This window comes from Myxococcus sp. RHSTA-1-4 (assembly GCF_020037125.1).
Taxonomy (GTDB): Bacteria; Myxococcota; Myxococcia; order Myxococcales; family Myxococcaceae; genus Myxococcus.
On record NZ_JAIQDG010000003.1, the window covers coordinates 400,326 to 446,606 of the forward strand.

The following is a 46,281-nucleotide window of genomic DNA, read 5'->3' on the forward strand; positions in this document are numbered from 1 at the left end:
CTGGATGCGGAGCTTCCGGAAGTAGAGGTGAAGCTGACGCGCACCTACCTGGCATGGTGCGAGCGCACCGGCCGGAAAGGCGACTGCCTGTGGTTGCTGGTGGAGAGCCCCACCGTTACCGGGGACGGGCGCTTCGCGCTGGCGCTGGCTCTGGCGAAGGGAGCCGTCCTGGAGGAGATGCTGGAGACCTTCAAGGACATGGCGGACCCGGAGGCCATGGTGGCCGCGGCTTTGTGGACGATGACGATGTACGCAATCTTGTGGACGGTGCCGGAGCCTTTCTCGAAGGGGGTGGCCGCGACGCTGACGGCGGTGCTCATCGTCTACGTCGGGGTGGACACGTTCAAAGGGCTCATCCAGGGCTTCCGGCGCCTCTGGGACGAGTCGGAGCGAGCGAACACCTTCGATGAACTGCGCGAAGCGGGAGAGCGCTACGGGAAGGTGATGGGGAGGAACGCGGCGCGGGCGTTCGCGATGCTGGCGATGGCGGCGGTTGGGAGCACGCCGACGGCATTCGCGGCGAAGTTGCCGAAGCTGCCCGGGGCGGCGCAGGCGACGGTGCGGGCCGAGGCACAGGCCGGAATCCTCTACGGAGCCGTGGAGCAGGTGGAGATGGTGGCCGTGACGGCCGAGGGCATCACCATCGGCCTCGCGCCCGGGGCGGTGGCCATGGCTTCTCATGGCGCGAATTCTTCGGCCGCGTCCCAGAAGCCCGGATTCAGGGCATGGAAGACGCACAGTGGCTTCACGAAGGCGATGGGGAAGGCGGGTCCAGGGAAGGAGTGGCACCACATCGTGGAGCAGACGCCGGGCAACGTGCAGCGGTTCGGTCCCGAGGCCATCCACAACACCGAGAACGTCATCCCACTGGACAAGGGGCTGCACACCCGGGTGAGCGCGTTCTACTCGTCGATTCGAGAAGGTATCACCCGGTCCCCTCGCCTCACAGTGAGGCAGTGGCTCAGCACCCAGTCCTACGAGGCGCAACGCGACTTCGGGCTGCTGGCTATCGAGAACATCAGGAAGGGAATCTGGAGATGAACCTGCGGGAACTCGCGGAGGAGTTCGCGGAGAACGTTGCCGCCCAGACGGATGCCATCTGGAGCGGAAATGCCAGGAAGGGAAACAGGCACGCTAAACGGTACATCGCTGCATTCAAGAAGCTGCGGGAGCAGGGGGAGGCGGGGATGGATGCTCTTGCCGAACTGTTCACCCACTCTCGTATGGACGTCCGCGTCAAGGCGGCAATCTATCTGCTGAGCGAGCGCCCCGCGGACGCCAGGCCCGTTCTGGAGGAGGCCGCGAAGAGTGAAGGAATGATTCCGTTCGAGGCGTCTCAGGCCTTGAAGTACTTGAACGAAGGTACCTGGTACCTCGACATCGAGTAGCCCCGACTCCCCGCACAGGCGCTTGAAGCCCTCGTCGACCCGTGGGAGGAAACTCCGCCCATGAGCGACGACGCGCGTGACGGTGACGGAGCGGTGCCCCATCTGACTCCGGAGGAGTTCCGGAAGCTCGGGCACCGGATGGTGGACTGGATTGCGGACTACTGGACCCGCCTGGACTCCTTCCCCGTCCGCTCGCAGGTCGCACCGGGCGACGTGGCCTCGAAGCTCCCCGCCCATCCTCCCGAGGATGGCCTGTCCGGCGAGAAGGCCTGGGACGCCGTCTTCCGAGACCTCGAGGACGTCGTCCTCCCCGGAATCACGCACTGGCAGTCCCCCTCCTTCTTCGCCTACTTCCCCGCCAACGCCTCCGGCCCCGCCGTGCTCGGCGAGCTCCTGTCCGCGGGCCTGGGCGTGCAGGGCATGCTCTGGTCCACCAGCCCCGCCGCCACGGAGATGGAGACCCGTGTGCTGGACTGGCTCGCGGAGCTGACCGGCCTGCCCGAGGCCTACCACTCCACCTCCGCCACCGGCGGCGGCGTCATCCAGGGCACCGCGAGCGAGGCCACCCTCGTCGCCATGGTCTCCGCCCGCGAGCGTGTCCGCCGCCAGGGCGCTCCGGCCGACTCGCAATGGGTGGCCTATGCCTCCACGCAGGCGCACTCGTCCGTGCTCAAGGCGGCCATGCTCTGCGGCGTCGCCCGGGGCGCGGACGACACGGTCCACGTGCGCCAGCTCGAGACGGATGCCCACTACGCCCTGCGCCCGGACGTCCTGGAGCGCGCCATCCGCGAGGACCTCGCGGCGGGCCGTCGCCCCTTCTTCGTCTGCGCCACGATGGGGACCACCTCCTCCGGAGCCTTCGACCCCGTCGGCGCCCTGGGCGGTGTCCTGGAGCGCACGGGCGTGAAGGCCGCGGGCGGTTGGCTGCACGTGGACGCCGCGTGGGCGGGCGCCGCGCTGGTGTGCCCCGAGCACCGCGGCCTCCTGAACGGTGTGGAGGTGGCGGACTCGTTCGCCTTCAACCCGCACAAGTGGCTGCTCACCAACTTCGACTGCAATGCCTTCTACACGCGGGAGAAGCGCGCCCTGCTGGACGCCCTCAGCGTGATGCCCGAGTACCTGCGCAACGCGGCGAGCGCGAGCGGGGCCGTCATCGACTACCGCGACTGGCAGGTGCCGCTGGGCCGCCGCTTCCGCGCGCTGAAGCTCTGGTTCGTGCTGCGGCACTATGGTGCACGCGGCCTGCGCGCCCACGTCCGCGGGCACATCCGCATGGCCGAGCACTTCCAGTCCTGGGTGTCCGCCGACGCCCGCTTCGAGGTCGCCGCGCCGCGCTCCCTGGCCCTGGTGTGCTTCCGCCTCAAGCCGCTGCCCGGTGAGGCGCCCGAGGCCACCGATGCGCGCAACCGCACCCTGCTGGAGCGGGTGAACGCGACGGGGAAGTTGTTCCTCACGCACACGGTGCTGCCCGCCGTGGACGGCCGGCCGCCCCGCTATGTGCTGCGCATGGCCATCGGCGGCACGTACACGGAGGAGCGGCACGTGCGCGCCGCCTGGGAGGCGCTCTCCGCCGCGGTGTGAGCCCCGGTTGGCCTCGTTCAACTCTGACCTATGGTCTCCCCCTCCACGCTGTGTCCGTCCGTGGCCCGAAATCACGGCGGACCTCATGCGTCTGGTTCGACGCTTCCACCCGTCGTCCCCTGGGATTCCTCATGCGACCCACACTGTTCCTCGCCCTGTGCACCCTGCTGGGCTGTGCCCACTCACCGTCACAGGGGACGGCCGCGCCGGAAGTCTCCACCGCCGTCACGACGGAGGCGCCCCGTCCCGCCGAGCCTTCACCCGAGGTCCGCCAGGCCATGTGGCAGGCCGCGGTCGCCATCGAGTCGGGGGACGCCGCGAAGGGGCTCGCGGAGCTGCAGCGGCTCTGGAACGAGGGGCATCACCACTACGAGGTCGCCTGGTTCGCGGCCTATGGCGCGGTGGGTACGGGAGACAACGCCGCGGCCTTCACCTGGCTGGAGCGCGCCGTGGAGCAGGGCATGAGCGTCCCGGATGACCTGCTGAAGGACAGGCCGCTGGCGCCGCTGCGGAGCATGCCGGGCTACGACGCGCTGGTGGCGCGCGCCCGGCAGAACGCGCTCGACGCCCGGGTGGCGGGCAACGTGGGCGCGGGGCTGGAGAAGACCCCTCCAGCGGAGGCGGGGCTGTCCGAGCCGGCGCTGGCGGAGCTGGTGAAGGCGGCCGAGGACTCGGGCTCCTCGGCGCTGGTGCTGCTGCGCCACGGCAAGCTGGTGGGGGAGTGGTACTTCGGCGGGGAGACCCGGCGCATCGAGTCCATGTCCGCCACCAAGGCCGTGGTGGCGCTGGCCATTGGCCTGCTCATCGACGATGGGAAGATTCCCTCCGCGGACACGCCCGTGTCCGCCTTCTTCCCCGAGTGGAAGGAGGGCCTCAAGGCGAAGGTGACGCTGCGGCATCTGCTCAGCCACACGTCGGGGCTGGCCGCCCAACGCACCGCGAAGGACATCTACCAGTCGAAGGACTTCGTCCGGTACGCGCTGGAGGCCGACATCGTGGAGGAGCCGGGCACCCGGTTCTTCTACAACAACAAGGCGACCAACCTCCTGGCGGGCGTGGTGGAGCGCGCCTCGGGCGAGAAGATGGATGTGTACCTGAAGCGCCGCCTCTTCGCGCCGCTCGGCATCCGCGACGTGGTGTGGCAGAAGGACCCGTCCGGCAATCCGCTGGGCATGTCCGGCCTGCGGCTGCACCCGGTGGACTTCGCCAAGGTGGGCCAGCTCCTGCTCCAGAAGGGCGAGTGGCAGGGCCGCCGCGTCCTCTCCGAGTCGTGGATTCGGGAGTGCACCGCCTCGCCGGCCCAGGAGTATGACGCCACCAGCGGGCTGCTGTGGTGGCGCGTCTACGAGCAGACCTTCCGCGTGGTGGGCCGGGAGATGGTGGAGGAGGCGCGCCTCAACGGAATGCCGGAGGAGTCCCTGGCCCGGCTGGCCGACCTCGTGGGCCGTCCGATACCGTCCAAGGACCTCTTGCGCACCCTCTCCGAGCGGCTGGGGGGCATGGAGGGTGTGGCGGCCTTGATACAGAAGAGCGGCCGAGCCCAGTTCCGCACGCAGGTGGTGGGCCCGTCCCGGGGCTACGCCGCGAAAGGGCAGTCCGGGCAGGTGCTGATGGTACTGCCCGAGCAGGGCCTGGTCGCGGTCCGCATGGCGGTGCCGAAGGGCCGCGTCCCGGAGCACGTCCTCGAGTTCCCCCGCTTCACCGAGCTGGTGCTGAAGCTCGTCCCTCCCGTTACGCCCACCGCCAGCACCCGCTGACCGCCTGTCCGCCCGCCCGCTCACTGAAAGCCTTGCGGCGCGGGCCGTGTGGCATCATGTCCTCCCTGCATGGAGCCCCACCGCCGCGTCGCGCTCGTCCTGAGCTACCAGTACCCGGGCAAGTACGCCTTCACCGTGCTGGCGGGGGCCGTGGAGTCGGACCCGGCGCTCGCGGGCGTGACGCTCCACTTCCCGAGGGACCGCGAGACGCTGCTGTCCACCGTGCGCGAGCGCGCCGACGCGGGCGACACCGTGGTGGCCGCATGGTCCTTCTACTCGGCCAGCTTCGCCGCGTCGGCGGGGGAGCTCGCCTGGGTGCGTGAGCGGCTGGAGGGGCGCGACGTGCTGTGCATCGCCGGCGGCGTCCACGCCACCGCCGAGCCGCTCCAGACGCTCCAGGCCGGCTTCGACCTCATCGCCGTGGGCGAGGGCGAGCACACCCTGCGCGGGCTGCTCGGTCGTGTGTTGCGTGGCGAGGACCCCCGCGCCACGCACGGTGTCGCGTACCTGAAGGACGGGAAGTTGGTACAGAACGGCCGGGGCGAGGGCGTGGTGCTCGACGACTTCCCTCCGTTCGCCGCGCGCCACTCCATGTTCGGCGCCATCGAAATCACGCGCGGCTGCATCTACGCCTGCCGCTTCTGCCAGACGCCCTTCATGAGCAAGGCGCGCTTCCGCCACCGCTCCGTCGCCAACGTGGCGCAATGGGCGCGCGAGCTGCGCCGCTCGGGCCGGCGGGACATCCGCTTCATCACCCCCACGTCCCTGTCCTACGGCACCGCCGACGAGTCGGTGAACCTGGCTGCCGTGGAGGACCTGCTCGCGGCGGTGCGCGAGGCCATGGCCCCGGACGGCCGCATCTACTACGGCACCTTCCCCTCCGAGGTGCGCCCCGAGCACGTCACCCCCGAGGCGCTGGCGCTCCTCAAGCGCTACGTGCACAACGACAACCTCATCATCGGCGGCCAGTCCGGCTCCGAGCGCGTCCTCCAGGCCACCCGCCGCGGGCACGACGTGGAGACGGTGGTGCGCGCCACCCGCATCGCGGTGGAGTGCGGCTTCGTGCCCAACGTGGACTTCATCCTCGGGCTGCCCGGCGAGGAGCCCTCGGACGTGGACGCCACCGTCGCGCTGATGGAGCGGCTGGCGGCGCTGGGGGCCCGCGTGCACGGGCACACCTTCATGCCGCTGCCGGGCACGCCCTTCCGGGACGCCCCCGCCGGACGGGTGGACGGGGAGACGCAGCGCAAGCTGGACCGGCTGGCCTCGCAGGGCCGGCTGTACGGCCACTGGAAGCAGCAGGCCGTGCTCGCCGAGGGCATCGTCTCCCGCCGCCGGCCCCGGGCGGGCTGAGGCCGCTCCGGAGCCGGCGTGGACGCGGCGGCTCAGTCAGGACTCGGATGAGTCCTGCCATGGAGCCGCCTTGGCCACGCGGTAGCCGCAACGGTAACTCGGGCATGTTCGGAGTGCCGGGAGACCGAGGACCCGCGAAGCCCAAGGCCCTGTCTCCCATGCCACGACTTTTCGCCATGTCAGCCCCCCGGGCCGCCATGCACGGAATGGAGCCGAGGGTTGCTGGCGATAAGGGCCATTAAGGGGTGGGTACAGCCTGGGTGCCGACCTGCGTCTTCTTCCCCTTCGAAGCCCCTGCTCCGCTCCCCACCTGGCGGACAGGCTCCAACGCTTTTCCCAGCAACCCTCAGCCTCCGTTCCGCGTGGCCCGCCACGCGCTCACCACATGGGCCCCGCCTGTCCACCTTGTCAGCCCTCCCGCCCAGGCCGCCATGCGTGGAATGGAGCCTCCGTTCCGCGAGGTCCGCGCAAGCCCGCACCGCTTCATCAGCCTTACCTCTTCCGCTTTGTCACCTGCCCTGGGCCGCCCATGCGCGGAATGGAGCGTCCGTTCCGCGTGACCCGCCAGGTCCTCGCCGACGGCGGGCCCCAGCCTCCCCGCCATGTCAGACCCCTGAGGTAGACACCATGCCGCGGGAGGAGCGCTCCTTTCAGTGGAGCGTCGTCCCAGGGGCGAGAGGGAGGGGAAGGGGTATGTGGACGGCGGAGCAGCTGTACCTCATGAGCATGCGGGACTCGGCGGCGGTGATGGCGCGGCGGGGCTACGGCAACGTGCGGGCCGAGGAGATGGCGAGGGCCGCGAACCTGTCGGTGGGCAGCTTCTACCGGCGCTACGGTAGCAAGGGCGCCTTCGCCCACCGGGTGCGCCAGTGGGCCGAGAGCGAGCTGTGCCGCATCGCGCGCATCGTCTTCGAGGTGGAGCCGAGCTCGCGGGAGGACCGCAACTTCCGTCATACCTTCGAGGACTTCTGGCAGCAGCTGGCCTGGTTCGCGACGCGGAGGCCGGAGTGCTTCCACTTCGCCTTCATGCACTGGCACGAGGACTCGCTCGAGCCGCAGTCCTTTGGGGACGAGGCGCGGGCGCTGGTGCGCGAGGTGCTGGCCCTCGGTGAGCGCGAGGGGGCGCTGGCGCCGGGCAGCGTCCGGGTGGGGGAGGGCCTCATCTGGGGAGCGCTGGCGGAGCTGGTTCGCGCGCTGGCCCGGGGCGAGGAGGCATCGCTGGTCGAAGAGGACGTCAACGCCGCGGGCCGGGCCCTCTGGAAGGCGTTGGCGGCGGAGGAGGACTCGCCTTCCCGAGGCACTGGCATACCTCCTCCGGGGACGGCGGTAACGGGAGATTCCGAGCCCGGAAACGCCAGCACGTCTGCCCCTGCAGCGGCGCACGTCGAGAGCGAGAGGACTGGCGGACCCGCGTTGGTCACCGGAGCTGCATCGCCCGAGACACTCGTCTCCGATGGAATGGTGCCGGGGCATGCACCTCGAGAAAGGGGCGCCCTCTCAACGCGCGTCGCGCCTCCATGCGCGTCGCGGCAGCGCGAGCGCCTGGCCGTGTCACCCGACAGTCGCGTCGTCTGGCCTCAGAGAGGCAGGTGCCCGGGTCCTCGATGGAGGAATGCGAGGGGCGAGCGCCCTGGCTCGCGGGCGGCCGTCAACGCGGCGGGGCATCCCTCAGGGTACGTGCAACGCGCTGGCCTTCATCGAGGGCCGCCCCGGCCGCGCCTTCTTCGATGCACCGCCATGGCCCAGGCACCGCCAGGCGGCGCCCTGCCTCGTGCGAATCCCTACCGCGCCACGAATCAGTCGCCCGCTGCCGGGGAGAGGAGCGCGCCCCGGTCCCACGCCCCGTCCACCGGGCGGGCCCGCTGGGCCAGGTCTCGCGTCACCGCGCCGTAGGCGGTGTTCCCATGGACGTTGATGCCCGTCCCCACGGCGGGGCCGCCCTGCCTTGGCTGGAAGTCACCGCGGGTGAGGTCCTGGAAGACGGTGCCCGCGGTGGCCGTGCCGGTGGTGTCGTCCGCCGCGCTGGATGCCGGCGCGGGCAGCAGCCTGTTGTCCGCGTAGCCGAAGACGAGGTTGCCCCCGCTCTCCAGGATGGGCTGGCCGCCGAGCCCGGCCGCGGCGCGCTGGCTGCCCTCGCTGAAGAAGATGTTGTTCATCAGCTTCCAGCGGGTGGTGCCGCGGCCCTCATTCGAGCCGCCGCTCAGTCCGTATCGCGAGCTGAGCACGGTGTTGTTCGTGAGGATGACGTCCATGTCCGAATCGCACTCGGAGAAGTGCATGGCCGCGACATGGCCGCGGTCCTCGTTCAGTTGCACGACCTCGATGATGTTGTTGGTGAGCGTGATGCGGGCCGGAGTGTTCGTGGAGGAGCAGTTGCCATTGCTATGGATGGCTTCGTTCATCCAGGGGGCTGGGACGTGGTCCGCGCAGATGCGGTTCGACGAGACCTCGGTCGTGCCGGAGTGGCTGCTGAGCTCGAGCGCGTGCAGGGCGAGGAAGCCGAAGGTGGTCGCGCCCCGGACATAGATGTCGTTGCACAGCACCCGGGACGTCCGGCCCTCCGCGGCCGTGACGTCCACTCCCATGACGTAGTTGGTGTCCCTGGTGCTGTAGATGACCTCGACGTAGCTGCGGATGAGCGTTCCCGCCTGCACCCGATGATAGCCCAGCGCCCAGAGCCAGTCGGGGGGGGGCCGGGCCACCAGGCGGAACCCGCCGAACGTCGCACCGTCATGCATGAGCGTGACCGGCCCGCTGTACGTGGTGTGGAATCGGTCGGGGTTCCACTCCGAGAACGTGTCGTCGAAGCCGCCCTTGACGGTGAGCGGGCGGCGGAGTGCCATCTCGAACTCCGGGGACTCCGGGTAAGTCCCCGCGGCGACGCGGACGGTGCTGCCATCGGGCGCGGCCTGGAGGGCGTGCGCCAGCGTGGCCCAGGGGTGCTCCGCGCTGGTGCCGGGATTGCCGTCGTCCCCCCGGCTGGCGCTGACGTAGTACTGGGTGCCAGGCGTGTCGATGCCGCAGGGAATGCCCGCCGCCGGAGGGAATTGGAGCCGGCAGGTGGACGCGAGTGGCCCCGGAGACGGCTGGCGGTCGGTGATGGTGTGAAGCTGCGAGGCAAGGTAGTTCCCGCCTGCGGAGACCCAGTGATGGACGGTGCCGACGGTGGCCTCCTTGAAGAAGTAGTGTGCCGTGCTCTCACCCGCGGGAATGGTGACGCTGGAGATGGGCTGGGTGCAGGCCGCGTCCGCATAGAAGGACTCGCCACCCGAAAGGGTGAGCGTCACGGCGCGGTTCTGTCGGAGGGGCTCGTTCGGCGCTCGCTCGAACTGGACGACCACCTCCCTGGAGCACTGCTCCCGCACGACGGCCTGCGCCGGCGTGAGGAACGCGAGATAGCAGGGCGCCTCGCACTTGAAGTCCGTGGGGGACGTCGGGCCCGGTGGAGGTGTCGGGCCCGGTAGAGGTGTCCGGGGCGGCGTGCTCCGCGGGGAGGAGCCACCGTCCTGGGCGCCGCAGCCCACGACCAGGAGCAGGGCCCCCAGTGCTCCCCAGACAGACGGGAATCGCGTTCTCTTGTGCATGAGCGTCCCTCTCATGGGCAGTCACGGATGTCTGGTCTGAGATGGTGGCAGCCATTAGAGCACAGGTCCGGGCCGGAGATGTCAGGGGTTGCATGACGCGGGAAGACAGGTGGCGGCCGGTACGGTCGGCGGGGCTGGAAGGTGCCGCCACCCCGGCCCCGGGCGGGGTAGTCACTGGTACCCCTTCGTGACTTCTCCGGGCCTCCCCGCCGCGAGGCGCTTAGTATGGGAGCGCGATGTCGTCCTCCGACCCGTCTCCTCCCTATTGGCTCCTCATCTCCGTCCTGTTCAGCTCCCAGCCGCTGACGCCGGCGCTGGCGATGACGCTGCACCAGGCCGCCTTCGACCTGCACCAGCGGGGTGAGGGCTCGAGGGAGGTGGCCGGTGACATGCTGAGCGGCCGGGTAACCAACCTGCGCAAGGACGTGGCCCTGGGGGGCATCGCCGGCCCCGCCTTCGAGGCGGAAATCGAGACCGAGCGCGGCTCCGGCGTGGTGCGCTTCGTCCTCACGCGGCAGGGCCTGGAGCTGATGAAGCAGCAGGAAGCCCCGCTGGCGCCGCCCCGGCCGAAGTACCTCAACTGAGCCGCTGGGGGCCTGCACGGCCGCCCGCTCGGTGCGAATAGAGGGCGTGCGTCCCCACCTTCGAGACAAGGCGTTGAACGAATCCTGCTCGAAGGAGGTCCCACATGGACCCGAAGGACGAGTACCTCAAGCGCAGCGTGGGCATCCCCCTGGACCCGGCGAAGCAGAAGGACCCCGAGGAGGCGGGCGCCGACGTGCCCGCGGAGGGGCGTTCCGAGTACCTCAACGACGTCAGCGGAGTGCAGGGCGGCCAGCGCACCGAGGCCGGGCTTCCGTGGGAGGGCGCTCCCGAGCTGCAGACCGAGTACCGGAAGAAGTACGACGAGAGCAGCAACAAGAGGAAGGGCCGGCGCTGAGCGCCGGTAACACGAAGGGCGGGGCGCGGCCACTTGCGCGTGGCGCACTCCCGCCCCTTCAGGCCACGGCCTGGATGACGCTCAGGTGTCGAGGCTGATCTTGTTCTTGTTGCCCATGTGGAGGATGGAGTTGCCCAGCGTCGCGGCGGAGAGCGAGGCCAGGTCCATCAGCGCCTGCTCCTGCTGCGCCTGCTCCGAGCCCGGCGCCGCCGCGGGGGTGCCCGTGCCCTGCGCCGGGGTGCCCTCCGAGGAGATGGGCGCGCGGCCCACGGCCGACAGGTAGGAGTTCATCAGCCCGGTGTGCGGCGAGCTGCCCACGGACGCCAGCGCCGAGGCGACGACCGCGCCACCGGACGCCATCAGCGGGTCTCCCGGCCGGAAGGCCGCCGCCGACGTGCCGCCCTGGATGAGCGAGCCGAAACCCGTGCGGGAAGCGCCGCTGGTGGCCGGGGGGGTGGGCTGCTGGACCCGGGGACCCGTGAAGGAGTTGATGCGGTTCATGGCGGCTCCGTCGCGGCCCGGAAAAAGGCGCGCACCTCGCGCGCTTCAGGCCTTTGATCCGCATTATCGCCCGTTCCCGCCGGAAGTTGCTTCCGGAGGCCCACAGCCCCCCACAAAAGGCCGGAGGCCGCGGACGGGCGGGCGTGCTGCCCCGCGTCCACGGCCTCCGGTGAGGCTTCAAACCCCTGTGATTCCTAGAACTGGTGCGCCTCGGTGGACTCGTGGAGGGCGAGCGTGCTGGCGTTGCCGCCGGAGATGACCTCGGCCACCTGGTCGAAGTAGCCGGTGCCCACCTCGCGCTGGTGGCGGGTGGCGGTGTAGCCGTCCTTCTCCGCGCCGAACTCGGCCTGCTGCAGCTCGCTGTAGGCCGCCATACCGCGGTCCTTGTACTTCCGGGCCAGCTCGTACATGGCGAAGTTCAGCGCGTGGAAGCCGGCCAGGGTGACGAACTGGAACTTGTAGCCCATGGCGCCCAGCTCACGCTGGAACTTCGCGATGGTGGCGTCGTCCAGGTTCTTCTTCCAGTTGAAGGACGGCGAGCAGTTGTAGGCCAGCAGCTTGTTCGGGTACTTCGCGCGGATGCTCTCGGCGAACTTCTTCGCCTGCGCGAGGTCCGGGGTGCTCGTCTCGCACCACACCAGGTCCGCGTACGGGGCGTACGCCAGGCCGCGGGCGATGGCGCAGTCGAGGCCGCCGTTCAGCCGGTAGAAGCCCTCGCCGGTGCGGCCGGACTTCTTGTCGATGAAGGCGTGGTCGTACTCGTCCGCGTCGCTCATCAGCAGCTTGGCGCTGTCCGCGTCCGTGCGGGCGACGAGGATGGTGGGCACGCCCATGACATCCGCCGCCAGGCGGGCCGCCGTCAGGGTGCGGATGAAGTGGCTGGTGGGCACCAGCACCTTGCCGCCCATGTGGCCACACTTCTTCTCGCTGGCGAGCTGGTCCTCGAAGTGCACGCCCGCGGCGCCGGCCTCAATCATGCCCTTCATCAGCTCGAAGGCGTTGAGCGGGCCACCGAAGCCGGCCTCGGCGTCGGCGATGATGGGCGCGAACCAGTAGCGGTCCTTGCGGCCCTCCGCGTGGTCAATCTGGTCCGCGCGGCGGAAGGCGTTGTTGATCTTCCGCACCACGGTGGGGACGCTGTCCACCGGGTAGAGGCTCTGGTCCGGGTACATCTGCCCGGCCGAGTTGGCGTCCGCCGCCACCTGCCAGCCGGAGAGATAGATGGCCTTCAGGCCCGCGCGCACCATCTGCACCGCCTGGTTGCCGGTGAGGGCGCCCAGCGCGTTGATGTAGTCCTCCGTGTGCATCAGCTCCCAGAGGCGCTTCGCGCCCAGCTCCGCCAGCGTGTAGCTGATGGAGATGGAGCCGCGCAGCTTCTCCACGTCCTTCTGGGTGTAGTTGCGGGTGATGCCCTCGAAGCGCTGAGCGTGGAGCTTGGCGTGAGGGGAAGCTTCGGTCGTCGTCGGCGTGGCGTCGTACATCGCGTGCTCCTCGCTGCGGTTTGAAATGGTGGATGTGGCTGCTGCGGTGTGAAGCGGGGTGGCCTGGGCGGCCCCCTCGAGAAACGTCAGGTGTCCAGCGCCTCGTAGGCGGGCAGGGTGAGGAAGTCCTCGAAGGTGGAGGCGGTGGAGAGCTGCTCGAAGAGGGCGCGGGCGCGCTCCAGGTGGGCGGCGCCGTAGCGCTCCTTCGCGCCCTCCTTCTCGATGCGGGCCATCTCCTCGCCCAGCAGCGTGCGGAACAGCTCCGCCGTCACCTTGCGGCCGTCCTCCAGCGAGGCGCCGTGGTGAATCCACTGCCACACCTGGGCGCGGGAGATTTCGGCGGTGGCCGCGTCCTCCATCAGGTTGTAGAGCGGCACGCAGCCCAGGCCCCCCAACCACGCGGCGGTGTACTGGATGCCCACGCGGATGTTGTGGCGCAGGCCCTCCTCGGTGCGCGTGCCGGAGGGAACCTTGAGCAGGTCGGCCTCGCCAATGCGCACGTCCTCGCGCTTGTTGGCGATTTGATTCGGCCCCTTCATGTGCTCGTCGAAGAGGGCCTTCGCCACCGGCACCAGGCCCGGGTGGGCCACCCACGTCCCGTCGTGGCCGTTCTTCACCTCGCGCAGCTTGTCCGCGCGGACCTTCTCCAGGACGGCCTCGTTGGCCGCGGCGTCGGCCTTGATGGGGATGAAGGCCGCCATGCCGCCCATGGCGTGCACGTTGCGGCGGTGGCAGGTCTGGATGAGCAGCTGCGAGTAGGCGTTGAGGAACGCCTTGTCCATGGTGACCTGGCCGCGGTCCGGCAGGACGACGCGGGTGTCCGACTGGAGCGTCTTGATGAAGCTGAAGATGTAGTCCCAGCGGCCGCAGTTGAGGCCGGCCGAGTGCTCACGCAGCTCGTAGAGGATTTCGTCCATCTCGAACGCGGCGGGCAGCGTCTCGATGAGGACGGTGGCCTTGATGGTGCCGCGCGGGATGCTCAGCTCCGACTGGGCCAGGTGGAACACGTCGTTCCACAGCCGGGCCTCCAGGTGGCTCTGCATCTTCGGCAGGTAGAAGTACGGGCCGGTGCCCCGGGCGAGCTGCTCACGGGCGTTGTGGAAGAAGAAGAGGGCGAAGTCGAAGAGGGAGCCGGAGATGGGCTTGCCGTCGATTTCGACGTGGCGCTCGGGCAGGTGCCAGCCGCGGGGACGCACGAAGAGGACGGCCGTCTTCGGGTTGAGGGCGTACTGCTTGCCGCCCTCCGCGGTGAAGCTGATGGTGCGGCGCACGGCGTCGCGCAGGTTGAGCTGCCCGCGCACCACGTTGTCCCAGGTGGGGCTGTTGGCGTCCTCGAAGTCCGCCATGAAGACGTTCGCGCCCGAGTTGAGCGCGTTGATGATCATCTTCCGGTCCACCGGGCCGGTGATTTCCACGCGGCGGTCCTGGATGTCGGCGGGCAGGGGCGCCACCGTCCAGTCGCCCTCCCGGATGCTCTTCGTCTCCGGAAGGAAGTGGGGCCGCTCACCCTTGCGCCAGGCCTGCTGCACCGTCTTGCGGCGCTCCAGCAGCGCCAGGCGGCGCTCCCCGAAGGCGCGGACCAGCTTCGCGACGAACTCCATGGCCTCGGGCGTGAGCACCGCGGCGTAGTCGGGGTGCCAGGCCCCCTTCACCACGACCCCCGGTCCAAGGGAGGGGGGCTTCACAGAGGGGGCTGAGGCGCTCATCCGGACTCCTTGGCCAGGTGCGTTGTAAATGCCGTGACGCGGTTCGGAAAATGGGCCTTCCGAGTGGGAAATGGAAGGGCGCGTCAAAATCTGCCTGCTTGCCTGTAATCCTGTCAACTGCCTTCGCGTTAAATCTGTAAATCAACGGACGGGGCGACTGGCGGACAGGGGCGGGGAGGCCTCCGGGGCGCGCAATGGGCCGCGCCGGCTTCCGTAGGTAGGAACGAGGGGCGCCGACGCGAAGGGGGCCTCGCTGGGGAGAAACACGCCATGGACACGAAGCGCTGCGCGGACTGTGCGGAGGACATGAAGCTGGAGGCCCGGAAGTGCCCCCGCTGCGGGGCGAGGACGGAGCCGCTGCACCGGGACATGGAGGGGAAGAAGCTGGCCGGCGTGTGCGCGGCGCTGGGGCGTGAGCTCGGGGTGGACGCGGCGCTCCTGCGCGTGGGCTTCGTCGTGGCGCTGGCGGTGAGCGGCGGGACGGCGCTGATGGTGTACCTGCTGCTGTGGGCCTTCACGCCGCCGTCCGCCGTGGGCAGGGCCCCCTTGCAGCGCGCGGTGGACTGGCTCGGCAGCGTCGGCGGCTCGGAGGAGCCGCGCGTCGAGCGGCGCGTGTAAATGCGTCAATGGTTCGGCGCGGGCCGGACCTCGGATGGGGGAGTGCTCACGGGGCAACGGTGATGGCGCCGGGCGCGCGGCCGGGAGGCCCGGCTTGTTATGCCCTCGCCCTCCGCCGTCACCCCTTCCTCCGAGGAGCCCCGCGCGTGAGCACGAAGAACGTTCGCATCGAGAAGGACACTTTTGGCCCCATCGAGGTGCCCGCCGAGCGCCTCTGGGGCGCGCAGACCCAGCGCAGCCTCCAGAACTTCGCCATCTCCACCGAGCGCATGCCGCCCGCCCTCATCCGCGCGCTCGTCCTGGTGAAGAAGGCCGCCGCCATCGTCAACGTGGAGAACGGCACCCTCCCGCGCGAGAGGGGCGATGCCATCGTCAAGGCCGCCGACGAGGTGCTCGCCGGCCGGCACGACGCCGAGTTCCCCCTGAGCATCTGGCAGACGGGCAGCGGCACCCAGACGAACATGAACTGCAACGAGGTGCTGGCCAACCGCGCCTCGGAGCTGCTCGGCGGGGAGCGCGGCGAGGCGCGCAAAATCCATCCCAACGACGACGTCAACAAGGGGCAGAGCTCCAACGACGTCTTCCCCACCGCCATGAGCGTGGCCGCCGCCACCGCCATCGTCGAGCACGTCCTCCCCGAGCTGAAGGCCCTGCGCGACGTGCTCGCGGAGAAGTCCCGCGCCTTCAAGGACATCGTCAAGATTGGCCGCACGCACCTCCAGGACGCCACGCCGCTCACGCTGGGGCAGGAGCTCAGCGGCTACGTGGCCCAGCTGGACCATGCGCGGGGCCACCTGGAGATGGCGCTGCCCCACCTGTACGAGCTGGCCCTGGGCGGCACCGCCGTGGGCACCGGCCTCAACGCGCCCAGGGGTTACGCCGAGCGCGTGGCCCGGGAGATTGCCCACCTCACCGGCCACCCCTTCGTCACCGCGCCCAACAAGTTCGAGGCGCTCGCCGCCAATGACGCCCTCGTCCAGGCCCACGGCGCCCTCAAGGGACTGGCCGCCGTGCTCTTCAAGGTGGCCAACGACATCCGCTGGTTGTCGTCAGGGCCCCGCTCCGGCCTGGGCGAAATCACCATCCCGGAGAACGAGCCCGGCAGCTCCATCATGCCGGGCAAGGTGAACCCCACCCAGAGCGAGGCCGTCACCATGCTCTGCGCCCAGGTGATGGGCAACGACGTCGCCGTGTCCGTGGGCGGCGCGTCCGGCAACTTCGAGCTGAACGTCTTCAAGCCCCTCATCATCCACAACGTCCTTCAGAGCTGCCGGCTGCTGGCGGACGGCATGCGCAGCTTCCGCCTCAACTGCGCCGTGGGCATCGAGCCCAACATGCCGCGCATCCGGGAGAACCTGGAGCGCAGCCTGATGCTCGTCACCGCCCTCAACCCCCACATCGGCTACGACAACGCCGCGAAAATCGCCAAGAAGGCCCACAAGGAGGGGAAGACCCTCAAGCAGGCCGCCGTCGAGCTGGGCCTCCTCACCGCCGAGCAGTTCGACCAGTGGGTCCGCCCGGAGGCGATGACCGGCCAGAAGGACTGAGCCTCGCGCCCGCGGCCGGCGGGCGCGTGACGCCTCCGGCCGCCACGGCGGCGGCTTGTGCGCCAGAATCGTCAGTGTTACTGATTATCAGCAATGGTGACGAATGCTCGCAAGGGAAGGGGTGTGCTCCCCGCGTCCGGAGAAGAGGCCCCTCCACGGCCCCGGCTGGCGGAGCCGGTGCGCTCCTCGCTCGGCTTCCTGCTGAGCAAGGCCGCCTGGCAGGTGACCGAGCGCTTCGAGGCGGGCCTGGCGCCACTGGGCCTGGAGGCCCGGCATGCGGGGCTGCTGATGACCCTGGGAGAGCAGGGCGCGCTGTCCCAGCAGGTGCTCGGGACGCTTCACCGCATCGACCGCACCACCATGGTGATGCTGGTGGACACGCTGGAGCGGCTGGGCCTCGTGGAGCGCCAGAAGGACCCGGAGGACCGGCGCGCCTACCGTGTCCAGCTCACGCGAAAGGGCACCACCATGGAGGCCCGGGTGCTCCGGCTCCTGCGGGAGTCGGAGGTCAAGGCGCTCGAGCGCCTGCCCGCCGCTGAACGACAGCGGCTCCGCCAGCTGCTCCAGCAGCTCGTCGCCCTGGACGAGCCAGCCCCGAAGGAGGACTCCCGATGAACCCATCCACCAAGACGGCGGAGGCTCCGGCGCGCCGGCGTGCCCCCGCGTCCCGAGGCGAGGCGGCCCCGGGGCCCCGGTACTTCATCGGCGTCGCGTCGCGCGAGCACGTGCTGCGGGGCGTGGACGGCGGCTTCTGCCAGCTCTGCCATGGGAAGGCGGCCCCGCTGAAGCGCATGCGGCCGGGCGACTGGATTGCGTACTACTCCGGCAAGGAGTCCCTCGGCGGGGATGCGCCGTGCCAGCGCTTCACCGCCCTGGGCCGTGTGCGAGAAGGTGAGCCCTATCCCTTCGACATGGGGGATGGCTTCGTCCCGTTCCGCCGCGACGTGGACTTCCTCCCGGCCGCACGCGAGGTGGACATCCGCCCGCTGGTGCCCGGGCTGGCCTTCATTCCCGACAAGGCCCGGTGGGGCTACCCCTTCCGCCGGGGCTACCTGGAGGTGGGCCGGGAGGACTTCGCCCTCATCGCCAGGGCCATGCTCGGCCCGAAGGAGGCCGCGCGGCTGGGATTCCCGGGGGAGGGGGCCCAACCGTAGGGCAGCGCACGCTCCATGCAGAACGGGCGGGCGCGGAGGCGGCAGGAAGATTAGGGTACTGGGGCCATGAACGTCCCCTTCGTCATCGAGACCACGCACCGCGGCGAGCGGGCGTACGACCTGTACAGCCGGCTCCTCAAGGACCGCATCATCATGCTGGGCACGCCTGTCAACGACGACGTGGCCAACATCATCGTGGCCCAGCTCCTGTTCCTGGAGTCCGAGGACCCCGACAAGGGCATCAACCTCTACATCAACTCGCCCGGTGGCTCCGTGACGGCGGGCCTCGCCATCTACGACACCATGCAGTACGTGAAGTGTCCGGTGTCCACCATCTGCGTCGGGCAGGCCGCCTCCATGGGCGCGCTGCTGCTGCTGGCCGGCGCCAAGGGCAAGCGCTACGCGCTCCCCAACAGCCGCATCATGATTCACCAGCCGCTCGGCGGCGCTCAGGGCCAGGCCACGGACATCGACATCCAGGCCAAGGAAATCCTCCGCCTGCGCAGCTACATCAACGGCCTCATCGTGAAGCACACGGGCCACACCATCGAGCGCATCGAGAAGGACACGGAGCGCGACTACTTCATGAGCGCCGAGGACGCCCGGCAGTACGGGCTCATCGACGAGGTGGTGGAGAAGCAGCGCATCGTCGCCCCTGCCGCCGGGAAGTAGCGGCGCCTTGCCGCCCCCGTTCGCTTCCGGCGGGCGGGGGCCGGCGCGGCGGTACTCAGGACGCGGGCATGCGGGCCCTGGAGGCCGGCGCCGGGCGGCCGAGCAGCCGCGCGAGCAGCGCCGTCCGGGACTGGACCCCGAAGCGGCGGTAGATGGACTTCGTGTACTGGTTCACGGTGAAGCGGCTGATGCCGAGCTGCCCGGCGATTTCCTTGTCCGTGAGTCCGCGCAGGAGCAGCTCCAGCGTCTGCCGCTCGCGCGGCGCGAGCCCGGCCCTCAGGGCGTCATCTCCAGCGGGTTCCGGTGTGTCGAACATCGCTCCGCATTCGGCGTGGAACAGGTGCAGGAGCTCGCGGTCCGCGTCGTCGAACGGCCGCTCGTTGCGCTCGCGGTAGAATCCGATGCCCTGCACCACCGAGGGCTCGTCCGAGCGGCGAATCGAGTACAGCGAGTCATCGAGGTGCGCCGGTCCGAGGTGATGCTCGACGAACGGCGCGCCGTACCAGCCCCGGTCGTCCACCAGCTCCCGCCGCGTCGTGGTGACGAGGGCGGCGGGCTCGGGGTTACGGTGCATCAGCGCGCGGATGGCGGGCTGGAATGCACTGCCGGCCCGCGCGAGGAACTCCACCGTGGGGAGCGTGGTGCCGTCCCAGCCCTCCAGGACGACGGACACGAAGTCACCACGCCCGCCCGGCCCGAAGTCCCGGTCCAGCACGCAGGCGCCACAGGTCGCGCCCAGGATGCGCCGCATGCCGGAGAGCAGATGCCGGGGGCGCTCGCCCTGGCTCTCCGGGAGCTCGTGCGCCTCGTTGAGCAACCGCACCAGCGCCCGCACCTGATGACCGCGAAGATGGCTTGGTTTCATGCTCCATGATTTTAGTGAATTACTGGTTGAAAGGCTCTAGTGGGAGTTTCTCCGCGTGAAACATGTCTGGAGACACCGCGTCGTGCGACGTTCGAGGGGGTGGATCCGGCCTGGAGCCGTGAGGCCATGCAGCGCGCGGAGCGGCTCGGCGCGGTGGGCCCACCTCGCCCGGTCGGGAGTCGGCCTGGCGCCGGACGCGCTCGACGCCCCCTGAGCTCGCGGATTCCCGACGGGCCCGGGTGCAGTCCCTGCGCCGGTGGCCCGGGCAGGCGCAGGTTGTTCGTACCCGCCACGAGATTTTCTTCGCTCGCGGGTGGCACGTTCCATGCTCAAACTCGGGGTATGGCTCCGCCCCGTCCTCGTTTCGTCCTCCGCTTCCTGCTGTCTGGCGCAGTCCTGGCTGGCGCCGCGTGTGCCACCCCCCCGACGGGCAGGCAGCCGCAGCCCCCCTCGGCGTACACCGTCCAGCAGGAGCTCGGGCAGCGGGACGTCATCCAGGCGGGAGAGGAATACGCCCGGAACAACAGCCTCCTCGTGGCCGAGGCCGCCGAGGCCGTGGAGTTCCGCCCGAACTACTGGCGGGTCCGCTTCCAACTGGCGGACAAGCCGGGCCGCCTGCTGGAGCTGGAGTTCGATGAACTGGCCCGCAAGGTGACTCGCGCCCAGGAAATCGAGGTCATTCCGGGCCAGCTTCCCCCGGAGGGAGAGGGCGGGGAGGGCGGCGTGCCCGGCGCGGGCGAGGGCCGCAGCCCCGTTCCCTGACGTCAGGGCGGGCCGCCTCCGTCCTCTGCCGCGTCAGCGTTCCGTGCGCGAGTCCTCGCAGAACAACAACTCCGCCGGTGCGCCCGCGCGGCCCACCAGCACCGCCACCTGCCCGTAGGCGCGGCCGAAGCGCTCCGCCTCCGCGCGGGGCAGGCCGGGGACGAAGAGGCTCGGCTCGGACCAGCTCCCGTCCTCCGATTGGCCAATGGCGTCCGCCACCACCCAGCCTCCCGCCACCAGTTGCGACATCAGCCGGTCCTGCGCGCGCTGGTTCTCGTCCTTCCCTCGCGGAAGTGAGCCCGGGTTCCACGCCGTCAGGAAGGCCCACTCGCGATGTCCCCGCTCCGCGAGCACCGCGTCCAGTGCCGGGTGGAGCGCTCCCACGCGCAGCACCCATTCCTGGCATCCAGTCGCCGCGTGGGGCCGGATGACGTAGCGCGTCGTCCGATAGGCCTCCAGCAACCGCTGACGCTCGGGGTCGTTCATTCCCGCATTTTGACGTCCGGTGTGTGTGGTTGTCACCCGGGGGGGCGGTTCATGGGGTTTCCATGACAGGGCGAGGATGTTCAAGCCGGGCTCGGCTCCGTCGTGAGGGTGTCCACGCAGAACGCGCTCTGCGCTCCATCCTCGTCGTCGGCCAGCGCTTCACCCGCCCTCTTCACCGCCGCCTGGATTTCGTCCGCCGCGTTCTTGGGGCTGTACCCGCCGCGCTCCCGGAGCACGCTGGCCAGGTCCTCTTGCAGCGCCTGTGCGGACGGGTAGCGCTCCGCTGGTTCGCGGCGCAGCAACTCGCGGAGCACCGCCCGCGTGGGGCGACCCACGCCGTGCGTTCAGGGCACTGTCGCATCGCGGGCCTCCCCGGTCTTCGCCTGCTTCGGGTCAAGCACCTTCGCGAGCGCCGGCTCGATGAGCTGCCGCTCCCAGGGTGGAGGCGCGCCGACGGCCCCCTCCAGGCCGACAACTTCCAGGTTGAGGTATCGCTTCCGTTGGCAGAGCGGTGCTCGTCTGCGCGCCGCGGTGCTCAAGGACGAGCGCGCTGCGTACGGAGAGCAACTCGTACGAGGAGCAGAGCGAGTTGCTCGGACTCACCAACGGCTCGATGCGCGTGGTAGGATGGAGTGCAGCAGGTCCGCCTGCCGCCGGCTGGCAGCTTGACCCTGGAGAGAGTCCGTCCATGAGGCCTGCGTTCCCGTTGCTCCTGCTGGTGGCGGGCTGCGCCACCCCGTCCGCGCCTCACATGACCGCGCAGCGCGTCGCCAGAGGCCCATGGCCGGAGGTGCCCGCCGTCGAAATGCCCACGGGAGACACATCCATCCCCATCAGCCTGCTACGGGACGTGGCGGGCGCGCTCCTCAAGCTTCCCGGCGCCAAGGTGTGCGACCCGGTGACACAGCGGCCCGTCGTGGGCCTGTCCACGGAATACTGCTCGACGGTCTATGTCGCCGGAGACCGCGACTCCCTCTCCTGGCGGGTCACCGAGCCCAGCCAGGGAAACCACAACTCATGCCGCCCGTTCTTCGCGGTGGAAGACGACGACTTTCCTGCCTCGCAGGTGTGGGTCGTGGGGTACGTCCACAACCACCTCTGTGGCGCGCCTCCCTCCTCACTTGATCTCGCCGCATGGCCAACGGATGCGTTCGACGCCTATGTCGCCATGGCGGAAGTCCGCCTGATTCCGGGCAACGGGCAACCGGGCAACCCAGCTCCCGCAGCCTACAAGGACACGGGTATTGACATGGCTTCGGCGCTGGTGGCGGAGCGCCCGGACGGTACGCGCGTCTACCTGCGCTACTTTCCCACGGGCGAGGTTCAACAGTGGAGCGATGCGAGGGCCGGCTGGGTCACCCTCGCTACCTGCGCCCCACGGCAACCCGACAGCCGCAATCGCATGCTCCCGCCCCAATGCAACCCTGAACCTCTGCGGTTGTTGCGCGAGTAGGCGCCAGACATGTGTCAACGGCCAACGAGAAGAGTCTCAGACCCACGCTGGCGCCTTCGGGATGATCCCCCGCGGCTTGCTATTGCCGGACATGGTTTCGGGAGGAAGAGATGAACAAGGCGTATGCACTCGCAGCGCTCACCGCGGTGCTCTCGGGATGTTCCTTGACCGCCGCTGCCGGGAAGAGACAGATCGAGTGGCCGGGCGAAGACTCGACCCAGCTCATCGTCCCGCTTACCGAGGCGGGGGCTGCGCTCGCCGCCTCGGCCGCGATTCGAGAAATGGTGAGACAGAACCCGTATCCAGACTTGTTCTGGGGCTGTTCCAGCCCCGAGCAGGGCTTGGACGTCGTCGTCTTCAAGGACTCGACGTCGAGCTTGTATTACGTGTCGGTCGTCCAGCACTTCAATCGGTGCGGCGGCCCGCGCGTGCGTGTGCTCGACGGGTATTACGAGTACGCCGTAACCCCCCAAGGCGAGGTGGTGGCCGAAGTTCTGCTGCCGGAGAAGGCTCCAGTCCCCCCCTCTCCTCCAGGCCCTGCCCCAGCCGAGCAAACGCCGCCACCTGCAGCTCAGCTCCCAGGCACGGTAGCCGATACGTCCGCGCCGACACCAGCCCCTGCCCCTGCTCCGCCGCCCGCTGCCTCTGCCCCGTCTCCGGCTGAGCCTCACCCCGCATTGCCACCACCCGCGAGCAGGCGCATGTAATCAGTGGGCAGTCCCGAGCCAGGTCAGGGAGCAAGTAGCGCAGGTAGATGCGCGTGCCGTCCGGGCGCTCTGCCACCAGCGCCGAGGGAAACCCATGAGACCTACAGAAGAGCCAGAAAAGTTCGGCTGCGCCCCACCAGACATCTCCCACTAGAGTCGCCTCATGCGCGTCTCCTTCGTCCTTCTCTCCACGGCAGTGCCCCTGGATGGCGAGGCCATCTCTCGCAGCCACCTCGAGCTGTCTTCCGAAGCCACGCGGCTCGTTCCGGAGGAGACGCGGGAGGACGGCATCACGAGCCTGCGCCTGCAGGACGACTCGGGAGACGTCATCCTCGCGCCCGTTCCGGTCCCCATCGCGACGGGAGAGGTCGAGGCGGCAGCGGCCCTGAGCCTCGCGTCCTTCGCGTCGATGCCCGGGCTCGCGCCGCACGCCGCGCACGTCATTGTGACGTTCAGGGACGAGGCCCGGCGCGCACCGGCCGCCGAGGCGCTGGTGCTTGCCCAGGTGACGGCGGCCGTGGCGCACGCCACCGGAGCCGTCGGGGTGTACTGGGGCATGGGCCACGTGGCGCATCCCGCCGCGTTCTTCATCGACGCCGTGCGCGACCTGGACCTCCCCTTGCCCGCGCTCACCGGCCTGAGCATCGTGCGCGACGGCAAGGGCCTGAGCATCCTGAGCGTGGGGATGGAGCAGTTCGAACTGCCGAACATGCTCGTGCTCGCCGACAAGGCCCATGGCGGCGAGGCCATCAAGTTCCTTTTCGACATGCAGGGCTACGTCCTCAAGCGCGGGAAGGCGCTGCCGGATGGCGACACGGTGGGGCGCACCGCCGAGGAGCGCTTGCAGGTGCGCTACGTGCCGTCCCCCACCGACGCCTCCGCGCAGGTGGTGCGGGTGGACCTGCGCAAGCCCGGGCTCTGGGCGCGCGCCCGCCAGTTCCTGCACAGCTGAGATGCCGCGCGTCACGGTGAGGGCTTCACCCCGCCGGTGACGCGCTTCACCGTCTGGCCCGCGGGCAGGGTGTCCCCGGGCTGCACGCCGTTGATGAGGGCCAGCTCCTCCACCGGAATGGTGGAGGGGTAGCGCTCCTGGAACTGCCGCACCGTCATGGGCGCGTCCAGCTTCACCAGCTCGATGCGGGCGGGCTGCACGGCCAGCGCGGATGCGTCGGTCAGCTCGCCGAAGCTGGTGAAGGTGGCGCGGAACGTGTCGTCGTACGCCTGGAGCCGCGAGGCCTCGGTGTATGCCAATAGCTGCAGCGTGGTGCCTCCGTGCGTGAGGAAGGTGGTGACGCCGCCGATGGCGCCCTGCTCCGTCCGCGCCTGGAAGTACACGGTGCCGGGCGGGTAGCCCGTGGGCGCCGCGCTGACGGGCTGGATTCCCTGCTGCGAGAGGAACTTCCGGAGGGCCGTCTCCGGCGGGATGTCACCCGCGGGCGCCAGGCCGAGGATGGCGTCCTCGCGCGGGCTGGCGGCGAGCACCGCCTGCGTCTGGTTCTGCGTCTTCCACCCCTTGGGGAAGGTGAGCTGGAAGCGCAGGCCCGGGTGGAGGAAGACGTTGTCCCGGAAGAAGCCCTGCCGCGGGTCCTCCCCGTAGGCCATGCCCTGGAGCATGGCGAGGTATTCCTCGCGCCCCTGCTTCAGGCGGCTGACGTCCACGTTGGCCTTCGCGGCGCGCGCTCTCGCGGTCTCCACGCGCTCTCCCGGGTCGGGGTGGGTGGACAGCCAGGAGGGCAGGCCGCCGGCGCCGGCGGACTCGCTCACCCGGCCCAGGGTGGTGAAGACGTCCGCCGCCTCGCGCACGTCGTAGCCGGCCCCCAGCATGTAGCGGAAGCCCAGCTCGTCCGACTGGCGCTCGTCGTCGCGGCCGTACTTGAGGAAGAGGAGCTGGAGGCCGGCGGCGGCGAGCACTCCATACTTCGCGATGTCTTCGCTGAGCGCGCTGCCCAGCACCAGGCCGAACTGCGCGAGCTGCGCCTGGGAGAGCTGCTCCACCGAGTGCCGCGCGGTGATGTGTCCGATTTCGTGCCCCAGCACCGACGCCAGCTCCGCCTCCGAGTTGAGGTGGGTGAGCAGCCCGCGGGTGACGAAGACGGGGCCACCCGGCAGGGCGAAGGCGTTCACCACCGGGTCGTCCACCGCCTGCACCGTCCACGGCAGCTCCGGCCGCTCCGAGTTGCGCGCCATGGGCAGGCCCACGGAGGCCACGTAGTCCTGCACCTTCTTGTCATCGAGCAGGCCGATGGACTGCCGCACGTCCTGGGCGGCCTGTTTGCCCAGGGCGATTTCCTCGTCCTGGGACACGAGGGACAGCATGCGCTTGCCGGTGGCGGGGTTGCGCACACAGGCAGTCATCGCGACGAGCAGCAGGGGCAGCAGCACCCGGAGTCGTGGGGCCATGGCACCTCCCGAGAGGGTTGCACCCCGGCGGGGCCAGGCCCGGGGCCGGGTCCGGCTTAGGCCAGCGGCGCCGGGGGAGCCACGGGGGTGTAGGGCCGGGTGTCACTGCCGGACAGATGGGCGCGCGGGCCGGGCCATCTTCCGTTAGCTTCTCCATGGAGGAGGCTCTTGGATGGACTCGCTCGACGCGCGGATGGAGCGGCTGGAGCGCCGGTGCCGGCGGTGGCAGGGACTGACGTTCGCGGCGCTCGCGCTGGCCGGACTGGGGCTGGGCGCGGCGGCGCTGCGGGACACCGGGCCGTCCGGAGAGCTGGTGGCTTCGCGGCTGGTGCTCACGGACGCGAAGGGGCGGACGCGGGCCACCCTGGGGACGGACGAGGGCGGCAACGCGGGGCTCGTGCTGCGCGACGGCGAGGGCCGGCCCCGGGCGCTGCTGGGCGTGGGGGAGGACGGCTCGCCCCGGCTGCGCTTCTCCACCGCGGGAGGCGAGTCGCTGGCGGAGCTCACCGTGTACTCGGACGAGGCGCCGCGCCTGACGCTGTCCAAGCCCGGTGGCGTGGACCTGTTCGCCGTGGGGCTCCAGGTGGACGGCTCCTCGCGGCTGGAGCTGGCCGACGCGAATGGCCGGCCCCGCGCGATTCTGGGCGCGGACGAGCACGGCTCGCCCAACCTGCTGCTGGTGGACCGGCGCGGGCAGCCGCGCGTGGCGCTGCGGGTGAGTCCGTCCGACAGCGCCAGCCTGGTGGTGGAGGGGAAGGACGGCGAGGTGTTCCGCGCGCCCGGCGTGCAGTGACGCGGGGCTCCTGCCTCACAGCTTCGGCGGCACCACCTTGTAGCCGCGCTGGAGGAGCGGCGACAGGCGGTCGGTGCTGTCCCAGGCCTCCACCACCTTGCCGTCACGCATGCGGTACAGCGACTGACCGTTGAGGGTGAGCGGCTTCGGCTTGCCGGCCTCGTCCAGGTTCTTCGGGTCCGTGCCCAGGGCCTTCCAGTGCACCGCGACCAGGTCTCCATCCGCCACGACGTGGAGGATGTCGAACTTGAGGTCGGGGAACGCCTGGAAGCTGGCCTCCGCCTGCTGGCGCACGAGGGCGGGGCCGGTGACGCCGGAGGGCGCGTCCTGCGAGTGGTCCACGAAGTCCTCGGCGATGAACTCGGGGATGCGGTCCAGCTTGCGCAGGTTGTAGAGCTCCTCGGTGAGCATCCTCGCCCGCTGCCGGTTCTGCTCCTCCAGCGCGGCGGCGCGCTCCACCGGAGACACGGTGGCGCAGGCGGACACCCCCAGGACGCACAGCAACATCGTCACGTGTCGTGTCATGGCGCGGGCAGTCTGCTCACGCCTCCCCGGCCCGTCAGCGCCCCCGGCCCGCAACCGTTCACCTCATGGCGCCAGCCGGCCCGCGCGGTGGGCGCCGTGTTGGGTGTTCCGCACAGCCTCCCGCGTGGGCCGGTCCTTCCCTGGTTGCGGCCCGGATGCGATAAGCGGGACCGTCATGTCTCAACTCGAGAAGCTGACCATCAAGGGCTTCAAGTCGATCCGGTCGCTGGAGGGGCTGGAGCTCCGTCGGCTCAACGTCCTCATCGGCGCGAACAGCGCGGGCAAGAGCAACTTCATCGCGTTCTTCCGGCTGTTGAACGAGCTCATCGAGGGACGGCTTCAGCTCCATGTGGCCCAGCGAGGGGGGCCCGATGCGTTGCTTCACTACGGGCGGCGGACGACGCAGCGTCTGGACGCCGAACTCTATTTTGGCCAGAACGGCTACCTCTTCAGCCTTGTTCCCACGGTGGATAACCGGCTGATTTTCTACAACGAGCTGTTCCGGTTCACTGGCGGAAAGGTGCCCGTCGCGGACTCCTTGGGAACAGCGCATGCTGAGAGCCATGCGCCGAGCCTTCAAAGCAAGGTGCCTGAATACTACTCCGCCATTGTTCCGGCCATTCAGGCTTGGCGGGTGTACCACTTCCACGACACGAGCGACGCGGCGAACGTCAAGCGGGTGGGAGCACTCAACGACAACCTCTTCTTGAGGTCCGACGCGGGCAACCTGGCTGCTTTCCTCTATCGACTGCAAGTTCAGCATCGGGCCGAGTACGAGCGCATCCGTGATGCGGTCCGGCTGATGACGCCCACCTTCGATGACTTCATGCTGCGCCCCTCGCCGCTGGCCCCCAACTCCATCGAATTGGAGTGGCGCGAGCTGGGCTCGGACTTCCCGTTCCTGGCGCACCAGCTCTCGGATGGCACGTTGCGCTTCATCTGCCTCGCGACGCTGCTGCTCCAGCCGGAGCTGCCCTCCACCATCCTCATCGACGAGCCCGAGCTGGGCCTGCACCCCTACGCCATCAACGTCCTGGCCTCCCTTCTGCGGAGCGCCTCGACCCGGACCCAGCTCATCCTCGCCACCCAGTCCGTCACCCTCATCGACCTGTTGGAACTGGAGGACCTGATTGTCGTGGAGCGTCGCGACGGGCAGTCGGTCTTCAATCGGCTCTCCTCCTCGGAGTTCGCGCAGTGGATGGACGAGTACAGCCTGGGCGAGCTGTGGATGAAGAACGTCCTGGGCGGGAGGCCCTCCCGGTGATTCGGCTGAACATCATCGTCGAGGGGCAGACCGAGGAGACCTTCGTGCGCGACCTGCTCGCCCCTCACCTGGGCGAACGGCAGGTCTTCGTCTCCGCGCGGTGTGTCGAAACGGGACGTCGCAAACAGCGAATCTTCCGGGGTGGACTCGTCAGCTATGCCAAGGCCCGGCAGGACATCCTGAGATGGCTCGCTCAGGACCCGCAGGCGCTCGTCTCCACCATGTTCGACTGCTACGCCCTGCCCGAGGACTTCCCTCGTCCCCAGACGCCGCGTGGAAGCGCCAGCATCATGGAGTGGGTCGCGAGGCTGGAGGCGGCGCTCGCCGCCGACATCGGAGACTCCCGCTTCCTGCCATACCTCCAGGTTCACGAGTTCGAGGCGCTCCTGTTCAGCGACGTGGCGGCGACGGGCCAAGTCCTCGGCGCCAGCCCTCCGCAGCTTCAGCGACTCCAGGAGGTTCGTGGCGCGTTCGAGACTCCCGAGCACATCAACGATTCACCAGAGACCGCCCCGTCCAAGCGGCTCATCCAGCTCTTTCCCAGGTACGACAAGACGTTCTTCGGGCCCACGGCGGTGAGCCGTATCGGCCTGGAGTCCGTTCGTCGCGAGTGCCCTCACTTCGCGAGCTGGCTCACGAAGCTGGAGCGACTGTCCACGCAGCCCGAGGAGGGTGAAGCGACCGGAGGGTGAGCTCCGGTCGCGCTGCTCACGGCGCCAGCCGGCCCAATCCAATGGGCGCCGCGAGGCAGGTATCCGGAATCCCGAACGCGTCCACCAGCGCCACCGCGTCCGGGCGGACCTCCTCGCACAGCCGCTCCACCTCCTTGCGGATGGCCCTCGCCTTGGAGCCCTCCAGCAGCCCGTGCTCCAGGAACCAGCCGCTCGCGGACTCCAGGCAGGACAGGCCGTAGAGGTCGCACAGCCGCCCCAGCACCGTCTTCAGGCCCGGGTCCTTCACCGCCGCCACGCCATGGAGGAACTGCTCCAGCACCAGCCGCTCCACGTGTGCGTGCGCCAGCGCGAGCAGGTGCTCCTGGCATTGGTTGAACGCCTCGAACGCCTCCACCCCCGCGCTCAGCCGCTTGCGCAGCCGCCGTGACACCGAGGCCAGCAGGTCCTCCTCGCGGTAGCGCAGCGCCCGGAGCTGGAAGTCGCCGTCGCGCAGGTGGTCGCTGTCCGTGCGCCGCGCCGCGAAGGGGTTCCGGTCCACCACCATCTCCGCGGTCCGGTCCGTCAGCAGCTTCAGCACCGCGAAGACGCGGTCGTCCTCGAAGCGCTGCCGGTAGCCCGTCAAGAGGCCCTTGGCCACCAGCTGCATCAGCACCGTGTTGTCGCCCTCGAAGGTGGTGAACACGTCCGTGTCCGCCTTCAGCGCCGGCAGCCGGTTGGCCTCCAGGTACCCCTGGCCGCCGCACGCCTCGCGCGCCTCCTGGAGCAGCGCCGTGGTGTGCCACGTGGCGTACGCCTTCAGTCCCGCCGCCAGCGCCTCCACCTCGCGCGCGTCCTCGTCGGTGCGCTTCACGTACCGCTCCACCAGGTACTCCAGCGCGAAGTCCAGCGCGTACGTCTTCGCCAGCGGCTTCAGCAGCCGGAGCTGGTGCGTCTGGTGGTCCAGCAGCCGCACCTCCTGCGCGCCCACGGGGCCGAACTGGCGCCGCAGGTCCGCGTAGCGCACGGCAATCGTCAGCCCGCTCTTGGCCGCGCTCAACGCCGCGCACGCCACGCTCACCCGGCCCGCCACCAGCGTGCCCAGCATGGTGAAGAAGCGCTTCGAGTCACCGGGAATGTCGCTGGTGTACTCGCCCTTCGCGTCCACGCGCCCGAAGCGGTCCAGCAGGTTCTCCCGGGGCACCCGCACGTGGTCGAACCAGAGGCGGCCGTTGTCCACGCCGTTGAGCCCCATCTTCTCGCCGCAGTCCTCGATTCGCACCCCGGGCAGCACCCGGCCCTCCGCGTCGCGCAGCGGGACCAGCAGCGCGTGCACGCCCATCGCCTTGCCGCCCACCTCGAGCTGCGCGAAGACCGTGGCCATGCGCCCGTGACGCGCGGCGTTGCCAATCCACTCCTTGCGCGCCCCGTCGGACGGCGTGTGCACCACGAACTCGCCGGCCTCCGCGTCGTAGCGCGCCACCGTCTCCACGTCCCGCACGTTGGAGCCGTGCCGCAGCTCGGTCATGGCGAAGCAGCCGGGCAGCTCCAGCGAGGCCACCTTCGGCAGGTACTCGCGGTGGTGCCGCTCCGTGCCGAGGAAGAGGATGCTCGCGCCGAAGAGGCCGAAGTGGACGCCCGCCTTCACCACGAGGCTCAGGTCGAAGAAGGCCAGCGTCTCGAAGGCGGCGATGAAGGCCCCCAGGTCCGCGCCCGTCTCGTTGCCCACCGGGAAGGCGATGCGGCCCAGGCCCTGGTCCGCCAGCGCCTTCAGCCATGCGAAGACCTGGTCGCGGTACGTGTCCGTGTCTCGCGTGGACGTGTAGCGGAAGGCCGGGTCCGAGAGCCACGCGCGCACCTGGTTGCGTGCCTGCGGGTACTTGCGGTCCAGCACCGCGCGCAGCGCCTCCGGGTCGAACGCGGTGGTCTCCGTGGGGCCATGGCGCGCCGGCGCGGGCACGGCGTCGGGCACCAGCGAGCGCACCGCCTCCCTGCCGGAGACGCCCAGCGTCTCCTCGAGCTGCGCCAGGGCGCGCGCCAGCTCCGGCAGGGGCGCGGGCAGTCCCTCCTTCCCGGCTACCTGCGCGAGCTGTGCACCCAGCTCCGCGAGGCTCTGGTGTCCGCTATGGGACAGCTGCTCGGCGGCGCCGCGGATGTGGTCGCGCAGGACGGCCAGCTCGCCGGGGCTGGGTGGCAGCACCGGGTCCAGCCACCGGGCGAGCACGATGTTGGAGCGCAGGTCCAGCCACGGCTGCTGGCGGGCCGCCTCGCCGAGGGCACGAAGCTCCTCGGCGGTCAGCTCGCCGTCCGTCCAGGCCACGTACAGCATGGGCACCAGCGGCGCGAGGCGGGGCAGCGACAGCAGCTCTTGGGCCGTCGGACGGCCTTCATCCACCAGCATGGTCGGCTCTCCAGGAGGCAGGGGAACGAGCGCAGTGTGGCCAGCCCGGCGCTCCACGGCAATGGGAGAACATGCCCCGCCGATGAGCAGGCGAGGGAGTGTGCGTTGCCCGGGGCGGGGAAGCGTCCCCACGTTGCCGTGCATGGACGAACCGCAGGAACTGGAGGAGCTGCTGCCACAGGCCGGCGCACACTTCCTCGATAGCGACCGCGAGCGGGCCCGGCACGAGATGCGGGGGCCCTTCATGCTGCCGCCCGGGCCCACGGGCCTCTCCTTCGCGCTCTACCAGTCCGTCGGCGTGGGGCTGATGCCGGGGCACCGGCTGGAGTTGCTGGAAAACAGCACTGTCTTCGACCGCATGGTGGAGGACATCCGCGACGCGAAGCGGAGCGTCCACATCCTCGTCTACATCTGGCGGCCTTCCCGCGTGTCGGACCGCATCGTCGAGGCGCTGGTGGAGCGGGCGCGCGCGGGCGTGCAGTGCCGCGTGGTGGTGGACCCGGTGGGCAGCGAGGAGGTCCGCGGCAACAAGGACTTCGACCTCCAGGTGGAGAAGGTCCTCGCCGAGGCCGGTGTGGAGGTGCACTACTACCGGCTGCTCGCGGGCAAGGTGCTGGGCCGGCTGCTGGGGCGCACGCACAACAAGATTGTCGTCGTCGACGGGCGCATCGGCTACACGGGCGGCTTCGGCATCTACAAGACGTGGGAGGGCGGCGGCCTGAAGCCGGAGGAGTGGCGCGACACCAGCGTGCGCGTCGAGGGCCCCGAGGTGCTCCGCATGCAGCTCTCCTTCTCCCGGCACTGGCAGGAGTCCGGCGGAGGGCTGCTGCCGCCGAGCGCCTTCCCCGAGCCCGGCGAGGGCGACACGTCGGCGCCTTCGAGCGTGGGCTTCGTGGACAGCGCGGGCAAGCTGGGCATCACCGACGCCGAGCGCATGGTGCGCCTGGTCATCGCCGCCGCGCGGGAGCGGCTCTGGATTGCCAACGCGTACTTCACGCCGCCCAACGCGATTCTGGAGCAGCTCGAGGAGAAGCTCGGCCAGGGCGTGGAGGTCCGCATCCTGGTGCCGGGCCCCATCCACGATGTGCCCATCATCCGCGCGTCGCAGCGCTCCACCTACGCGCGGCTGCTCGCCGCGGGGGCGCGCATCTACGAGTACCAGCCGTCGATGATGCACGCGAAGACGATGCTCGTGGACGACTGGCTCGCCGTGGTGGGCTCCACCAACCTGGACTCGCTGTCGCTCAACAAGCTGGGCGAGGGCTCGCTCGTGATTCATGACGAGGCGTTCGTCCGGAAGCTGCAGCGGTGCTGGGCGAAGGACCTGCGGCACTCGAAGGAAGTCACGTTGCGGAACGGGGGCCGCACCAACCCGTGGCGGCGCGCGGCCCGGCGGGCCACGCAGCTCGTGGGCCGGGACAGGTAGGCCGCGCTCCTTCAGCGCGACTCCGTCACGCCCACCTGCCGGCAGTACCGGAGCACCGGGCACGTGGAGCACTTCGGCCGCGAGCCCGTGCACACGTGCTTGCCGAAGGGCACCAGCAGCCGGTTGATTTCCACCCAGTACGCGCGGGGGAGTTGTGCCTCCAGCGCCTCCAGCGTGGCCTCCGGGGTGCGCGCGCGCACGTAGCCCCACCGGTTCGTCACCCGGTGCACGTGGATGTCCACGCTGATGGCCTCGTGCCCGCAGGCGATGCCCAGCGCCAGGTGCGCGCACTTGGGGCCCACGCCCTTGAAGGACTGGAGCACCTGGGCATCGCACGGGAGCTTCCCTCCGAACTCGTCGCGTGTGCGCACGGCGATGGCGTGAAGCTGCCGTGACTTGGGTTCGTGGAAGGTGACGGGGCGGATGACTTCGTCAATCTCCTCCGGCGTCAGCCGGGCCATGGCCTCGGGCGTCGAGGCGCGCCCCAGCAGTGCGAGCGAGACCGGCAGGCTCACCTCGTCCATCGTGCGGATGGAGAGGATGCAGGCCACGAGCTGCTCGAAGAGCGAGTCATGGCCGCGCGCCGCCAGCGCGAACATGGCCGCGTCCGCGAAGTGGCGCACCTCCTCGCGGATGCGGCCCAGCACCTCGTTGATGTCGAAGGGGGCCTTGTCCGGGCGGGGCGGCGGCTCGGCCACCACCCCCGGTGCCGGAGTCAGCGCCGGCTCCGGGGGCTCGCGGGCCGTCCTCGCGCTCACGTGCGCGGGGGCTCGCCGGCTAGACGTCCTGGGTTTCCGGGCCGAGCTCATCCGAGCGCTTTTCGCCACGCTTGTTCGGGCCGCCGTGGGTGCCGAAGTCCCCCGCGTTGCGGCTCGCGGGGTAGACGTCCGTGTCGTCCCGGCGCTCGCGGCCCTGGCCCGACACGTCACCGGAGTCCGCCTTGCGAGGCTGGCTCTCCGGCTCGTCCCTCGTGCCCATCCTGCCCTGGCCCTTGTCCTGCTTCTTCGCCATGGTTCGCCTCCTGTCCCGGAAGGATGGGGACGGCGGCGCTGCACGGCCCGGGCTTGCTCCCGGGGCCGCCGGGAGGGCAGGGAAGCGACGCCTACGGGGCGGCCGGCTTCGTCAGGTCCAGCGCGTACCAGTTGTCGCAGCCGAAGTGCCCCGTCTTCCCCATGGGGGCGCAGAGCGGCGCGAAGCCCAGTCGCCGGTAGAGCTTCTGCGCCTGCTTCATCCCCGCCAGCGTCTCCAGGTAGCAGAGCCGGAAGCCCGCCTGCCGCGCGAAGTCCAGGCAGTGGCGGAGCAGCCGCTCGCCCAGCCCCAGGCCCCGGGCCTCGGGGAGGAAGTACATCTTTCGCAGCTCGCACACGTCCGGGGCCCCGCCCTCCAGCGGCGCGATTCCACCACCGCCGATGACCCGGCCCGCCCGCTCCACGACGAAGTAGCCGTGCCTGGGCCGCGAGTATGTCGCGCTCATCGCCGATACCTCGGGGTCGTGAATGGCGAAGCCGGGGCCGTCCGCGCCGAACTCCGGCATCACCCTGCGGATGATGGCCTCCACCGCCGCGTCGTCCCGAGGCTCGATGGGACGGATGACCGGGTCTTCCATGCTCGTGCTCATGGGAGCAGCAACGTTCCACAGCCCGCGCCGCGGGGCCAGGGGGATTCCGGGTGCGTTCCTGGCCTCGCACCGGGTGTGCAGCCGGGTGCACAGGTGACACCGGTGCGATGCACCTGGGGGCCGTGTTCCCGGGGAGGATGGTTTCCTACCGTTGGGATTCCGGGGCATCCTGGGTGGCATGTCCGTTGTAACGAGGGGGCGACATGTACTGCCCTGAATGCCGGCAGGAACGGCTCGGTAATGCGCGCGGCTGCGCGCTGTGTGGCACGGCGATGACCGTGCGGCCCCGCGCGGCCGTGGAAGCGGAGCTCGCGCATGTCCACTTCCTTCTCGACGAACTGAAGCGCTGGGACACCTCCGAGGTGCCGCGCAACGTCGCGCGGTTCATCTCCGAGCGGTACGAGCGCCAGGCCCGCATCCTCCTCTCCGTGCTCGCGGAGACGCCAGCGGAGGCCACGGGACAGGGCTCCGAGGCCCGGGCGCCGTCGGTGACGGGTGAGTCCGCGGTGGCGCTGGGGCCGGTGACGGCGGCGGGGGAGGGCGTGCCCGAGTCGCTCGGGGCGGAGGTGGCTCCGGCGCAGGCGGTGGCTCCCGAGCAGGTGGAGGCCGTTGCCTCCGCGCGGAGCGCCGAGGTCGCGGCGGAAGCCGCTAGCGCGCGAGCGGTCGAGAGTGGCGGAGCCGATGTTCCGGCGGAGGCCGTTGCCACCGAACGGGCACAGGCGGAGGGCGACACCCGGGAGACGGTTCCGGCGCATGCCGTTGCAGCGCAGGCAGGCGCGGAGACGGATGGCACGGGGGACTCCGCCGCGCATGCGGCTGCTGCTCACGCCGCGGATACCGCGCAGGCGGGTGATGCCCGTACTGGCACGGGGGCTCGTGGTGCCCGGGAAGGAGCGGCTCACGACGGTGCGTCGAGCGAGCCCGGCCCGCCGTGGACCGAGCTGCCGCTGCCCGAGAATCCCGCGGAGCCATACGCCGAGCCTCCCGCGCCGCGGAGCCTCACCGCGCGCCTCGTCGAGGAGACCTCCACCTGGAACCGGGTGTGGAGGCCGTTCCTCTACGAGAGCATCATGTGGTTCGTCGGTGCCTTCCTCATCCTCTCCGGCACCCTCTACTTCGTCTTCGAGAGCTGGGCGGGGATGTCCTCCAACCTCCGCTCGCTCACCGTCTTCGGCATGACGGCGGGTTATGCCGCCGGCTTCTCCATCTGGGGCGCGTTCCTCGCGCGGCGCGAGGCGCTGCGCAATCCCGGCAACATCCTCGGCCTCATCGGCGCGGCCGTCGCTCCGCTCGCGGGCATCGCGCTCGGACCCCTGGACCTGGGAGAGACACTCCAGTTCGGCGGCGTCGGTCCGGTGCTGCTCATCCCGGCGCTGCTCGGTTGGTCCGCGCTCGCGGCCTTCCTCGTCCGCAAGCCGGCGGACGCCTTCGACGCTCCCTCGCGCCCCTTCGTACAGGCCGCCCTCGCCGCGAGCACGTTGATGATGGGGCTCGCGCCGCTCGCCGCGAAGCTCGGTGGCCTCGCGCCGTGGCTCAACGTCCTGCCGTGCGCCTTGTTCTTCGTGCTCTCCACCCGTCCCACGGCCGAGCCTCGCAAGGGCACCGCGCTCGTCTTCGCCGTGGCCGCGCCGCTCTACCTGCTCGCCCTCTACTCGGTGCGCCTGCACGTGGCGCTGGTGGGCGTGGACCTGGAGCCCGCGCCGGGCACCTACGCTCCGTTCGTCGCCTTCCTGCTCGTCACCGCCCTGCGCTTCCGCACGCTGCCGCCGGAGCGCGGCACCGACACGCTCGCGCTCGGCGTGGCGTCCCTCCAGGTGGTCTGTCTCATCACCGCCGCCACCGCCCCCGCGCCTGCCCTCTTCTTCACCGCCGCCGTCATCACCTGGACGATGGTGACGCTGGCGCGCGGTGGCGTGGCCCGCCTGCCCTGGGTGTACGGCGCCTACGCCGGTGCGTACTTCTCCTATGCCTCCAGCTCGCAGCTCGTCCCCGGAGTGGTGAGGCGCTTCATCGACGGGCTCAAGGCGAGCCTCGGTTATCCCGTCGCCGACGCGCTGCCGCTCCAGTACGGCGCCCTGTCCGCGCTGCCCTTCGTCACCGCGGGCGCCGCGCTCGCGGTGTCCCGCCTGTGGCGCGGTGAGCACAGGGGCAACACGCGTGACACCGCCTTCGCGGAGGTGCTGCTGCGCGCCACCGCTGTCGCCAGTCCCCTGTTCGCCTTCTACGGAATGGCCGGCCCCGATGCGCGTCCGGCCTTCTGGAGCTCGCTCGGCCTGGCCGTGGTGTGCCTGGTGGTGGGCCTGCTGGTGGAGCGCTTCTACCTGACCGTCGTGGGCGCGGGGCTGGTGATGTTCCTGCCCTTCCATGCCATGGCCGTGCTGGGCGCCCCGGCCGCGTCCGTCGTGTCCGGCGTGCTGGGCCTGCTGCTCGCCGGCGTGTGCCTGCTGTGCACGCCGCGCACGTGCAGGCTGCTCGCGTCGTCCGTGGGTGTGCTGTCCACCGCGGGCTTCCTCATGGGCCTCTTCGGCACGGGGGGCGCGCTGGCCGTCACGGGCATGGCGCTCTGCGGTGCCGCCGCGCTCGTCGCGGCCTGGGCTCTCCAGAGTCCGGCGGCCATGGCGTACGCCGCCTTCCTCGCGGCGGCGGCCGTGCCCCGGCTGGCGGGCCTCGTGTCTTCGGACGCGGTGGCGCCCGCCCTCGCCGCCGTGGCGCTCGGGCTCGCGCTGCTGGGACAGCGCGGGGGGCTGGCGCGGATGCTCGGTGTGTCCGGCATCGTCTATGCGCTGATGGCGCTGCCTTGGGGTGTCGCTTCCAAGGTGCCGGGCCTGGGGTTGGTGATTCTCACCGCCGCGGCCTCCGTCGCCGTGACGTCGCGCACGTTCCGCATCGTGCGGCCGCTGGCGGTGCTCATCGCGGCGCTCGCGCTGCTGCCCGACTTCCAGGGGGGCTACTCGCCGTGGGGCGGGTGGATGTCGCCATCCCTGTCCGTGGCGCTGTTCGTCCTCTGGTCGCTGGGGGCGTCGCTCGCCGCCGCGCGCTGGGGGCAGAGTGCGAGTACCACCACCGCGGGCTTCGTGGCGCTGGTCTTCCCGCTGATTGGCGTCGCGGCCGACGGCCCGGAGAAGCAGGTCGTCCTCATGCTGGGCGTGGCGCTGGCGGCCCTGCTCACCGCGCGCGCTCTGCCCGCGGGCCTCAGTGTCGGTGCCTCCGCGCTGTATGCAGCAGCGGGCCTCTCCATCGCCGGCCCCGTGGCGCTCCTGGGCCTGGCCGCCGTGCTGAGCATCCTGGCCGTGCTGGAGGAGGTGCCCGCCGTGCTGCGCACCGGCGCGGGAGGTCAGCGCTTCGCCCTGGTCGCCACGCTGTCCGCCGCCATCGCGCTGGGCATGGCGGTGGCGGATTGGGACGACGCGGGCCTGCCGCTGCTCGTCGCGGGCACGGTGACGCTGCCGCTGCTGTGGACGCGCGCCAACCGCAAACCCTTCTTCGCCGCCCTCATGGTGCCCTACACCCTGGTAGGCATCGCCATGGTGGGCGGGAAGCCGCCGGCCTGGGTGAATGCGCTGCCGCTGGTGGCCCTGGTTGTGGTGCGCGCCGTGGAGCACTTCCCGGCCGTGGCTTCGCTGCTGCTGCGCTCGCGGGAGGAGAAGCACCGGCACGAGCTGTCCCTGTGGATGCAGGGAGCGCTCGCGATGGTGGCGCCGCTGCTGATGATGGCGGTGTGGCGGGCGCCCGTGCCCATGTACTTCCTCGCGGCCTCGCTGGCGCTGATGCCCGGGCCGCGCCCGTTCCTGCGCGTCTGCGGCTCCGCGCTGCTGCTCCTCTTCGTGCCCGAGGCGCGGCCCGCCGTCACCGCCCTGCTGCTGGCGCTGGCCCTGGCCGAGCACCACCGGCCCACGGCGCTGTGGGCCTTCTTCCGCTGCCCGCCGGACACGCACCTGCGGCTCGCGTCCGTCGTCTCGGCGCTGGCCCTGGCCGCGCTGCCCGTGCTGGACTCGCCCGAGCCCGTGCGCCTCGCCGGCCTGGCCGGCGTGCTGGCCGCCGCGGCGTTCCTGCTGTCGAGGCGCTGGCTGCTCACCCCCGCCGTGTGGGCCCTGGCCCTGGCGCCCGTGGGCCTGGACGGGACGAAGGACTTCCTGGAGTGGCGGCCCGAGGCGGGGTTGCCCATCATCGCCGTGGCGCTCGGCGCGGCGTTGCTCTCCGCCGCGTGCCAGTCCGGCCGCGTGCAGCGCGCGCTCACCGCCGGCTTCGCGCGCGTGCTGCCGGGTCTCGAGGGTACCTGGAGCGAGCCGCTGTGGGCCGGCGGCGCTGGCGCGCTCGGCCTGCTGCTGGTGGGACGGTTGCTGGACTCGGGCGTGGGCTCGCTGGCGCTGCCGGTGGCGGTGGGCGCCGGAGTGACGTCCGTCGTCCTGATGGTGACGCGCGAGCGGTGGATGGCCAACGTGGCCACCGTGCTGCTGGGGGTGTCGCTCATCGCCGCGGTGCCGCCGCTGTGGGCGCCCGCGGTGGTCAGCGGGACGGGCCTGGTGCTGTGTCTCGTGGGCATGGCGCTGGACGCGCGCGGCGTGCGCGTGGGCGCGGCGCTGCACCACGGCGGCTGGGTGCTGGCGCTGCTTTCACTGATGGGCCTGCGCGACCTGGAGCACGCGGGGACACCGCTGTGCATCCTCTTCGGCCTGGGGGCCGCGTGGACGGTGGTGCTGCGGCGCCGCGGGCGCGAGGTGGTGGGCTGGCTGGCCTCGCTCGCCGCCGTGCACGGGTGGCTCATGCACCTGGGGGCGGTGTACTCGTCCGGCCGGGGCTCGGAGTTCATCCTCCCGTACTTCGGCGCCGCGAGCGCGCTGCTCGCCGCGCTGGCGCTCTTCGTGGCGGGGGAGAAGCTGCGCCGGGGCGTGGGGCACGCCTTCACCGCCGTCGCGCTCGCCGAGGTGCTGCTGGGCCTGTCGCTCCTGGGCGCCCATGGGGACGCGCTGCGCGAGTCGCTCGTCGCGTCCGTGGCGCTGGCGGTGCTGCTCTTCGCGCTGGTGCGCCGCGCCGCCGTGGCGGGGGATGAGCGTTCCGCCTTCCTCGCGCAGGGCGTGCTCGCGCTGGGCTACCTGTCCGTGCGCATGCTGGGCATGGGCGCGCACCCGGACGCGGCGGACAGCCTCGCGGCCCTGGTGGGTGGCGCGCTCTTCACCGGGTTGTATTTCTTCGTGCAGCGCGAGGGCTCGGGGCTGGAGGCCTTCCGCCGTCCCGCGCTGGTGGGCGCGTTCCTCTTCCCGCTGGCCGGTCTGCTCTCCGCGCCGTGGGGCGAGCCGCTCTACGTGGCCGCCCTGCTGGTGGGCCATGCCGCGCACTTCGCCGCGCTGGGGACGCATCCGGCGCGCCGGGGCACGGCATCCCTGGCCTCGGTGGTGGCCTTCAACGCGGCGCTGCTGCTGGTGTGGCAGGGCACGGGCGCGGGCGAGCCGCAGTACTACGTCATCCCCGCGGGCCTCTCGCTGCTCGCGCTGCTGCGCGTGTTCCGCGCCTCCATCGAGGAGGCCACCTACGCGCGGCTGCGCGCCGTGGCCGTCACCGCCATCTACGTGGCCGGCGCGTGGAAGCCGCTCATGTTCAGCGACGGCGCCTCCATGCTCCTGTGCGTCCTGCTCTGCGTGGTGGGCGTGGGCTTCGGCATCGCGCTGCGCATTCGCTCCTACGTGTACCTGGGCACCGCGTTCCTGGTGACGTGCATCGCCGCCAACCTCGTGCGCTTCGGCATGAGGGACCACCGCATCGCCGCCGCGTCGCTGTTCATGCTGGGGCTGCTCGTCATCGGCTCCATGGTCATGCTCAGCGCCTACCGCGCGGCCCTGCTCCAGAAGTACGCGCGGGTGCGAGCCCTGCTCTCCACCTGGGAGGGGTGAGACGGAGAGTTCTTGGCGGCCCGCCCTGGACGTGGGATTGAATGCGGCCCCAATCATCCCCCCGGAGGATTGCTGTTGCTTCGCCTTCGCCTGTTCGCCGCCATCCCCCTGTGTGCTCTCGCCGGCTGTGCCACCGTGAAGACCCGCGCCGCGGAGCCTCCGGTGGCGACGGAGTCCACGGTGGCGGCCCCGGGTGGGCAGGGGGTGGTGCCTGCCGGGTCGCACTCCGAGGCAGGGCAGCCAGGCACGGTGACGGTGGTGGAGGAGGGACCGGTTCCGGTGGAGGGCGCCGCGCCGGCTCCTTCCGTGCCGGCTCCGGAGGCCGTGAAGGCTCCGTCGGCGGAGGCCGCGCGGGAGGAGAAGGTGCGGCTGGTGCCGGCGGGTGTGTTTGCCGCCGCCTTGCAGGCCGCGGTCATGGTGACGGGGCCCGCCAGCACCTCGGGGCGCTTCTGGGATGAGCTGCTCACGCCGACGGAGCTGGGGCGCTCCATCGTCAAGCGCTCCATCGAGTTGGTCGGTGCGCGCAAGCTCGGCCGCGGCGTGCCCAATGATTGCTCCGGCTTCGTGCGCCTCGCGTATCTCGCCGCGGGCATCGACCTGGTGGCCCACGGCTTCCTCGCCGGGGAGAACGCGGTCTCCGCCATCTTCCGCCGCGCGCTCGCCGTGGGCACCGTGCACCACCAGCCCCCGCGTCCGGGAGACCTCGTCTTCTTCCGCGAGACGTATGACCGCAACCGCGATGGCCGCCGCAACGACGGGATGACCCACATCGGCGTCGTCGAGAGCGTGGACGCCGACGGTACCGTCACCTTCATCCACCGGGGCGGCAAGGGCGTGGCGCGTGGGCGGCTCAACCTGTCGGCGCCCACGAAGCACCAGCTCGGTCAGGGGGGGCCTGTCCTCAACGACTACATCCGCCCCGCCGCCAAGGGTACCCGCGCCTACCTTGCCGGAGAGCTGTTCGCCGCGTTCGCTTCCCCTGAGGGGCTGTAACTTTCCAGCGCGGTGCCCATACGCGGCGTGGCTTTGAAGACAGCCGGCGCTGGGGCGTCATAGGCGGCATGCGAATCGCCCTGCTGCTTCTTGGTGGTCTGCTGCTTGCCCCTGGCTGCGTCGTTCACACGCGGCCCCTGCCTCGCCCGGCGCCCCGGCCGCAGCCTCGTCCTCCGCCCCCGCCTCCGCCTCCCTCGCGCCCGTCGGCCATGTCCTATGAGGAGGCCGTGGACCGGGGCTTCGGCGAGTGCCGCGCGCGCCGATACGAGTGCAAGCTCAAGGAAGCCCACCGCACCGGCAATGACGTGTGGAAGGTGAAGTTCCACGCCTTTGCTCCCGGCGCCCGGGGCAAGCTGCACCTGGAGTTCGACGCGTACTCCCGCAGGCTCCTCAAGGTGGACGAGAAGGTGAAGGCCCGTCGCGACGACTGGGACGATGACGACGACTGGGATGACGACGACCACGGCCACGGCCATGGCCGGGGACGCGGGAAGAAGAAGGGCCACGCGAAGCACGACGACTGACGTGTCACGTCCGCCCCGGCGTCCGCTGATGGGGTAGGTGTTCCCACGCCGCCCCACATGGCCCGGGGCGGGGCGCGCTGTTTCTTTCAGCGGGTGTCCGCGGATTCGCGCCCGGGTGTCTCCAGGGGGCGGTGTCATGACTCCCACTCCCCAGGTCGACCTCTCCTCGCTCTACCGGCGCCACGTGGCGATGGTGCGCGGCTGCGCGCTGCGCATCCTGGGCGAGCCCTCCGCCGCCGAGGACGTGGCGCAGGAGGCCTTCATCCGCTTCCTGCAGCACCGGGAGCGCAGCGGCGGCGAACAGGACACCGCGGCGTTCCTCTACCGCACGAGCACCAATCTCGCCCTCAACCGGCTGCGCGACGCGCGGCGCCGCAAGGGCCTGCAGGAGGCACACCTGCCGGACGCGGAGCCACACAGTCCCCACTCCCCGGAGGACGGGCTGGCGCTGCGCAAGGTGCTGGCCGAGGCAGACCCGGAGCAGGCGCAGATCGCCGCCTGCTACTTCATCCACGGCATGGAGCACGAGGAGATTGCCGGGCTGCTCGGCCTCCCGCGCCGCACCGTGGGCCGCCGGCTGGCGAAGTTCCGAGCCCACGCCGAGCACATGCTGCAAGGCGTCCGGAGAAAGGAAGCAGGCCATGGTGGCTGAGCCGTTCCCCAGGTCGAAGGTGTCCGCGGACTGCCTGTCCGGGTGGCGTGTCTCACAAGTGGTGCTCGGGCTGCTGCCCCCCGAGGAGCGCGCGCCCGCCGAGGCGCACCTCTCCGCGTGTGAGCACTGCCGGCGCAGGGTGGATGCGGAGCACGCCCAGGCACGCGCCGCGGCCTGCGAGCAGGTGCCCGAGCCGCTGCTCTCGGCGGCCGCGCCGCCCTCTCGTCCGGCCCCGCCGGGGTGGTTTCCGTGGAGGTGGGTGCCCGCCTTCGCGGCTGTCCCGGCGCTGGCGGTGGGGGTGTTCCTCGCGGTGCATCCCGTCTCCGGCGTGAAGCCTTCGGGAGAGCGGTGGAAGGGCAGCGCGTCGCTGGACGTGGCGGTTGCGCGCGAGGGGGCGCTCGTGGTCAACGGCATCCCCGCGGAGGAGCTCGTGGGGCTCCGGGCGGGAGACCGGCTGCGCCTTCGCGTGCGAGGCGCGGAGCCGGCCGCGTGGCTCATCCTCCAGGGAGACGAGGAAGGACAATGGACCCCGTACTTCGAGGGGCACGCGCCCCAGGGGGGCTGGCTGCCGATGGGCATCACCGTCACGCCGGAGGGGCGCACGCGGATGCGGCTGCTGACGTGCGCGGAGAAGCCGCCGCGCGGCGTGCCAGCGGAGGAGGTCTGCCGCGCGCGCGTCTACGACTGGGGCATGGCTGGAACGCCGTGAGCCGGCTGGCCGCGCTGGCGCTGGGCGCATGGCTGGCCGTGGCGCCCGCGGCCTCCGAGGCGAGCCAGGCGCGCTACGCGCTGCTGGTGGGCGCGCACAAGGGTAACGCGGACGAGCCCCGGCTGTACTTCGCGGGACGCGACGCGGAGCGGCTGCGCGAGGTGCTCGTCACCCTGGGGGACTTCCCGCAGGAGAACGTCACCGTCCTCACCGACCCGAGCGCGGACCGGATGCGCACCGCGCTGGCGCGGATGAACGCGCGCATCCGCGAGGAGGTGGCGCACGACCGCTCCAGCGTGCTGCTCGTCTTCTACTCGGGCCATGCGGACGCGGAGTCTCTGCACCTGGGCGGTACGCTGCTGCCGTGGGAGGAGCTGCGCAACCTCACCTCCGGCTCGGCCGCGGCGGCGCGGCTGCTGGTGGTGGATGCGTGCCGCTCCGGGCAGGCCACGCGTGTGAAGGGGACGAAGCTGACGGCGCCCTTCGCGCTGCCTCCGGACGTGGAGTCGCACGGGCTGCCGGAGGGCTTCGCCATCCTCTCCTCGTCCGCGGCGGGCGAGAGCGCGCAGGAGTCGGACACGCTGCAGGGCTCCTTCTTCACGCACCACCTGGTGGCGGCCCTGCGCGGCGTGGCGGACACCAGCTCGGATGGGCTCGTCAGCCTCGGGGAGGCGTACCAGTACGCCGCGGACCGGACGGTGGCGAGTACCGTGGCCACGGTGGGCGGCGTGCAGCACCCCACGTACCTGTATGAGCTGAAGGGGCGCTCGGAGCTGGTGCTCACGCGGCCGGGCCGTAGCCAGGGGCTGGCGGCGGTGCGGCTGGAGGACGCGGGGCAGTACTTCTTCCGGCAGGGCGGGCGTGATGGCCCGGTGGTGCTGGAGGCCGGCATCTCCCAGGAGGCGCGCACCGCGCGGCTGGTGCCCGGGGCGTACTTCGTCCAGCACCGCCTGCCGGACCGGCTGCGCGAGGCACGCGTGGTGGCCGAGGAGGGCAAGCCGCTGGCGCTGTCGCACGTGTCGTGGAGCGTGGTGGAGCTGGACCAGCTCGTGCGCAAGGGGGGCGGCGGGCGGTCCACGTGGACGCTGAGCGGGTGGGGCGGTGGAGCCGCGAGCCTGCTGGAGGGCTACCCCTTCTCACCGGCCGGCGCGGTGCAGGTGTCGCTGGACACGTCCGCGCTGACGTTGGATGCGCAGGTGGAGCTGGCTCGGGTGGGCTTCATGCAGGACCGGTTCGAGCGGCGGCTCACGTCCGCCGCCGTGCGGGCGGGGGCGCGCAAGGTGTTCGACGTGGGGCTGTTCTCCCTGTCCGGAGGCGTCCGGGTGGGGGCCACGTACGTGGACCAGCGCTTCTTCGGGCGCACCGCGCCGAGGAACTGGCAGGTGGTGCCGCAGCTGGACACGTTGCTGCGCGCGGACCTGCACCTGCCGCGTGGCTTCTTCGTGGGAGCGGAGGCTGGCGTGCGCGCGTCGAGGGTACGGGTCTTGTCGACGCTGGGGCGTGAGGAGGTGCGGACCCCGGTGACGCCGATGCTCGCGGCCGGCACGGGGCTGCGCTGGTGAGCCTGTCCGTGGCGCGTGGGTCGCGGGTCTCTTCCGCGTACCCGGTGCGCGGCGGTGGCCGGGCGGTCCGCGCGCCTGACCTGGATGGAGTGCCGTCATGAAGCTGAAGCGTTTCGTGGAGTCCCTGTTCCTGGCGCTCGCGCTCGGGAGCACCGCGGGTTGTGGTGAGGCGCTGCGGGACGGCTCGTACGGGGGCGAGGCCCGCTACGTGGTGCAGGGTGAGGTGAAGTCGCTGGCGCCCGCCGAGCGGAAGGGGACGACACGCGTCACCCTGGCCTGGGACAACTGGGCGCGCGAGGGAGACATCATCAGCTACCAGAGCGTGGAGCTGACCAGCAGGAACCCCCCGTTCGACTACGAGCTGCGCGTGGTCGAAGACCCGGACCCCGGCGTGCTCAATGACTTCCGGCCCGGCCTCATCGGGTTCGCCTACCTCTACATCTTCGAGGACCTGGACGGGGATGGAATGCCTGACGAGCAGGAATTCGACTGGGGCACCCTGCGCGGCATGGCGCGCAACCACGTGGTCATCTTCGTGCCCGAGCTCACCGAGGCGCTCAAGGCGTCACTGCGCGAGTGGGGGCGCATCGTCAACGTGGATGACCTGAAGCAGGGCTTCAACCTGGCGCGCGGCGTCTGCGTGGGGACGGATTCGACTTTCGATGACCTGCGAATCGTTCCCGACGAGCCCGTCACCGTCGCGGACCCGGGCGACGAGAGCGCGACGTCCTGCATCAACTATCACTGAGGAGCTGAGCGTCCGGCTCGTGGTCCGGCTGGCTCTCGTTTATTCCTGATACGAACCCAGGGGGCTGGACGGGTTGTTTGTTTCTTCGGTGACGGCGTTTTTCTGCTGCAACCCGTGACGGTTGTCTGGCGGCCAGAAAAAGACTTGACGTTGTGTGGTTGCTTGTTCACTGTGGAAGACAGTCAGACAACTGGCGGGCCGGCAGGAGCAGTTACAGGTGGAGGCATGGACGTGGTCCGTCCAGGACAATGGAGGGGCGTCTGCCCGTGCGCGGCCTATGTTCCGGGCCGTGGTGTGGGCTGGCATTGCGCTCCTCGTGCCGGCACTGGCCGTGGCCGAGGAGCGAGGCTCCCTCCCTGACGTGCGCGCCTCCGCTGTCCTGGGCGAGGCGCTCTTCTTCGATACCCGCTTGAGTGCCGATGGGACGGTGGCCTGCGCCACCTGTCACCGGCCCGAAGCGGCCTTCGCGGACAGTCTGCCCGTGACACCCGGCGTGTATGGCCGGGTGGGAACCCGCAATGCGCCGAGTCTGATTGGCGCGGGCAGTACCCGGGAGCTGTTCTGGGATGGGCGGCGTGGCTCTTTGGAGGAGCTGGTGCTCGACCCACTCACCACGCCCGAGGAGCATGGCATTGAAGATATGCCAGCGGTCCTCGCGTCGGTGCGAGCCCGGCACGCGTCTGGCTTTGCACGCGTCTTCCCTGGCGAAGGCGTGACGGAGAGGACGCTGGCGCAAGCACTTGCGGACTACGTCCGCACCCTTGCCCCGGCGCCCTCCGCCTTCGAGCGCTACCGGGCGGGAGATGCCGGGGCCCTCACTCCGGCTCAGCGCCGGGGCCTGGCCCTGTTCAGTGGACGCGCGGCCTGTGCCCGTTGCCACCGGCTGGAGGGGGACGCCCTGACGGACGGCGCGTACCACGCGGGAGAGGTGCTCCCGGAGCTCGCTCCCCGCCTGGCGGCCGCGGCGCGGGAGGTCTCTCGCATGGCGCCGGAAGCACGGCGGGCCGCGGTGCCGGCGCGCGTGGAGGTGGCCGCGCTGGGCCGCTACACGGTGACGCTGCGGACGGCGGATGTCGGCCGCTTCCGCACGCCTTCTCTTCGCAACGTGGCCGTGACGGCCCCCTACATGCACGACGGCAGCGTGGCCACGCTGGCCCAAGCCGTCGAGCGCGAGCTGTACTACCGGACCAGTGAGGGGCTTCGGGTAGGTGACCTGACGCCCGCCGAGCGGGCCGACCTCGTCGAGTTCCTCCAGGCGCTGACGAGTCCGGTGCTGCCTTCGGGCAGGCCGGCCGCGGCCTCTTCCCTCCCTTAACCCTGCTGACAACAAGGAGTTCCTCGTGAAGCGCTTCTCTTCGAGGCGCCTCCAGGGCCTGCGCGCGCTCTGGTGTGCCCTCCTTCTCGCCGCCTGCGGTGGTGAGAGTCCCCCTGCTCAGGAATCCCGGACGGGCACGGTGGCCCAGGCCACGGGCTCGGCCGACGCCGGGCCTCCCGTCCACTATGCCTATGACGAGGCCCGCCGGTTGGTGGCCGTCTACGACGGCATGGGGGGCAGTGCCCAGTACGTCTATGA

At 70.8% G+C, this 46,281-nt stretch carries 43 protein-coding genes (1 of these 43 cut by a window edge); 29 read left to right on the plus strand and 14 right to left on the minus strand.

The features are described 5' to 3' along the window. The 6 genes from K8638_RS07420 to K8638_RS07445 all read left to right on the plus strand — a co-directional run. A protein-coding gene (locus K8638_RS07420; protein ID WP_223753722.1) for a hypothetical protein crosses the window boundary here: on the plus strand, positions 1–1,041 show its 3' portion. The gene continues 312 nt to the left of window position 1, outside the view; 1,041 of the gene's 1,353 nt are visible here — the last part of the coding sequence; its start codon lies off the left edge, out of view; the stop codon is at positions 1,039–1,041. Further along, a complete protein-coding gene (locus K8638_RS07425; protein ID WP_223753723.1) occupies positions 1,038–1,388 on the plus strand; it encodes a DUF2019 domain-containing protein in 351 nt (116 codons plus the stop codon). Before K8638_RS07420 ends, K8638_RS07425 begins: the two co-directional genes overlap by 4 nt. 60 nt (positions 1,389–1,448) lie before the next feature. Next, the gene (locus K8638_RS07430; protein WP_223753724.1) at positions 1,449–2,969 is read left to right on the plus strand and encodes a pyridoxal-dependent decarboxylase; all 1,521 of its coding nucleotides are present in this window, start codon (positions 1,449–1,451) and stop codon (positions 2,967–2,969) included. Between the two features lie 131 nt (positions 2,970–3,100). Beyond that, the gene (locus tag K8638_RS07435; RefSeq protein WP_223753725.1) at positions 3,101–4,726 is read left to right on the plus strand and encodes a serine hydrolase; all 1,626 of its coding nucleotides are present in this window, start codon (positions 3,101–3,103) and stop codon (positions 4,724–4,726) included. A 69-nt stretch (positions 4,727–4,795) separates the two neighbouring features. Continuing rightward, positions 4,796–6,079, plus strand: coding sequence for a TIGR04013 family B12-binding domain/radical SAM domain-containing protein (locus K8638_RS07440; protein ID WP_223753726.1), 1,284 nt, complete (start codon positions 4,796–4,798; stop codon positions 6,077–6,079). 693 nt (positions 6,080–6,772) lie between these two features. Further along, positions 6,773–7,972, plus strand: a complete 1,200-nt coding sequence (locus tag K8638_RS07445; RefSeq protein WP_223753727.1) for a TetR/AcrR family transcriptional regulator — start codon at positions 6,773–6,775, stop codon at positions 7,970–7,972. On the opposite strand, the gene K8638_RS07450 is transcribed toward K8638_RS07445, so the two are convergent. Next, positions 7,876–9,663: a hypothetical protein gene (locus K8638_RS07450; protein WP_223753728.1), complete on the minus strand. Its 1,788-nt coding sequence runs from the start codon at positions 9,661–9,663 to the stop codon at positions 7,876–7,878. The genes K8638_RS07445 and K8638_RS07450 overlap by 97 nt on opposite strands. A gap of 236 nt (positions 9,664–9,899) precedes the next feature. Between K8638_RS07450 and K8638_RS07455 the strand changes: the two genes are divergently transcribed. Continuing rightward, positions 9,900–10,247, plus strand: coding sequence for a hypothetical protein (locus K8638_RS07455; protein WP_223753729.1), 348 nt, complete (start codon positions 9,900–9,902; stop codon positions 10,245–10,247). A gap of 104 nt (positions 10,248–10,351) precedes the next feature. Further along, entirely contained in the window at positions 10,352–10,603 is a 252-nt protein-coding gene (locus K8638_RS07460; RefSeq protein WP_223753730.1) for a hypothetical protein, read from the plus strand. Positions 10,604–10,684: 81 nt separating this feature from the next. Here K8638_RS07460 and K8638_RS07465 read toward each other — a convergent pair whose 3' ends face one another. The 3 genes from K8638_RS07465 to aceB all read right to left on the minus strand — a co-directional run bounded on the left by K8638_RS07465 (position 10,685) and on the right by aceB (position 14,291). Next, a complete protein-coding gene (locus K8638_RS07465; RefSeq protein ID WP_223753731.1) occupies positions 10,685–11,104 on the minus strand; it encodes a hypothetical protein in 420 nt (139 codons plus the stop codon). A 194-nt stretch (positions 11,105–11,298) separates the two neighbouring features. Further along, on the minus strand, positions 11,299–12,585 hold the full coding sequence (gene aceA, locus K8638_RS07470; RefSeq protein WP_223753732.1) for an isocitrate lyase: 1,287 nt from the start codon (positions 12,583–12,585) through the stop codon (positions 11,299–11,301). Positions 12,586–12,671: 86 nt separating this feature from the next. Then, positions 12,672–14,291, minus strand: a complete 1,620-nt coding sequence (aceB, locus tag K8638_RS07475) for a malate synthase A (RefSeq protein ID WP_223753733.1) — start codon at positions 14,289–14,291, stop codon at positions 12,672–12,674. Between the two features lie 270 nt (positions 14,292–14,561). Here aceB and K8638_RS07480 point away from each other — a divergent pair, with 270 nt between their 5' ends. The 5 genes from K8638_RS07480 to clpP all read left to right on the plus strand — a co-directional run bounded on the left by K8638_RS07480 (position 14,562) and on the right by clpP (position 18,282). Then, positions 14,562–14,909, plus strand: coding sequence for a PspC domain-containing protein (locus K8638_RS07480; RefSeq protein ID WP_223753734.1), 348 nt, complete (start codon positions 14,562–14,564; stop codon positions 14,907–14,909). A gap of 146 nt (positions 14,910–15,055) precedes the next feature. Beyond that, positions 15,056–16,456, plus strand: coding sequence for a class II fumarate hydratase (gene fumC / locus K8638_RS07485; protein WP_223753735.1), 1,401 nt, complete (start codon positions 15,056–15,058; stop codon positions 16,454–16,456). Positions 16,457–16,579: 123 nt separating this feature from the next. Beyond that, the gene (locus K8638_RS07490) at positions 16,580–17,071 is read left to right on the plus strand and encodes a MarR family transcriptional regulator (protein WP_223753736.1); all 492 of its coding nucleotides are present in this window, start codon (positions 16,580–16,582) and stop codon (positions 17,069–17,071) included. Further along, positions 17,068–17,610, plus strand: coding sequence for an EVE domain-containing protein (locus tag K8638_RS07495; protein WP_223753737.1), 543 nt, complete (start codon positions 17,068–17,070; stop codon positions 17,608–17,610). Before K8638_RS07490 ends, K8638_RS07495 begins: the two co-directional genes overlap by 4 nt. A 66-nt stretch (positions 17,611–17,676) precedes the next feature. Then, positions 17,677–18,282 (plus strand): ATP-dependent Clp endopeptidase proteolytic subunit ClpP, encoded by a 606-nt coding sequence (gene clpP / locus K8638_RS07500; protein WP_223753738.1) that lies wholly within the window; start codon positions 17,677–17,679, stop codon positions 18,280–18,282. 55 nt (positions 18,283–18,337) lie between these two features. On the opposite strand, the gene K8638_RS07505 is transcribed toward clpP, so the two are convergent. Beyond that, entirely contained in the window at positions 18,338–19,147 is an 810-nt protein-coding gene (locus tag K8638_RS07505) for a LuxR C-terminal-related transcriptional regulator (protein ID WP_223753739.1), read from the minus strand. A gap of 342 nt (positions 19,148–19,489) precedes the next feature. Here K8638_RS07505 and K8638_RS07510 point away from each other — a divergent pair, with 342 nt between their 5' ends. Continuing rightward, positions 19,490–19,909 (plus strand): hypothetical protein, encoded by a 420-nt coding sequence (locus K8638_RS07510; RefSeq protein WP_223753740.1) that lies wholly within the window; start codon positions 19,490–19,492, stop codon positions 19,907–19,909. A gap of 33 nt (positions 19,910–19,942) precedes the next feature. Here K8638_RS07510 and K8638_RS07515 read toward each other — a convergent pair whose 3' ends face one another. From K8638_RS07515 to K8638_RS07525, 3 genes are all read right to left on the minus strand, one after another. Next, positions 19,943–20,395: a DUF3293 domain-containing protein gene (locus K8638_RS07515; protein WP_223753741.1), complete on the minus strand. Its 453-nt coding sequence runs from the start codon at positions 20,393–20,395 to the stop codon at positions 19,943–19,945. A gap of 80 nt (positions 20,396–20,475) precedes the next feature. Beyond that, positions 20,476–20,730 carry a hypothetical protein gene (locus K8638_RS07520; RefSeq protein WP_223753742.1) on the minus strand — a complete coding sequence of 85 codons (255 nt, stop codon included), beginning with the start codon at positions 20,728–20,730 and terminating at the stop codon, positions 20,476–20,478. 9 nt (positions 20,731–20,739) lie between these two features. After that, positions 20,740–20,934, minus strand: a complete 195-nt coding sequence (locus K8638_RS07525) for a hypothetical protein (protein WP_223753743.1) — start codon at positions 20,932–20,934, stop codon at positions 20,740–20,742. A 149-nt stretch (positions 20,935–21,083) separates the two neighbouring features. Here K8638_RS07525 and K8638_RS07530 point away from each other — a divergent pair, with 149 nt between their 5' ends. Continuing rightward, on the plus strand, positions 21,084–21,848 hold the full coding sequence (locus tag K8638_RS07530) for a hypothetical protein (protein WP_223753744.1): 765 nt from the start codon (positions 21,084–21,086) through the stop codon (positions 21,846–21,848). Positions 21,849–22,718: 870 nt separating this feature from the next. Beyond that, the gene (locus tag K8638_RS07535; protein WP_223753745.1) at positions 22,719–23,507 is read left to right on the plus strand and encodes a DUF4261 domain-containing protein; all 789 of its coding nucleotides are present in this window, start codon (positions 22,719–22,721) and stop codon (positions 23,505–23,507) included. Positions 23,508–23,518: 11 nt separating this feature from the next. On the opposite strand, the gene K8638_RS07540 is transcribed toward K8638_RS07535, so the two are convergent. Next, on the minus strand, positions 23,519–24,955 hold the full coding sequence (locus K8638_RS07540) for a M48 family metalloprotease (RefSeq protein ID WP_223753746.1): 1,437 nt from the start codon (positions 24,953–24,955) through the stop codon (positions 23,519–23,521). A 172-nt stretch (positions 24,956–25,127) separates the two neighbouring features. On the opposite strand from K8638_RS07540, the gene K8638_RS07545 reads away from it, so the two are divergent. After that, the gene (locus tag K8638_RS07545) at positions 25,128–25,748 is read left to right on the plus strand and encodes a hypothetical protein (protein ID WP_223753747.1); all 621 of its coding nucleotides are present in this window, start codon (positions 25,128–25,130) and stop codon (positions 25,746–25,748) included. A 15-nt stretch (positions 25,749–25,763) separates the two neighbouring features. On the opposite strand, the gene K8638_RS07550 is transcribed toward K8638_RS07545, so the two are convergent. Next, complete coding sequence (locus K8638_RS07550; protein WP_223753748.1) at positions 25,764–26,273, minus strand: ester cyclase; 510 nt, start codon at positions 26,271–26,273, stop codon at positions 25,764–25,766. Between the two features lie 175 nt (positions 26,274–26,448). On the opposite strand from K8638_RS07550, the gene K8638_RS07555 reads away from it, so the two are divergent. Further along, entirely contained in the window at positions 26,449–27,537 is a 1,089-nt protein-coding gene (locus tag K8638_RS07555; protein ID WP_223753749.1) for an AAA family ATPase, read from the plus strand. Beyond that, entirely contained in the window at positions 27,534–28,229 is a 696-nt protein-coding gene (locus tag K8638_RS07560) for a DUF4276 family protein (protein ID WP_223753750.1), read from the plus strand. Before K8638_RS07555 ends, K8638_RS07560 begins: the two co-directional genes overlap by 4 nt. 16 nt (positions 28,230–28,245) lie before the next feature. Here the strand turns inward: K8638_RS07560 and K8638_RS07565 are convergent, their stop codons facing one another. Beyond that, positions 28,246–30,585, minus strand: a complete 2,340-nt coding sequence (locus tag K8638_RS07565; RefSeq protein WP_370643930.1) for an acyl-CoA dehydrogenase — start codon at positions 30,583–30,585, stop codon at positions 28,246–28,248. Between the two features lie 145 nt (positions 30,586–30,730). Between K8638_RS07565 and K8638_RS07570 the strand changes: the two genes are divergently transcribed. After that, positions 30,731–32,014, plus strand: coding sequence for a phosphatidylserine/phosphatidylglycerophosphate/cardiolipin synthase family protein (locus K8638_RS07570; protein ID WP_223753752.1), 1,284 nt, complete (start codon positions 30,731–30,733; stop codon positions 32,012–32,014). Positions 32,015–32,025: 11 nt separating this feature from the next. On the opposite strand, the gene nth is transcribed toward K8638_RS07570, so the two are convergent. The 3 genes from nth to K8638_RS07585 all read right to left on the minus strand — a co-directional run bounded on the left by nth (position 32,026) and on the right by K8638_RS07585 (position 33,632). Next, positions 32,026–32,772, minus strand: coding sequence for an endonuclease III (gene nth / locus K8638_RS07575; protein WP_370643929.1), 747 nt, complete (start codon positions 32,770–32,772; stop codon positions 32,026–32,028). A 19-nt stretch (positions 32,773–32,791) separates the two neighbouring features. Continuing rightward, positions 32,792–33,025: a hypothetical protein gene (locus K8638_RS07580; RefSeq protein ID WP_223753753.1), complete on the minus strand. Its 234-nt coding sequence runs from the start codon at positions 33,023–33,025 to the stop codon at positions 32,792–32,794. A 91-nt stretch (positions 33,026–33,116) separates the two neighbouring features. Continuing rightward, positions 33,117–33,632, minus strand: coding sequence for a GNAT family N-acetyltransferase (locus tag K8638_RS07585; protein WP_223753754.1), 516 nt, complete (start codon positions 33,630–33,632; stop codon positions 33,117–33,119). A 203-nt stretch (positions 33,633–33,835) separates the two neighbouring features. Here K8638_RS07585 and K8638_RS07590 point away from each other — a divergent pair, with 203 nt between their 5' ends. The 9 genes from K8638_RS07590 to K8638_RS07630 all read left to right on the plus strand — a co-directional run. Next, complete coding sequence (locus K8638_RS07590; protein ID WP_223753755.1) at positions 33,836–39,520, plus strand: hypothetical protein; 5,685 nt, start codon at positions 33,836–33,838, stop codon at positions 39,518–39,520. A gap of 75 nt (positions 39,521–39,595) precedes the next feature. Then, a complete protein-coding gene (locus K8638_RS07595) occupies positions 39,596–40,513 on the plus strand; it encodes a CHAP domain-containing protein (protein ID WP_223753756.1) in 918 nt (305 codons plus the stop codon). Positions 40,514–40,722: 209 nt separating this feature from the next. Then, the gene (locus tag K8638_RS07600) at positions 40,723–41,037 is read left to right on the plus strand and encodes a hypothetical protein (protein WP_223753757.1); all 315 of its coding nucleotides are present in this window, start codon (positions 40,723–40,725) and stop codon (positions 41,035–41,037) included. A gap of 136 nt (positions 41,038–41,173) precedes the next feature. Further along, positions 41,174–41,689, plus strand: a complete 516-nt coding sequence (locus K8638_RS07605; RefSeq protein ID WP_223753758.1) for an RNA polymerase sigma factor — start codon at positions 41,174–41,176, stop codon at positions 41,687–41,689. Then, positions 41,679–42,398: a zf-HC2 domain-containing protein gene (locus tag K8638_RS07610; protein ID WP_223753759.1), complete on the plus strand. Its 720-nt coding sequence runs from the start codon at positions 41,679–41,681 to the stop codon at positions 42,396–42,398. Before K8638_RS07605 ends, K8638_RS07610 begins: the two co-directional genes overlap by 11 nt. Further along, a complete protein-coding gene (locus K8638_RS07615) occupies positions 42,395–43,960 on the plus strand; it encodes a caspase family protein (RefSeq protein WP_223753760.1) in 1,566 nt (521 codons plus the stop codon). Before K8638_RS07610 ends, K8638_RS07615 begins: the two co-directional genes overlap by 4 nt. Positions 43,961–44,057: 97 nt before the next feature. Beyond that, positions 44,058–44,708 carry a hypothetical protein gene (locus K8638_RS07620; RefSeq protein WP_223753761.1) on the plus strand — a complete coding sequence of 217 codons (651 nt, stop codon included), beginning with the start codon at positions 44,058–44,060 and terminating at the stop codon, positions 44,706–44,708. A gap of 361 nt (positions 44,709–45,069) precedes the next feature. After that, positions 45,070–46,023, plus strand: coding sequence for a cytochrome c peroxidase (locus K8638_RS07625; RefSeq protein WP_223753762.1), 954 nt, complete (start codon positions 45,070–45,072; stop codon positions 46,021–46,023). Between the two features lie 25 nt (positions 46,024–46,048). After that, positions 46,049–46,281 (plus strand): hypothetical protein (locus tag K8638_RS07630; protein ID WP_223753763.1); only part of this gene is annotated, 233 nt, incomplete at its 3' end.

Bases quoted from the DNA above. Each gene is read 5' to 3' on its own strand.
- aceB (WP_223753733.1), bottom strand. From the start codon at position 14,291: ATGAGCGCCTCAGCCCCCTCTGTGAAGCCCCCCTCCCTTGGACCGGGG.
- aceA (WP_223753732.1), bottom strand. From the start codon at position 12,585: ATGTACGACGCCACGCCGACGACGACCGAAGCTTCCCCTCACGCCAAG.
- K8638_RS07460 (WP_223753730.1), top strand. From the start codon at position 10,352: ATGGACCCGAAGGACGAGTACCTCAAGCGCAGCGTGGGCATCCCCCTG.
- K8638_RS07450 (WP_223753728.1), bottom strand. From the start codon at position 9,663: ATGCACAAGAGAACGCGATTCCCGTCTGTCTGGGGAGCACTGGGGGCC.
- K8638_RS07590 (WP_223753755.1), top strand. From the start codon at position 33,836: ATGTACTGCCCTGAATGCCGGCAGGAACGGCTCGGTAATGCGCGCGGC.
- K8638_RS07530 (WP_223753744.1), top strand. From the start codon at position 21,084: ATGAGGCCTGCGTTCCCGTTGCTCCTGCTGGTGGCGGGCTGCGCCACC.
- K8638_RS07455 (WP_223753729.1), top strand. From the start codon at position 9,900: ATGTCGTCCTCCGACCCGTCTCCTCCCTATTGGCTCCTCATCTCCGTC.
- K8638_RS07430 (WP_223753724.1), top strand. From the start codon at position 1,449: ATGAGCGACGACGCGCGTGACGGTGACGGAGCGGTGCCCCATCTGACT.
- K8638_RS07610 (WP_223753759.1), top strand. From the start codon at position 41,679: ATGGTGGCTGAGCCGTTCCCCAGGTCGAAGGTGTCCGCGGACTGCCTG.
- K8638_RS07605 (WP_223753758.1), top strand. From the start codon at position 41,174: ATGACTCCCACTCCCCAGGTCGACCTCTCCTCGCTCTACCGGCGCCAC.
- K8638_RS07515 (WP_223753741.1), bottom strand. From the start codon at position 20,395: ATGAACGACCCCGAGCGTCAGCGGTTGCTGGAGGCCTATCGGACGACG.
- K8638_RS07540 (WP_223753746.1), bottom strand. From the start codon at position 24,955: ATGGCCCCACGACTCCGGGTGCTGCTGCCCCTGCTGCTCGTCGCGATG.
- clpP (WP_223753738.1), top strand. From the start codon at position 17,677: ATGAACGTCCCCTTCGTCATCGAGACCACGCACCGCGGCGAGCGGGCG.
- K8638_RS07440 (WP_223753726.1), top strand. From the start codon at position 4,796: ATGGAGCCCCACCGCCGCGTCGCGCTCGTCCTGAGCTACCAGTACCCG.
- K8638_RS07435 (WP_223753725.1), top strand. From the start codon at position 3,101: ATGCGACCCACACTGTTCCTCGCCCTGTGCACCCTGCTGGGCTGTGCC.
- K8638_RS07480 (WP_223753734.1), top strand. From the start codon at position 14,562: ATGGACACGAAGCGCTGCGCGGACTGTGCGGAGGACATGAAGCTGGAG.
- K8638_RS07555 (WP_223753749.1), top strand. From the start codon at position 26,449: ATGTCTCAACTCGAGAAGCTGACCATCAAGGGCTTCAAGTCGATCCGG.
- K8638_RS07550 (WP_223753748.1), bottom strand. From the start codon at position 26,273: ATGACACGACACGTGACGATGTTGCTGTGCGTCCTGGGGGTGTCCGCC.
- K8638_RS07570 (WP_223753752.1), top strand. From the start codon at position 30,731: ATGGACGAACCGCAGGAACTGGAGGAGCTGCTGCCACAGGCCGGCGCA.
- K8638_RS07600 (WP_223753757.1), top strand. From the start codon at position 40,723: ATGTCCTATGAGGAGGCCGTGGACCGGGGCTTCGGCGAGTGCCGCGCG.
- K8638_RS07495 (WP_223753737.1), top strand. From the start codon at position 17,068: ATGAACCCATCCACCAAGACGGCGGAGGCTCCGGCGCGCCGGCGTGCC.
- K8638_RS07620 (WP_223753761.1), top strand. From the start codon at position 44,058: ATGAAGCTGAAGCGTTTCGTGGAGTCCCTGTTCCTGGCGCTCGCGCTC.
- K8638_RS07425 (WP_223753723.1), top strand. From the start codon at position 1,038: ATGAACCTGCGGGAACTCGCGGAGGAGTTCGCGGAGAACGTTGCCGCC.
- K8638_RS07545 (WP_223753747.1), top strand. From the start codon at position 25,128: ATGGACTCGCTCGACGCGCGGATGGAGCGGCTGGAGCGCCGGTGCCGG.
- K8638_RS07535 (WP_223753745.1), top strand. From the start codon at position 22,719: ATGCGCGTCTCCTTCGTCCTTCTCTCCACGGCAGTGCCCCTGGATGGC.
- K8638_RS07510 (WP_223753740.1), top strand. From the start codon at position 19,490: ATGGCTCCGCCCCGTCCTCGTTTCGTCCTCCGCTTCCTGCTGTCTGGC.
- K8638_RS07580 (WP_223753753.1), bottom strand. From the start codon at position 33,025: ATGGCGAAGAAGCAGGACAAGGGCCAGGGCAGGATGGGCACGAGGGAC.
- K8638_RS07585 (WP_223753754.1), bottom strand. From the start codon at position 33,632: ATGAGCACGAGCATGGAAGACCCGGTCATCCGTCCCATCGAGCCTCGG.
- K8638_RS07465 (WP_223753731.1), bottom strand. From the start codon at position 11,104: ATGAACCGCATCAACTCCTTCACGGGTCCCCGGGTCCAGCAGCCCACC.
- K8638_RS07445 (WP_223753727.1), top strand. From the start codon at position 6,773: ATGTGGACGGCGGAGCAGCTGTACCTCATGAGCATGCGGGACTCGGCG.
- K8638_RS07505 (WP_223753739.1), bottom strand. From the start codon at position 19,147: ATGAAACCAAGCCATCTTCGCGGTCATCAGGTGCGGGCGCTGGTGCGG.